The sequence below is a fragment of the Mesorhizobium sp. M0207 genome (assembly GCF_040321995.1).
Lineage (GTDB): Bacteria > Pseudomonadota > Alphaproteobacteria > Rhizobiales > Rhizobiaceae > Mesorhizobium.
Genome location: NZ_JAMYSQ010000035.1, coordinates 1 through 54450 on the forward strand (window position 1 = coordinate 1; position 54450 = coordinate 54450).

The window sequence follows — 54450 nt, forward strand, 5'->3', positions numbered from 1 at the left end:
ACCATCGACCTCAACCTCGTCGAGAGATAGCATGGAGCACTGTTCGCGATGTCCTCGCACACCTGTTCGCGATGTCTCCGGTCCAAACAGGGGGGAGATCGGCTGGTCGTCAGCCTGCGTTCACCGATGCCATCCTGCCCGCAATATCGCGCAACACGGCCTCGTCCGTCGCCGAACGCATCTTCCTCGACGCCACGAGGCAGGCCTGCGAGCGCAGGATGACGCCGTCGGCCAGCACCTTGAGATGGTTGGCGCGCAGCGTCGCGCCTGACGTGGTGATGTCGACGACGATATCGGCCAATCCGGCCGCCGGCGCGCCTTCGGTGGCGCCAAGGCTTTCGACAATGCGGTAGACCTGGATGCCGTGCTTTTGCGAAAAGAACTGCTGGGTCAGGCGCCAGTATTTGGTGGCGATCCTGAGCCGGCGGCCGTGGCGCTGGCGGAAATCGGCGGCGACGTCGTCGAGGTCGGCCATGGTGTCGACATCGAGCCAGATGTCGGGCACGGCGACGACGACATCGGCATTGCCGAAACCGAGGCGGGCGATGATTTCGGCGCGCGTCTCGCAATCGGCGAGGTTTTCGCGCAAAAGGTCCTCGCCGGTGATGCCGAGATCGACCGACCCCTGGCCGATTTCGCCTGATATCTCCGAGGCAGACAGGAATGCTATCTCGACGCCGTCAAGGCCGTCGATGCGGGCGCGATATTTGCGCTCGTCGCCGGGCAGGCTGACGGCAAGCCCGGCCTTGGCCAGCACCTCCAGCGCCTGCTCCTTGAGCCGGCCTTTCGACGGGATCGCCAGCGTGATCATGGCGCCGTCTCCCGCAGCGCCTCGATGCGGTCGAGCCAGACGGAAAAACCGACGCCGGGGATCGGCGTTTTGGCGCCGAGCAGCGTCAGCAGCCGGTCGTAGCGGCCGCCACCGGCGAGCGGCCGGTCGCCATCCTGCGCCGCGATCTCGAAGACCAGGCCGGTGTAGTAATCGAGCGGCCGGCCGAAGGCGGCGTCGTAGCTGATTTCAGACATCGGCAGGCCGAGGCTTTCGATGGCCGCGGCGCGGGCTGCGAAATTCTCCAGCGCAGCCCCCAGTGAAAGCCCGGCATCGGCTGCAAAACGTTGGAGCGCTCCGGCGGCGCTGTCGAGCGGCACGTCGATTGCCAGGAAACTCTCTAGCGCCGCGAATGCCTCGTTCGACAGCCGCACGCTGCGCAGTTCGGCCTTCTCGATCAGGCGCCGCGCAATCTCGGACGGCGAACGCCCGGCCGTTGCCGACAGGCCAGCCTCTTCCATGCCGCCGGCGACATGCGCCGAAAGACCATCGAGATCGCCATCAAGGACAAGCGCGGCGACCGCGCCGGCAAGCTGGCTGTTGCGCGGTGGATTGGCCAGATCGGCAAGGGCGGCCTCAAGCATCGGCGCCGAGCCGAAGGCGCGGGCCAGCCGCATGCGCCAGCCGCGCGGCAGGCCAAGTGCTGCCAGCACCGCCTCGAAGATGGTCTGGTCGCCGAGCGTCACCGCCAGTTCCCGGCCGGGCAGGACCAGCGACAGCAGCGCATGCGCATCGGCCAGCGAACGGGCGTCGGCGGCCGCCGTGTCGCGGTCGCCGAGATCCTCGATGCCGGCCTGGAAGAACTCGTTGCCGCCCTCGCGGCGCTGGCGAAACACCTCGCCGAGATAGGAATAGCGGCGCGGCGTGCCGGCCTGGCTGGCGATGTGGTCGAGGCAGACCGGAATGGTGAATTCCGGCCGCAGGCAAAGCGTCTGTCCGGTCTCGCTCTCGGTGAGAAAGATGCGGCGCCGCAAATCCTCGCCGGCCATGTCGAGGAACGGGTCGGCCGGCTGCAGCACCGCGACTTCGACCGCATGCGTATTTCGCGCGGCGAAGAGGCTGGTGATGTCGGATGCGATGGCGGGGCGCGAGGTCACGGCAGGCGCCCTTCCCTTCTCCCCCTGTGGGAGAAGGTGGATTGGCGCGAAGCGCCAAGACGGATGAGGGGTGCCGGAAGAAATGAGGCGTCGGCGTTCCCTGGAACACCCCTCATCCGACCGAGCTTCGCTCGGCCACCTTCTCCCACAAGGGGAGAAGGAAGCGGCGCCCTACTTGCCACGCGCCCGCTCCTCGGCCTGCGCCGCCAGTATCTTCTTCACCTCGGCGACCAGATCGCCTTCCGCCACGGTCACCTGCGCCGGTCGCGCGGCGCGCCATTCGGCGTTGTCGGCGATGTCGGCCGACATCTTCGCGCCTTCGATCAGGTCCTTGATCTGCACCTCGCCCTTGGCGCGCTCGTCGCCGCCCTGGATGACGGCGACCGGGCTACCGCGGCGGTCGGCATATTTCAGCTGCGCCTTCATGCCGGCGCCGCCGAGATACATTTCCGAGCGGATGCCGGCGGCGCGCAGCTCGGCCACCATCTTCTGGTAGCGGCCGAGGCTTTCCGTATCCTTGTCCATGGTCAGCACGACGACCGGCGCGATGACATCGGAAGTGTCGAGCTTGCCGAGGTTCTTCAGCGCCGTCATAAGGCGCGAGACGCCGATGGAAAAACCGGTCGCCGGCACCGGCTCGCTACGGAAGCGCGAGACGAGGCCGTCATAACGTCCGCCGCCGCCAACCGAGCCGAAGCGCACGATCTGGCCGTCCTCGTTGGGGATCTCGGCCAGCAGCTCGGCCTCGTAGACCGGGCCGGTGTAATATTCGAGGCCACGGACGACGGATGGGTCGATGCGAATGCGATCCTCACCGTAGCCGCTTTGTGCGACCATGGTTCTTATCTGCTCCAGCTCTGCAAGACCCTCGACAAACGAGGCATTCGTTATGCCGAGATGTTCGAGTTTCCTTTCCTCGACAAGATTGCTGAGCCCCGGGGTGATAGATCCCAGTGTCTGGACAATTTGTTCGGGATCATGCTGCGCCATGACCGTGAAATAGCTGATCACAACATCGATTTGCGCGTTACCCAGCCCGGCGCCCTTGGTAAAATCACCGCTCTCGTCCTTGCGCCCGGCGCCCAAAAGCAGGCGCACGCCCTCGACGCCCAGCTTGTCCAGCTTGTCGATCGCCCGCAGCACCTGCAGCCGGCGGCCAGCGTTCTCGTCGCCGCCGAGGCCGATCGCCTCGAGCACGCCGTCGAGCACCTTGCGATTGTTGACGCGGACGACGTAGTCGCCGCGCTTGATGCCGAGCGCCTCCATCACGTCGGCCATCATCATCGCCATCTCGGCATCGGCCGCGACACCCGGCGTGCCTACCGTGTCGGCGTCGAACTGCATGAACTGGCGGAAGCGGCCGGGACCGGGCTTCTCGTTGCGGAACACCCAGCCGGAGCGATAGCTGCGATAGGGTTTCGGCAGGCGCTCGAAATTCTCGGCGACAAAGCGCGCCATCGGCGCGGTCAGGTCGTAGCGCAGCGACAGCCATTGATCGTCGTCGTCCTGGAACGAGAACACGCCCTCGTTCGGCCGGTCCTGGTCGGGCAGGAACTTGCCGAGCGCATCGGTGTATTCGATCAGCGGCTGGTCGACCGGCTCGAAACCGTAGAGCTCAAAGACCGAGCGGATCGTCGCCATCATCTTCTCGACGGTGCGCAGATCGTCGGCGCCGCGGTCGACAAAGCCGCGCGGCAGCCGCGCTTTCATCTTTTCGGATTTGTCGGCCATGGGATGGGTACTTTGCTATGTAAACGGTGACTTATTTCGGGTCGGCGTGTCCTACCGATGCAGCCCGGAGAAGGCAAGGGTTTGCGGCTTTTCCGCGATGTCGCGGGACCAGTTGGTTCGCAAATGTCGCGCCGCCCCTCATCCGCCTGCCGGCACCTTCTCCCCGTATAGTGACGGGGAGAAGGGGAGTTGTCGCAGCCTCGGCGCTACTTGTGCAACGCTGTGATTGGCGAAACCACCGGCGGAGGCGTCCTTTCTCCCCGTCACTATACGGGGAGAAATGCCCGGCAGGGCAATGAGGGGCAGCGCAAAGCCATCAGGCAGGGCGATCGAAACAAACCGCGTCACAAATAAAACAATTGTGCCATGCGCGCGGCATCGTGCCGACACAATCCGGGCCGATAAGCGCGCCGAAACAAGGGGTTCGGGGCCATGGCCACGCTACAGAAGTTCGACATCATCGATAGCCGGGCACGCGACGCCTCGGTCCGGCTGCGGCCGGCCGATGGTTATGCCCCGAATACGAAGCAAATCGCCGGACCGTTCGAGGTCGCGGCGCAACAGCGCAGTGGACCGACCATGCGCGACGTGCTGATGACCGGACTGCTGGTGATCTATCCGGTGTTCGCCGCGCTGGCGGCCATCCTTGCCGGGTTTTTCCTGGCCGGCGCCGGCGGCGCCTGAGCCGCTATTTCGGCCGCTTGAACGCTTTCCGTTCCGCCTCGACCGGCTCGCGGCAGACGCAGCCCTCGAGATGGTCGTTGACCAGCCCCATCGCCTGCATGAAGGCGTAGACGGTGGTCGGGCCGACAAAGCTCCAGCCGCGCTTCTTCAGCTCTTTCGAAATGCGGACCGAGACGGCCGTCGTCGGATTGGCGCGCAAATGCGCGAGGTCGACGATCTCGGGCCGCTCGTGCGGGCCGGGCTCGAACTTCCAGAACCAGGCGGCCAGCGAGCCGGCCTCGTCGATGAGTTCGCGGGCGCGCTTGGCGTTGTTGATGGTCGAGACGATCTTGCCGCGATGGCGGATGATGCCGGCATTGCCGAGCAGGCGATCGACATCGGCGTCGGTGAAGGCGGCGATCTTGTCGACATCGAAGCCGGCAAACGCCTCGCGGAAATTGTCGCGCTTGCGCAATATGGTCAGCCAGGACAGGCCCGACTGAAAACCTTCGAGGCAGATCTTCTCGAACAGGCGGCGGTCGTCGGCGACCGGCCGGCCCCATTCGTGGTCGTGGTAGTGCAGATAATCCGGCAGGTTGCCGTGCCAGAAGCAGCGGGCGATGCCGTCGGGACCGGCAAGCAGACCTGTCTTTTCATCCATGGCGGAATTCCGTTCGTGTCTTGGCGTTAACGCGTTTTGACGCGGCCTTTACCGCGGCTTTACCAGATTCCTGAACCGGGCGGTAACCACACCAAAAGCTTTACTGACAGATCGGCATTTTACACATTCCGATTCATGTTTCGGTTGCCGCTTCGCGCCCAATGTCGGCGAAATCGGGGAGGCTTTGCACCCCGGCATGTTCGACGATCAAGGTGCGTTGCGATGAAGACATTCTTGTTCCCACTGTTCGGCGCCGCGGCCGTACTTGCTGCCGGCGCCGCCAATGCCAACGACCGCTATGCGGAGAGGCCGCCGGTGGTGGTCAGCCCGGATCTTTCGGCACCCTGGGTGCTGCAGCTCGGCCATGCCCCGGGCATCGTGCGGCAGAGCCGGCAAGAGGCGCAGCCGCAACGGCGCTACCGGCGGCTGGCCGAACCCGATCAGCTGCGCACCGCAGCGGTGCAGGCGCCGGCCAAGCGCATGGTGATGCGGCCGCAGATCGACCCGATCTATCTGCCGCAGGAAGTCGCCTATGACGGCCCGCAGAAGCCGGGCACGATCGTCATCGATACGCGAGAGAATTTCCTCTATCTGGTCGGGAAGAACGGTAAGGCGCGGCGTTATGGCGTCGGCACCGGCAAGCCGGGCTTCGAATGGTCCGGCACCCACAAGATCACCAACAAGCGCGTCTGGCCGGATTGGCGGCCGCCGGCGGTGATGATCGCCCGCGAAGCCGCCAAGGGCCGTTATCTGCCGACCTATCTCGCCGGCGGCATGGAAAACCCGCTCGGCGCACGCGCGCTCTATCTCGGCTCGACTGAGTACCGTATCCACGGCACCAATCAGCCCTGGACGATCGGCGGCGCGGTGTCGTCGGGCTGCATCCGCATGCGCAACGAGGACGTGGTCGACCTTTACGAGCGGGTCAATGTTGGCACGACGGTTGTAGTCATGTAATCTGCGGTTGACCTCATCGATGATTCTGCTCAGAAGCCTCGGGAGCATTGAATAACGGGGGACGGGCCGTGTGGGGATGCGGCCAGTCACGAAAGGGCAGCGCGGCAAGCCGTGCTGCCCTTTTTGTTTCCGCCAGCAGGAATTGACGGGAAGATTTTGCCGGCACGTCGCGCGACCGGCATGGCGGTTCGCTTTTCGCGCTGCCTTTTCGCGGTTGCTTTGCTATGTGGCGGCTAAAATCCAGATAAAGGCCCCATCCCGATGTCCCTTTCCGACGACAGCCGCTATCTCAGAGGCGGCCCGGTTGCTCAACGCATCATCGCCGGCGTGCGCGAGGACGCGGCGATCGCCACCGCCGAAGGCTTTCCGCCCAAGCTGGTGTCGGTCACCGTCGGCGATACCGCCGCGGTCGATGTCTATGTCCGCAACCAGCGCGCCAAGGCCGGGTTGGCCGGCATCGGCTTCGAGGAAAGGCGCTTTCGCGCCGACATCACCGCCGGCGAGCTGGAAGCGGCAATCCACGGGCTTAACGCCGACCCGCGCGTCACCGGCATCATCATCCAGCGGCCGGTGCCGGTGCACATTCCGATCAAGACGCTGCAGGCGGCGGTGCATCCGCTCAAGGATGTCGAGGGCATGCATCCGGCCTCGATCGGCAACATCGTCTACAACCAGCTCGACCTGGCGCCCTGCACCGCCGCCGCTTCGGTCGAACTGCTCAGGGAAACCGGCCTCGACCTCAAGGGGCTCGAGGTGGTGGTCGTCGGCCATTCCGAGATCGTCGGCAAGCCGATCGCGTTCCTCTTGATGAGCGAAGGCGCGACGGTGACCGTCTGTCACCACATGACGCGTTCGGTGGCGGCACACGCACGCCGCGCCGACGCACTGTTCGTCGCGGTCGGCAAACCGCGGCTGATCAAGGCCGACATGGTCAAGCCGGGCGCCGCCGTCATCGATATCGGCATCAATTCGGAAATCGGGCCGGACGGCGAGAGCCGCATCGTCGGCGACGTCGATGCCGAGAGCGTCAGGCATGTCGCGTCGTGGATCACGCCGGTGCCGGGCGGCGTCGGCCCGATCACGGTGGCGATCCTGCTGCGCAACACGATGGTGGCCCTCAGCCGGCAGCGTGCCCGCTATCAGGCAACCTACGGCACGGCAGACCGGCTGGCGGCGGAGTAGGCGCCTTCGTCACGTGTATTGCGGCACATGGCAGGTGATCCGGGACTCGTCATCCCAGAAGACGTAGAGCACGCCGCCGCTGCCCCAGAAGAAACCGGCGAGTGAATCGAACTGAAGAAGAAATTTCATTTCCCGGTCCGTTCCGGGAACGACTGGAAACTGCGGTCCCTGAATCCATGACGGCAGCCCACCAAGCCGAAACAGGTTTTGCCTTGAATTGCTTATCCCGTACGACTGCCTGAGCCACCGTTCAGGGGTCGGTGCCAACCGAACAGTTCTTTTCTCGGCGGCCTTTGCAAGCCTCTCAATGTAGGGCGAATGCAGAGGCGCGATCGGCGTCGGCACACCGGCAGCGTCGTGGGAATAATAGGTCGGTTCGAGAGAATTCGCACAGGTCTCGATACGGAGTCTGGGAAGAGGCATCGTCAGCTCATTCCCAAGATCGTCCAGCGTAATCAGATGTATCAGTCGCTCTCGACAGGTCGGGCACACTGCCGATCCTTCGCCGCCGACCGTAAGTGGCCTGCCAGTCGCCGGCAGATGCCAGGTAGGATGATTGCGATGCGTCGGAAAAGACATGTCGCTCGGAGCGCCTTCCTCAAAGCTGAAATGATGACATGCCGGGGACGAACGAGGATCATCATGCGTCAGCCAGTCTGCGAAATCGGGAATGTCGCCCAAGGTACTGTCTGGAAACAATTCCGGCGCCTGCAAGGCGACGTGAGCCAGCAGATCCTCCACGTCTATTCCGCGTTTCACTTCCTCTTGCAGGAAAAATGCCAGACGAGCCAAATGCGCGTCGTCGAGAAACGAAACGGCGTCGATAATCAGATTGTCTTGCTGGACGTCGGCTTGTACCGCTGCCCTTATGAGCGCAAACAGGAATTCGGACCCATCCTTGAGATGACGAGCGATGATTGTCTGGCATTCGCCATAGCTGGCCTGGAACGTCGCCGGCGATCTGTCCGACAGCAGCCGAACGACGGTTCCAATCTCTTCTGACTTTGGGTTGGGCATCTCGGCAGTCTCATCGGCGGGTGCGCAGCAATCAAACCAATTTTGGCGGCTCGCCGCCATAGGCCCAGTCCAGCAGCTTTATCGTATGCACCACCGGCAGCTTGGCGGCGGAAGCGATCTGGGTGATGCAGCCGATATTGCCGGTGGCGACGATTTCAGCACCGGTCGCCTCGATATTCCTGAGCTTGCGGTCGCGCAACGTCGCCGAAATCTCGGGCTGCAGGATGTTGTAGGTGCCGGCCGAACCGCAGCAAAGATGCCCTTCGCGCGGCTCGCGCACGACGAAGCCGGCACGGACCAGAAGCTCCTTCGGCTGGCGGGTGATCTTCTGGCCGTGCTGCATCGAGCAGGCTGAGTGATAGGCGACGATGGTGCCCGGCTTGCGGACCGGCTCGGGCAGGTCGAGGCTTGCCAGATATTCGGTGATGTCCCTGGCCAGCGCCGAGACCCGCGCAGCCTTGTCGGCATAGGCCGGATCGAGGCGCAGCATGAAGCCGTAATCCTTGATGGTGGTGCCGCACCCGGATGCGGTGATGACGATGGCGTCGAGTCCGCCCTGCTCGATGGCGCGCGTCCAGGCGTCGACGTTCCGTCGGGCCGACGCCAAGGCAGCGTCCTCGCGCCCCATATGATGCACCAGCGCGCCGCAGCAGCCCTCGCCCGCGGCCACCACGACCTCAACGCCAAGCCGGGTCAGCAGCGAAATCGTCGTGTCGTTGATGCCGGGATCGAGCACGGATTGCGCGCAGCCGGTGAGGATGGCGACACGGCCATTTTTCTTCGCGCCCTGCCCGGCATGGACGCCCGGCGAGGCCATCGGCGAGACTGCCGGGACCGACGCCGGGGCCAGCTTCAACATCGCGCCCAAAGGCTTCAATGCCTGGATTTTCTCAAACAGGCCGGCGAATGGCTGGCCGAGCTTCGCCAGCTTGAGCGCCGCGCGGAAACGCGAGGGGTAGGGCAGCACGAAGGCCAGCATGGCGCGTGTCAGGCGATCGGCCAGCGGACGCTTGTAGGTTTGCTCGATATGGACGCGGGCGTGGTCGACCAGATGCATGTAGTTGACGCCCGACGGGCAGGTGGTCATGCAGGCGAGGCAGGACAGGCAGCGGTCGATATGGGTGACGATCTGCTTGTCGGCCGGCCGTCCGTTTTCCAGCATGTCCTTGATCAGATAAATCCGGCCGCGCGGCGAATCCAGTTCGTTGCCGAGCGTCACATAGGTCGGGCAGGTGGCGGTGCAGAAGCCGCAATGCACACATTTGCGCAGGATCTTCTCCGATTCCGCGACATGCGGATCGGCGAGCTGGGCAGCTGAGAAATTGGTCTGCACGTAAACGAATCCCTACCGTTTGAGCATGATCTTTTCCCAAAACCGGTACCCAGTTTTGGGGATCATGCTCATAATCCCAGAAACCAGCTTTCCGGGTTCTTGACCGCCTCGCCGCGCTGCAGCGCCTGCAGGCCGAGAATGCAGCGGGCGATGAACCAGACGGCAACGGCAACCATCAGCACGACACCGATGACCACGATCATCAGCAGCGCCGAGATCAGTGCATAGAGCAGGCCGATCCAGAAGGTGCGGATCAGGAATGTGTAGTGGCCTTCGACGAAGCCGCCGGCCTTGCCGCGATTGATATAGGCCAGGACGATGCCGACAATGCCGCTGACGCCGATGGCCAGGCCGGCGAGATAGAGGATGTAGATGACCAGCGCGTTGGTCGGGCCGGGCTCCAGCCAGCGGTCGGTCTGGCGTGACGTACCGTTTTGGCCTGGATCGCTCATTGTGCTCCTCCCTCGGTTGCCGGCGCGAGAGTAGCAGAGCTTGCGCCCGGCACCATACGGCCGGGATTGAGGATATTCTTCGGGTCGAATTCGGCCTTCAGCCGCGCCGACAGTGCTGCCAGTTGCGGCGCTTGCGGTTCGAACACCGGTACGGCGGCGCGGTGCGAAGGGGTTGCGCGCACCAGCGTCGCATGGCCGCCGCCGTGTTTTCTGATCAGGCTGCGCAACAGGCCTGCCTCGGGATCGTCCTGCTGCATGCGCAGCCAGATCAGCCCGCCCTGCCAATCATAGAAGGCATCGACCGGGGCCTGCATGCGCAGCGCCAGCACCATCTGGTGGCCCCGCGACGGCGCCATCGAGACGCGCCACACCGGCCTTTCGCTGCCATCGGCGAACGGCGCGCAGTCGCGGACATTGCGCCAGACCGAGTACGAGACCGAACCGGAAATCTCCTGCAGCGGCCCAGCGTTTTTCAGCAGGTCTTTCAGCGCGGCAATGCGGTAAGCGACCGACGGGCCGAAGCCCTCGATGCGCAGCAGCGTCGCGGCATCGCTGCCGAGACTGCCGCCGGCGACCCTGGCTGCGACCCGTTCGGGAAGGTGGGCAGCGCTCGACACTTCGGCGCTGGAACCCAGCGCCAGCGCCATGGCGGCGGCGGCGTGATCGTCGAGCAGGCCGCGGATGGCAAGCGTGACTTCGGTCTCGGCAGCAGGCAGCACCTTGAAGGTGACGTCGGTGAGCACCGCCAGCGTGCCCCAGCTGTTGGCCATCAGCTTGGACAGATCATAGCCGGTGACGTTCTTGACGACGCGGCCGCCGGACTTGAAGGCCTCGCCGCGCCCGGAAACGGCCGCTATGCCAAGGATATGGTCGCGCGCAGCACCCACCTTCAGCCGGCGCGGGCCGGAAAGGTTCGCGGCGAGTGCGCCGCCGATCGTGCCTCGCGCTGGCTCACCGCCGAGCAGCGGGCCGTAATCCATCGGTTCGAAGGCAAGTTGCTGGCCGTTTTCGGCAAGCAGGCTTTCGATTTCGGCCAGCGGCGTGCCGGCTTTTGCCGACAGCACCAGTTCGGCCGGCTCGTAAAGCATGACGCCGGAGAGTTTGGAAAGGTCGAGCGTATGCTCGCTCTGCTGCGGCCGGCCGATACCGCGCTTGGAGCCGTGGCCGAGGATTTCGAGCGGCGAGTCTTCGGCGGCTGCCCAAGCGACGGTGGATAGGGTTTCCGCGGCTGTTGACGGGGTGAAGGTGGTCATGGGACGGACGCGGCATTTGCAAATGCGGGAACGTCGTGTTCCTTCGCGCCCCCCTCTGTCTTGCCGGACATCTCCCCCTCAAGGGGGGAGATCGGATGCTGCGTCGGGCTTCGCCAATCTCCAGTGTTAACGGGAGGGCGAGGCGCCGAAGCTGCCAATCTCCCCCCTTGAGGGGGAGAAGTCCGGCAGGACAGAGGGGGGTGTTCAAGCGCTAACATACGCGCTCAAAACCTCGGAATGTCCGGAAACGCCACTTTCCCGCGATGCACGTGCATCCGCCCGAGCTCGGCGCATCGCCTCAATTGCGGGAAGACCTTGCCGGGATTCAAAAGATGGTTGGGGTCGAAGGCGCATTTGACGCGCATCTGCTGGTCGAGGTCGATCTGGTTGAACATTTCCGGCATCAGGTCGCGCTTCTCGATGCCGACCCCGTGCTCTCCGGTCAGCACGCCACCGACCTTGACGCAGAGCCGCAATATGTCAGCGCCGAAACTCTCCGCCTTGTCGAGTTCGCCCGGCACGTTGGCGTCATAGAGGATGAGCGGGTGCAGATTGCCGTCGCCGGCGTGGAAGACATTGGCGACGCCGAGCCCGTATTTCTGCGACAGTTCGCGCATGCCGGCGAGCACGCGCGGCAGTTCCTTGCGCGGGATGGTGCCGTCCATGCAGTAGTAGTCGGGCGAGATGCGGCCGACCGCCGGGAACGCCGCCTTGCGGCCGGCCCAGAAGCTCAGCCGCTCCTGTTCCGACTGCGACGTGCGGCATGTGGTCGAGCCGTTCCTAAAAGCAATGGCTTCGACCAGGCCGATCAGATGGTCGACCTCGACACCCGGCCCGTCCAGCTCGACGATCAGCAGCGCCTCGACATCGAGCGGATAGCCGGCCTGGACGAAATCCTCGGCGGCGTGGATGGCCGGACGGTCCATCATCTCCATGCCGCCCGGAATGATGCCGGCGCCGATGATGTCGGCAACGCATTGGCCGGCCTGCTCGCTGGTCGGGAAACCGATCAGCAGGGCACGCGCCGTCTCCGGCTTCTTCAGGATGCGTACGGTGACCTCGGTTACGACGCCGAGCAGTCCTTCGGAGCCGGTCATGACGCCGAGCAGGTCGTAGCCTTCTGCGTCGAGATGGCTGCCGCCGAGGCGCACCACCTCGCCATTCATCAGCACCATCTCGATGCCGAGCACATTGTTGGCGGTGAGACCGTATTTCAGGCAGTGCACGCCGCCGGAATTTTCCGCGACATTGCCGCCGATCGAGCAGGCGATCTGGGAGGATGGATCGGGGGCGTAATAGAAGCCCTCCTGCTCGACGGCGGTGGTGATGCCGAGATTGGTGACGCCGGGCTGGGCGACGACGACGCGGTTCTGAAAATCGATCTCGAGGATGCGGTTGAAGCGGCTCATCACCAGCAGCACCGCGTCTTCGAGCGGCAGCGCACCGCCGGAGAGCGAGGTGCCGGAGCCGCGCGGCACGACGCGGATGTTGCGGTCGCTGCAATATTTCAGCACCCGCGAGACCTGGGCCACGGTTTGCGGCAGTACAACGACGAGCGGCAATTGCCGGTATGCGGTGAGCCCGTCGCTCTCGAAGGCGCGCATGGCATTGGCGGCGTCGACGACGCCCTCGCCCGGCACCATGATGCGCATATCGGCGACGATCTCGTCGCGCCGGCGCATCGTGGCGTCGTCTGGTTTCGGCATGGCAAGGCCGGACATCGACAGCCTCCTTCGATCGACTGGTAAAAATCTTTTACCAGCGACGGTGGTCGCTTGCAAATGCCGCTTTGGCCGGGATGAGAGGCCTATGGCCGAGACAGCCTTCCGCAGCGGCAATCTGCCGCTGCGCCCCACACTACTCGCCCGGCTGCTTGCCTGGTTCGGAGTGCATGCGGCGGACGCGGCGCACGCCCCACCAGACGAGCACGACCGCGAGCGGCACCGAGGCGGCGGTGACCATTTCCGGCGCGAAGGCATGGCCGAAGATCGAGGCGCCCTTGGCGACGTAGCCGATGAGGCCGACGACATAGTAGGAAACCGCGGCGACCGAGAGCCCCTCCACCGTCTGCTGCAGCCGCAATTGCAGGCGGGCGCGATTGTTCATCGATGCCAAAAGATCGCGATTCTGCTTCTCGACCTCGACGTCGACCCAGGTGCGCAGCAGTGTGGTGGCACGGGTGAGCTTCGTCGACAGGTTGGCCTGACGCTCCTCGACCGAACGGCAGGTACGCATCGCCGGCGCCACGCGGCGCTGCAGAAAACCGCCCCAGGTGTCGTAGCCGGGCACCGCTTCTTCGTCGAGCGCCTCCAGCCGTTCGCGCACGATGCCGTCATAGGCGCGGCTGGCGCCGAAGCGGTAGAGGCTGGAGGCGGCATCGGCCTCCAGCTCGGCGGCCAGTTCGGTCAAGTCGGCAAGCAGCGTCTGGCTGTCGCGGGTCTCGGCGACCTTCATTTCCAACGTGGTCTGGGCCAGCCTGTCTTCGATGCGGCGGGCGCGACCGGACAGCGTCAGGGCCAGCGGCAGCCCAAGCATGGCCAGCGTGCGGTAGGTCTCGATGTCGATCAGCCGCTGCGACAGTGCCCCGGTGCGCGCCGGGGTCAGGCCGCGGTCGAGCACCAGCATGCGGGTCAAGCCGTCGCCATCCTGACGGAAATCGGTGACGATGGCCGCGTTGCCGCGCTCGACCAGCGAATAGCACAGGCTGGTCGGGTCGAAGCCGGCGATCAGTTTTTCGTTCGCCGGCGTCCATTTGCGGATCTCCAGCCTGATGCCGGAAATCACCGTGCCCGGCGGCGAAAACCCGTTGCCGAAGGGTGTGTCTTCTTGCCCCCTGCCGTTTTCGGCGAGCGGGCCTTCCCAGAGATAGGTCGAGAATTCCGTGTGGCGTTCCCAGCGCAGCGAGCCCTTGCCCCATTTCATCGCGTGGTGGCGGGCGTGAGGGTCGGGCGCGGCGATGCCGAGGCGTCGCGACAATTCGGAAAGCACGGCCTGATCGATCCCGGATCCAGCTTCGGTCATGAAGGAAAGCTGCACCAGCACGCGCGGCTTTTCGACCAGCGGCTGCGGCCGGGCGTGGACCTCGCCGAGCGCGCCCGGCCGACCTTCATGCGCCGGAAAGCCCATGACGGTGCCGCCCACGGCTTTGGCGCGCAGCTGGAATTCGAGGTTGGAAGGGTCGGCGTCTGGCACGGCTGGTCCCCCGGGCTTCTGTGAGCCCTTTGGCAATGATGTCCCTCTAGAGGCAATCGTCAGGGGACGCAAACGCCCAATTTAGCTGAAGATGATATGGCGCCGCGGCTGTGAAACGGACCCGGCCCCCGGCGAATTGGATAAATAATTTGACCAGTTGGCGACGCCGGCTTTATCTTGCGCGACATCGGTTCAACCCCCAGGCATCCCGTTTGAGCGACATTTTCTCCCGGATCGAGCATTCGCGCACCGCCGACGAGGTGGTGCAGCAGATCGAGAGCCTGATCCTCGAAGGCGTCCTGCGCACCGGCGACCGGCTGCCGGGCGAGCGCGAACTGGCGCGCCAGTTCGAGGTGTCGCGGCCGATCCTGCGCGATGCCTTGAAAGCCTTGGAAGGGCGCGGGCTGTTGACGACACGGCCAGGCGGCGGCACCCATGTCGCCGATGTCATCGGCCAGCTGTTCACCAAGCCGGTGACCGACCTGATCTCGATGCATCGCAAGGCGGTGACCGACTATCTGGAGTACCGCCGGGAGATCGAGGCGGTGGCGGCCGAATATGCGGCGCGGCGTGCCACATCGGACGATCTGGCGCTGCTCGACCGCATCATGGCACGTATGGACGAGGCGCACCGGACCGGCAATTTCGACGACGAGGCGGAAATCGACGTCGAGTTCCATCACGCGATCTGCGAATGCGCGCACAACATCATCCTGCTGCACACGCTGCGCTCCTGTTATCGGCTGCTGTCGGAAGGCGTGTTCCAGAACCGGCGGCTGGTGTTCAACGTGCCGGGCGCGCGCGAGGCGCTGCTTTCGCAGCACCGGGCGATCTACACCGCGGTCAAGGGCGGCGATCCGGCTGCGGCGCGGCAGGCGGCGATGGACCACATCTCCTACGTCGAACGATCGATGGCCGAGGCCGAGCGCAGCGGCGACTGGCAGCGCGTGTCGCGGCTGAGGCTCAGGCAGCGCTCCGAGCCCGGTGGCGGCGAGCCGGCAAGAAAACAGCCGTAGGCACCGCCCAGAAAATTCAACGACGAACCAGCGAAGAACCAGCGGAAAAAAGATCCATGAGCAGCATTCTCACCATCGCCGACCTCAAGGACCTGGCGCGCCGCCGCGTGCCGAAGATGTTCTTCGACTATGCCGATTCCGGCGCCTGGACCGAAAGCACCTACCGCGCCAACGAAGAGGATTTCCAGAAGATCAAGTTCCGCCAGCGCGTGCTTGTCGACATGGACAACCGCTCGCTGGAATCGACCATGATCGGCGAGAAGGTGACGATGCCCGTGGCGCTGGCGCCGACCGGCATGACCGGCATGCAGCATCCGGACGGCGAGATGCTGGCGGCCCAGGCGGCGGAAGAATTCGGTGTGCCGTTCACGCTGTCGACAATGAGCATCTGCTCGATCGAGGATGTCGCGTCGGTGACCAGGAAGCCGTTCTGGTTCCAGCTCTATGTGCTACGCGACAAGGACTTCGTCTTCGATTTGATCGATCGCGCAAAAGCGGCGAAATGTTCGGCGCTGGTGCTGACGCTCGACCTGCAGATCCTCGGTCAGCGCCACAAGGATATCCGCAACGGGCTTTCGGCACCGCCGCGGATGACGCCGAAGCACATCTGGCAGATGGCGACCAGGCCACGCTGGTGCGTCGGCATGGCCGGGACCAAGCGCCGGAGCTTCCGCAACATCGTCGGCCATGCCAAGGGCGTCGGCGACCTCGCCTCGCTGTCGTCGTGGACGAAGGAGCAGTTCGATCCACATCTGTCGTGGAAGGACGTCGCCTGGATCAAGGAGCGCTGGGGCGGCAAGCTGATCCTGAAAGGCATACTCGACAGGGAAGATGCGCTGATGGCGGCCAGAACGGGCGCCGACGCGATCATCGTTTCCAACCATGGCGGCCGCCAGCTCGACGGCGCCTCGTCGTCGATCATGGCGCTGGAAGAGATCGCCGACGCCGTCGGCGACACGATCGAGGTGCATATGGACGGCGGCATCCGCTCCGGCCAAGACGTGCTCAAGGCACTGTGCCTCGGCGCCAAGGGCACCTATATCGGCCGGCCTTTCCTGTACGGCCTCGGCGCACTCGGCAAGGAAGGCGTTACCAAGGCGCTGGAAATCATCCGCAAGGAGATGGACATAACGCTGGCTCTGTGCGGAAAGCGTCTGGTCACCGACATGGGCAAGGATCAGCTTCGGCGCTAAAGTCCCGTGACGGCATGATGATGGAGGCGACGCAGGCATTGACGGAGCCCGGCATCAGTTTCTACGAGGCGCGCGGACCGCAAGGCATGCGCCTCTATGCGATCGGCGATGTGCACGGCCGGCTCGATTTGCTGACCGCCATGCACCGGCGGATCGAGGCGGAGCTCGGTCAAAGGCTGTCGGCCGATTGGCGCGTGATCCATCTCGGCGACTATGTCGATCGCGGCCCGGACTCCAGGGGCGTCATCGATTTCCTGATCGACGCGCAAAGACGCGATCCGCGTCACCTGATGCTCGCCGGAAATCATGATCTCGGCTTTCTCGATTTTCTCGATGTCCCCGATCCGGACGGGCTGTTCATGCGCTATGGCGGCATCCAGACTGCGCTATCGTATGGTGTCTCGCTCGGTGGGAGCAGCGCCTGGTTTGGCCGCGCCGATGCGGCACTGCGGCAAGGGCACGCCGCACTGGTCGAGGCGGTGCCGCAGAACCATGTCGAGTTCCTGCGCTCGCTGCCCTTCTCAGTGACGTTCGGCGACTTCTTCTTCTGCCATGCCGGCATCCGGCCCGGCGTTGCGCTGGAAAGCCAGAGCCGGCAGGACCTGATCTGGATCCGCGAGGTCTTCCACGATCACACCGGCCTTCATCCGAAGATCGTGGTGCACGGTCATACGCCGGTGCCCAAGGCCGAAATCACCGGCAACCGCGTCAATGTCGACACCCTCGCCTGGCAGTCGGGACACCTCACCGCGCTCGTGGTGGACGGCGCGGACAAGCATGTCCTGACAGTGACGGGTGAGCGGGCGTAGGAAACGCGTCGGATTATGAGCAGAGAGGCTAGCGAAGCGCGGCGGTGACGCCGTAGCCGTCAACGGCATTGTGGTCGTTGGCCGCGTCGGCGGAATAAATGCCGAGGCCGCACAAGACGATAGCCGACAACATGACAAAGGACAAAAAGGCTGCTTTCACGGACGTCATCTCTTGTTGAGCTTCCTGCATCTATGCACGAGCGGGTTACCAATGCGTTGAAACGCAAAATACGTCGCAAATGTCGGACGGTTTCGCGCTTCTAGGCATGTTCTGTATCGGCGGTGTGTCGCGCGGGTCACAGGAAAGGTTCATCGCGGTTGCACGCAAGATGCAGAGCGCGCGCCTTTTAGGCTGGCGGACAGACACAGGCCAAGGATGAAACGCATTATCCCCGGCGGATTTGCCGCCGCGTGCCAAATATGCAACGTCGCCAAATACGTTGACTATATGGGCCGTCAGATCGTCGCCACCCAGGCGCGGGCGATGGCCAGGCCGGCGGCATCGGCTTGCGGTCCGTTGCGGGCCATTTCGTCGTCGAGCCGGACGGCCCAATCCGGATGGCGTTCGGCGATCAGCGGTGCGAAGGACGTGCTCCAGTCGCGAACCATCGGCCGGTCGGCCTCGAAATGAAACTGGAAGCCGTAGACGGCGCGGCCGATGCGGAACGCCTGGTTCTCGGCGACGGCGTTGCCGGCCAGCCGCACGGCAGTCTCGGGCAAGACAAAGGTGTCGTCGTGCCATTCGAAGATCGGGAATTTTTCAGGCAAGGCAGCGAGCACCGGATCGGCCTGCGCCGCCGCGGTGAGCGCGACTTCGTGCCAGCCGAACTCCGATGCGCCGCCGATCTGGTTCTCGCCGCCAAAGGCGCGCGCGACCAACTGGCTGCCGAGGCAGATACCAAGCACCGCGCGATCCCTCTCGGCAAAGTCGCGCGTCAGGTCGAGCAGGCCCGGAAAATAAGGACAGAGCTCGTCGTCCAGCGCATTCTGCGCGGCGCCGAGCACCACCATGGCGTCATGCCCGCCGCTATCTTGTGGCAGCGCGTCGCCGCGGTAGGGACGGCGCAGGTCGATAGCGGCACCCGCCTCGACAAGCGCCGCGCCGATCTGGCCAAGGCCCTCATTGTCGAAGTTCTGGACAACCAAGACCCGCATCGAAACCTGCTGACATGAAATTGATGCAACGAGCGATATCATGGCGCCAGCATTGCAGCCAACAGGGAACGCCTATGCCACTGCAAAACCGGATCGACCCGTTCGGCACCATCCATGCCGTGCCGGAGCGCGGCCTGTTCATGGGCAATCGCGGCATCATTCACGACCCCGAGACGAGAACGCTGTTGAAGAAGCGCTGGGCGCTGCAAGCCTGGATCATCTGCGTCTGCGAATTCGGCAACGTGCGGCGCGAGCCGATGGGGCGCAACCGGGCTGGCGGCAAGGCCGGCTGGACCGAGCTGTTTTTCCTCGACGAGGTGACGGCGCTTGCCGCCGGCCACCGTCCCTGCTTCTTCTGCCGGCGCGAGCGGGCCAGGGATTTTGTCCGGCGTTTCGGCGACGCCTTCGGCATTGCCGAGCCACGTGCGCCGCAGCTCGACAAGCGCCTGCACAAGGAGCGGCTGGCATCGGGCGGGCGGGCGACGAGACTGGAACCGGAAGCGCTTGCGGACTTGCCGGACGGCACGATGATCTCGTCAGGAAACAGGGCGTACGTCCTGTTTGACGGCGCCGCGCTGCCCTGGAGTTTCGGCGGTTATGGCGAACCGGTGGGGTTCGGCGGTTTTACCGACAGTCCAATCCGCCTGGTCACGCCAGCGACAACTGTTTCGGTGCTGCAGGAAGGCTACGAGCCTGTCTGGCATCCTTCCGCCGAGGCTTGACGCCGAGGGTGACGTTGCCGCATTCCTCGGCGATGCGCGCCAATTACAAGATGCAGCGGCTGTTCGTGCCGGACGGGCTTGGACCGGACATCGAGTTCGACGTCGGCCCGCAGCAGAGCCATTATCTCTCGCACGTGCTGCGGCTCGGCGAAGGCGCCGAAATTCTGGTCTTCAACGGGCGCGACGGCGAATGGTCGGCGGCGATCGCGGCGAAGTCGAAGAAGGCGTTGCGCCTGAAGTTGCTGGCATTGCAGCGGCCGCAGCCGCCGTTGCCCGATCTCGTCTATTGCTTCGCGCCACTGAAGCAAGGGCGGCTCGACTACCTCGTGCAAAAGGCGGTGGAGATGGGCGCCGGCATCCTGCAGCCGGTCATCACCCAGCATACACAAGTGGCAAAACCCGGCATCGAGCGCCTGCGCGCCAATGTCGTCGAGGCGGCCGAGCAATGCGGCATATTGGCGGTGCCGGAGCTGCGCGAAGCGGAAAAATTCGAACGCCTGCTGGCAGGCTGGGACCGGGAGCGGCGGCTGATCTTCTGCGACGAGGATGCATCGACCAACAATCCCCTGCCGGCATTGCAGGTGGTGCGGGAGAGAAAGCTCGGTCTGCTGGTCGGACCGGAGGGCGGCTTTTCCGACGAGGAACGCAAGATGCTGAGAGCGCTGCCTTTCGTTACCGCGATTCCGCTCGGGCCGCGCATCCTGCGAGCGGATACGGCGGCGGTGGCGGCACTGGCGCTGATCCAGGCGACAATCGGCGATTGGTGATCAATTCCAATTACCCGCTGGCTCAGGATTTTTCGCTTGATCGGCTACTGACATTTCGTCCATCTAGCGCCGGCAGTGGCCGCGTGTCCTTTCGGGCGCGTAAAGGACGCTGTAGCATTTGATTGGGCACCTGATCCCTTCCGAAAATCGAAGCCGATTTTCAGGGTCATGTGCGGAGGGCTCCTATGGCGCGCGATACAACCGACTTCCGGCCGATAGAAAGCGTCGACGAACTCGTCGAGCATCTGGCCGAAGGCAACAAGCCGCGCGACAAATGGCGCATCGGCACCGAGCACGAGAAATTCCCGTTCTATGTCGACGGCAATGCGCCGGTGCCCTATGGCGGCGAGCGCGGCATCCGCGCCATCCTCGAAGGCATGCAGGACAAACTCGGCTGGGACCCGATCATGGATGCCGGCCGCATCATCGGCCTGGTCGAGCCGACCGGCCAGGGCGCGATCTCGCTGGAGCCCGGCGGCCAGTTCGAGCTGTCCGGCGCGCCGCTGGAGACGATCCACCAGACCTGCCGCGAAGGCAATGCGCATCTGGCGCAGGTGCGCGAGATCGCCGAACCGATGGGCATTCGTTTTCTCGGCCTTGGCGGCAGCCCGAAATGGTCACTGGCCGAGACGCCGAAGATGCCGAAATCGCGCTACGAGATCATGACCCGCTACATGCCCAAGGTCGGCACCAAAGGTCTCGACATGATGTACCGGACCTGCACGATCCAGGTGAACCTCGACTTCGAAAGCGAAGCCGACATGCGCCGCAAGATGCAGGTGTCGCTGAAGCTGCAGCCGCTGTCGACGGCGCTGTTTGCCAACTCGCCCTTCACCGAAAGCCGGCCGAACGGCCTGCAGAGCTGGCGCGGCGAGATCTGGCGCGACACCGACAATCAGCGCTCCGGCCTGCTCGAATTCTGCTTCTCGCCCGATTTCGGCTTTGCCGATTATGTCGAATGGGCGCTCGACGTGCCGATGTATTTCGTCATCCGCGACGCCCAGTACCATGACATGACGCACATCACCTTCCGCCAGTTCATGGCGGGTGCTGCCCGCAACGACCTGCCGGACGGGCTGCCGACGATGGGCGACTGGGCGAACCATCTGTCAACGCTGTTTCCCGACGTGCGGCTGAAGCGCTTTCTCGAAATGCGCGGCGCCGATGGCGGGCCGTGGCGGCGCATCTGCGCGCTGCCGGCCTTCTGGGTCGGGCTGCTCTACGATGCGGCTGCGCTCGACGCGGCCGAGGCGCTGACCTCGAGCTGGAGCTACGACGAAGTGCTGGCAATGCGCAACGCGGTGCCGGAACAGGGCATCTCGGCGCCCTTCCGCAACACGACATTGCGCGAGATCGCCCGCGACGTGCTCGTCATCTCGCGCATGGGACTGAAGAACCGCGGCCGCAAGAACCGCGACGGCTATGACGAGACCTCGTTCCTCAACACGCTGGACGAGGTCGTCGCGCGCGGCACCACCAGCGCCGAAGAGATGCTCTCGGCCTACCACACACGCTGGGGCGGCTCGATCGAGCCGGTGTTCATGGAATACGCGTATTAACGCTTCGCTATCCGCTTGGCCGATGGTCCGGCAAATTCGCTTCAATCGGTGATGGAAACGAACTAGGCTTCTCCAACGAGGATTTTCCCGGAGGAGAAATCAATGCCTTCCTTGTTCGATATTCTGGCGCAGGCCCAGAACGGCAACGGCATGCAGGCGCTGGCCCAGCAGTTCGGGCTTTCGCAGCAACAGACGCAGGCGGCGGTCGCGGCGCTGCTGCCGGCCTTTTCGCAGGGGCTGAAGCGCAACACGGCGGACCCTTACGGGCTCGGCTCCTTCATGACGGCGATGGCCAGCGGCCAGCACGCCAAATATTTCGACGATGCAAGCCGGGCCTTCTCGCCGCAGGGCCTCAATGAAGGCAACGGCATTCTCGGCCATTTGTTCGGCTCGAAGGACCTGTCGCGGGCCGTCGCCAACCAGGCCGCGCAGGCGAGCGGCGTCAGCCAGCAGGTGTTGCAGCAGATGCTGCCGGCAATCGCCTCGATGATGATGGGCGGGCTGTTCAAGCAGACCACCAACCAGCTAGGCGGGCAGATGCATGCGGCAGGCGGTGGCGGTAATCCGCTTGGCGAGCTCATCGAGCAGATGATGCGGCAGGCGGGCGGCGGCGGCCAGGTGCCGGCCCCTCAGCCTGCAGGCCCCACGGATAACCCGCTCGGCAAGGTGTTGCAGGACATGTTCGGCGGCGCACAGCAGCCGCAACAGACGCAGAGCCCTTACGGCGACAACCCGCTGGGCAAAGTGCTGCAGGACATGTTCGGCGGCGGGCAGCAGCCGCAAAGCCGGCCGCAGCAGACGCAGAACCCTTATGGTGACAATCCGCTCGGCAAGGTGCTGCAGGATATGTTCGGCGGCGGTGCACCACAGCCACAGCAGCCGCAGAACCAACCCCAGCAAACACAGAACCCTTATGGTGACAATCCGCTCGGCAAGGTACTGCAGGACATGTTCGGCGGTGGCGCACCGCAGTCTCAGCCGCGTCAGGCGCCGCAGCAACCCCAGGCGCCGCAGCCGCAGGCCAATCCGAGCGGCAGGCCGAGAAATCCGTTTGACGACCTGTTCGGCAAGATGTTCGAGACAGGCGCCCAGCAGCGCGACGACTACCAGAAAGGCATGGAGTCGATCTTCGACCAGTTCAAGCAGGGCATGGGCCGGCGCTAGACCAGATACCGGCAACCAATCATCAGTGCCGCCCAAAAAAGAAAGCCCGGTCCTGGGAGGACCGGGCAGCGCGCAGGCTGGCCGGGGGGATCCGGCAGGGAGTGGGGAGCCTGCGTAACTTGGTGGCGTCGTGCCTCAAAAAGGTTCAACGCGCCCGAACGGCGAAACCCACGCGATCACACGACCTTGCGGGCAATATCCTCGATCGTTTCGGCGCGCTCGACCGCGATGACGCGAAGCCTCTCTGTCGGATCGCGGCCAAAGGGTACACCGACAGCGACGTGCAGGTCGGCGCGGGTCAGGCCGATGTCGGCGAGCTCGGCATCCGACATCTCGCCGAGGCGATAAAAGGCGCGGCGGTTTTTCCAGGCGCGGTAAACATTGGCAGCGGCATTGGCCACGCGCGTCGCAACGGCCGGACGCGAGGTGATGCGCGAGGTCTCGGTAGCGAAATCAAACGTAGCCATGTCGGTCTCCTTCACATTCGAACGGGCGAAACCGGTCGATCGGGCGCTGGCGACAGCGGCCATTCCGGCTTCGATTCATCTAAGATGATGCATGTCGTCGCCCCAAAACCGGTGCCCACTTTTGGGCGACATGCATTCGCTTCATGTGGACAATCGGAATTTGCCATGGCGCGATTGATTAATCCAACGAATGTTTCTAATCTTTAGCATCAGCATCAATGATGGATTAGGCCAATGAAAGCGCCGCTCGATCTCGATCAGTTGCAGACCTTCATCTCGATTGTCGACACCGGCAGCTTTACCCGCGCGGCGGAAGCGGTGCATCGGACCCAGTCTGCGGTGTCGATGCAGATGCGGCGGCTGGAGGAACGGATCGGCAAGCCGCTGTTCGAAAAAGACGGCCGCACCAACAGGCTGACCGAGGAAGGCGACAGACTGCTCTCCTACGCAAGGCGGCTGCTCTATCTCAACAAGGAAACACTGGCCGCCTTCGACGACCGCCGGCTCGAAGGCACCATCCGCATCGGCACGCCGGACGATTATGCCGATCGCTTCTTGCCAGAGATCATGGCGCGGTTTGCCCGTTCCAACCCGCATGTCGAACTGACCGTTATCTGCGAACCGACGCCGGGACTGGTCGAACACATCAAGCGAGGCAATCTCGACCTGGCGCTGGTGACGCACAACGACGCGCGCGGCCAGTCGGAAGTGGTGCGGCGCGAACCGCTGCTGTGGGTTACCTCGGCCAACCATGCGACGCATGAGCAGCCGATCCTGCCGATGGCCTTCGGCCGGCCCAACTGCATCTGGCGGCGGGCCGCCGCCGACGTGCTCGATCAGCAGAGCCGCGACTATCGCATCCTGTTCACCAGCTTCTCTGCCACCGTCATCGCCGCCGCGGTGCTTTCCGGCCTGGCGATCTCGGTGCTGCCGGAATGCGCCCTGCGGCCCGGCATGCGGGTGCTGGGCGAGGCCGATGGTTTCGGCGCCCTGCCCGATTGCCGCATCGGCATCATGCGCGGTCAGACCTCGCGGCCGGAGATCGTCGACGCGCTTGCGCGCCACATTTCGGAGAGCCTCGACAATATTTCCGTGCCACTCGGCGAGGAGACCGGCACGTTCGACTTCGCCGCCCTCGCCTTCGCCAAGATGAAGCGGACCAAGCCGAACCAGATCCTGCCGGGCTGGTGATCGCGCGATTGGGGCGGACATCGAACACGGCCGCCTTGACGCCGGCCAGCAATCGTCCCCCAATCGGCCGATGAGCGACGCAGCATCCGAATCACGCACCAACGCTACCGAATATACGGTGAGCGAGATTTCCGGCGCGCTGAAGCGTACGGTCGAGGACCTCTTCGGCAATGTACGGGTGCGCGGCGAGATTTCCGGCTATCGCGGACCGCATTCCTCCGGCCATGCCTATTTCTGCCTGAAGGACGATCGCGCGCGGCTCGACGCCGTGGTGTGGAAGACCACAATGAGCCGGCTGAAATTCCGTCCGGAGGAAGGCATGGAGGTGATCGCCACCGGCCGGCTCACCACCTATCCCGGAAAGTCGAACTACCAGATCGTTATCGACAATCTCGAGCCGGCCGGTGCCGGTGCGCTGATGGCGCTGCTGGACGAGCGCAAGCGCCGGCTGCAGGCCGAAGGCCTGTTCGATGCGGCGCGCAAGCGCAGGCTGCCGTTCATGCCCTGCGTCATCGGCGTCGTCACCTCGCCGACAGGCGCCGTCATCCGCGACATCATCCACCGCATCAAGGATCGGTTTCCACTGCACGTGCTGGTCTGGCCGGTGCGGGTGCAGGGCGAGACGGCGGGTGCGGAAGTGACCGCTGCCGTCAACGGCTTCAACGCACTGCCATGGGACGGCGCCATCGCGCGGCCCGATCTGTTGATCGTGGCACGCGGCGGCGGCAGCCTGGAGGATCTGTGGGGCTTCAACGACGAAGCGCTCGCCCGGGCCGTCGCCGCTTCGGGTATTCCGGTGATTTCCGCGGTCGGCCACGAGACCGACTGGACATTGATCGATCTGGCTGCGGATGTGCGGGCGCCGACGCCGACAGGCGCCGCCGAGATCGCCGTGCCGGTCAAGGTCGACCTCGAAGCGACGCTTGCCGGCCTTGGCGCGCGGTTGAAGACCGCACTGTCGCGCAATTTCGAACGCAAGCGGCAGGCGGCACGCGCGGCCGCCCGGGCGCTGCCCTCGCCCGACCAGTTGCTGGCGCTGCCGCGGCGGCGCTTCGACGAGGCGACGAGCCGGCTCGGCCGGGCGCTGTCGGTCAGCGTCGAGCGCAAGCGAGCCAGGCTTCTGGGGCAGCGGCTGACGCCGGCGACCTTGTCGCGGCGCATGAACGAAGCCCGCACGCTGACCCGCCGCGACCTCGCCCGTGCGCAAGCGGCTTTCTTCGCCATCGTGCGCGAGCGTCGGGCGCGGCTTTCACGCACGGCGACCAGACTGTCACCGGCGCCCATCGCCAGACGGCAGAAACTGCAAGGCGATGCACTGCTGGCACTGACACGGCGGCAGGACCAGGCGATTTCAAGACGGCTGGACCGCCTGCGTGGAAAACTGACGCAGGCCGACCGGCTGCTGGCGACGCTCTCGCACAAGGCCGTGCTGGCGCGAGGCTTCGCGCTGGTCAAGGATGTGGACGGCGCCGTGGTCAAGCACGCGGCAGAAGTTGTGTCGGGGATGGCGCTTTCACTGGAGTTCGCCGACGGCACCGCCGATGCAGTCGCCATCAGTGGCACGATGCGGCCGAAGACGGTTGCGAAGCCCGCGGCCAAGCTCAAGGCGCCGGGCGGCCAAGGTTCGCTCTTCTGAGGGTGACCAAGACTTCTTTGAGGGTGAAATGACCGACCCGCACCTTGCAATGCCCTCGGGCAAACTGCGCGCCCGCGCCTTCGCGATCCCATTCGATGGAACGCCGGGCCGCTTCAACGCCATCACCGATGTGCCTGGCGTGACGGTGGGCTATACGACGCTGATCTCAGGGGATGGGCCGCTCGTCGTCGGCAAGGGTCCGGTACGCACCGGCGTGACCGCGATCCTGCCACGGCCCAGAGGCGAGTTGGCCGTCCCGGCGTTCGCCGGGATGTTCAGCGCCAATGGCAATGGCGAACTGACCGGCTCGCATCTGATAGAGGAACTTGGAGCGTTCAATCTTCCCATCACCATCACCAACACGCATTCCTGCGGCGTCAGCCGCGACGCAACGTTGCGCTGGATGCAGGCGGTGCTGCCGCAATCGCTCGACAGCGCCTGGGCGCTGCCGGTGGCGGGCGAGACTTACGACGGCTTCCTGAACGATATCAACGGCCACCATGTGAGCTTCGAGCACGTGTTTTCCGCGCTCGAAACGGCTGAAAGCGGGCCGATCGAAGAGGGCAGCGTCGGCGGCGGCGCAGGCATGATCACCTTCGGCTTCAAGGCAGGGTCCGGCACATCCTCGCGCAGCGTCGACTGGAATGGAGAGCGTTTCACGATCGGCTGCTTCGTCCAGTCGAATTTCGGTGCACGGCGGAACCTCGTGATCCGTGGCATCAGAGCCGGAGCGGAACTCGCCGAACCGGCGACCCGGGACAACACGCCGCGAGCGGAAAAGAGCTCGATCATCGCGATCGTCGCCACCGACGCGCCATTCATGCCGCACCAGTTGAAACGGCTGGCGAAACGCCTGCCGCTCGGCGTCGCGCTGACCGGCGGCTATGGATACAATTCATCCGGCGATATTTTTCTGGCCTTCAGCACGGCCAATGCCGATGCGGCGCGCGGCGCGGCCGGCAAGCTGGTCAGCGCCGGCTATATACCGGATGCCGACATCAACCCGTTCTTCGACGCCGTCGTTCAGAGCGTGGAAGAGGCAATCCTCAATGCTCTGGTCGCCAATGAAGACATGACCGGGCGCGACGACAATTTCGTGCCAGCGTTGCCGGAAGCATGGCTCGAGGAGAGATTTGGCAAAGCTGCGCGGCGATAAGACCGCGCAACTGCATCAGACAGGCAATGTTCGCCCGGCAGGTTTTGCCGGGGGGCGGTCCGTCAGCCGGCAGGCTTGTTGGAATTCTGCTCGTCCTGGTCGGCCTCGGCCGCCTCTTCGAGCCTCGAAGCAATGAGCTCCTGAATGTCGCCGACCTCTTCCTGGATATCCTCCAGGGGTATGCCGGCTTCGGCGGCCTTGGCCGCACATTCCCTGGCGAGGGTCTCGGCCTGCTTCTCGATCCTGGCTGGCGAGGGCTGGCAGTGGACTTTTTCGCCAATCCACCCGCGCAAGAACTCGATTGCGTGTTCACTCATACTGCTGTTTCCCTAGCGGCTATGCCGGTTGGTAATCATAAACGTCGGCATCTTCGAAAAGATGCGTGCTGCCATTCGAGCCGAGTCGGCTTCGCCCGGCAAGCCGAACTTGTCCGAGGTCCACAGAGCCGAAGGGAATGGAGGGTTCAAGGAGCACGTTCTAGTTCTTGAGGACTGATTCTCTCGAGGAAACTCGTTCGACCCGCGCTATTGTTTCTATTTGCTTTTTGTCGGTTTTCAAGCCGTTTTAGATCACAATAGATGTCGCAATGACTAGCACATTTACCGCGCTCTCGCCGGCACCATGTAAGAGGCGAGCCGTCAAAGCCGCCGCTATATAGTGATAACCATTTGCAATGTCGACTCTGCTTGCGGTCCTGCTTCTTTCCGCCGCGCTTGCTGGGAGATATGTGGTGTGACGGGCCTTGCCGTGCAAGCTGCCGAGCGCCTCATGCAAGGCATGCAATAGCGTCTTGTGGAAACCCTGAAGTGCTTGTCTCAGGGTGGCTCTCTACCGCTGGCGGTAAAGGATCATGCCGGCATGATAGAGGACGCCTTCGACGAACTCACCATCCGCGGTGAAGCCCGTATCGTCCCAGTATTCTATGTGGTTGCCGTGCACTTCATAGCGTCCCCGGTAGGCGCTTTCGCGGTCACCGCGCGCTTCGTCATAACGGCCGTTCGCCAGGAGTTCGTGCCTGATATGGCGATCCTCGGTGACCCACATTCCGACATAGGGATGAGCTTGGTGCGTCATTGGTTCCTCCGCAAGGATTGGAGTTGCAGGAAGGGTCAGGCCGGTTGGAGCTACAGCAACGGCAATACCCGTAAGCACTGCGGCCAAAGTGGATCGCATCAATGCGCCGCCTTCGTCGGACGCACGACTATCTCGTTGACGTCGACATCGTCGGGCTGTTCGATTGCATAGCGCACTGCCCTGGCGACGGCATCGGGTTTCAGTGCAATAGCACGCCAGCTTTTCATGGCGGCGGCAGCGGCTTCGTCGGAGATCGTGTTCGCCAGCTCGCTTTCCACCACGCCAGGATGAATGCAGGTTACGCGGATATCGTCACTCTCCTGGCGGAGCCCATCGGAAATCGCGCGGACAGCGTATTTCGTTGCGCAATAGACGGCAGCCGTGGGCGAGACGGCCAGTGCGCCAATGGAACCGATATTGATGATGTGACCGGAGCCGCGTGCCGTCATCTCGGGCAGAACCGCCGCGACGCCGTACAGAACACCCTTGATGTTGACGTCCACCATCAGCTCCCACTCGTCGACCTTCATGGCTGCCATGGCCGACAGCGGCATGACGCCCGCATTGTTGACGATGACATCGACCTGGCCCCATTCGGCCCGGGCTGCGTCGGCGAATGCTGCGACATCCGCCCTCCTGGTGACGTCGAGCGCTCGCACGCGAACCGTTCCACCAGATGCCTCGATTTCGGCCGCAAGCGCTTCAAGGCGGTCGGTGCGGCGTGCGCCGAGCATCAGCTTCGCACCTGCCGCGCCAAGCTCGCGGGCAATGCCAGCGCCGATGCCGCTGGAGGCACCGGTGATCAGAACAACTCTGTTCATGGTCATCGAGATGATCCTTTTGGTCTGTGATTATTTTCACGATGTGAAGGGATTGGGTGCGGGTGAGCTCCCGCGGCGCGCCGGCCCTATTGGGGGGCTCACTGGGCGGTGTAGCCGCCATCGACCAGAAGCAAGGCCCCGGTGATGAAGCTGGACGCCGGCGAGGCAAGAAAGGCGATGGCCTCGGCAACTTCTTGCGGCTGGCCGATCCGGCCGATTGGATGCGCGCCGCCGAAGCTGCGCAGCATCTCCCGGCCATTCTCCACCACGCCTTCCATGATGTCGGTTTCGATCACGCCAGGGGCAACGGCGTTGCAGCGAATGCCCATGCGCCCGTATTCGATCGCGATCACCTTGGTCAGCTGTGCGACAGCCGCCTTGGACGAGGCATAGGCCGCCTGCGTCTCGAAGGCCGCAACCGCCGAGATCGACGAGACATTGACGATCGCGCCGCCACCGCCGGCGGCCATCAGTTCCACAGCGGCACGGGCAGTGACGAAGCTGCCGCGCGCGTTGATCTGCAGAATGCGGTCATAGTCGTCGACCGAGGTCTCAGTCAGTCGTTTGTTGAGCGTGCGACCGGCATTGTTCACGACGATATCCAGTCGTCCGAAGCGCTTCGCGGCGAGTTCGACCGAGCGTCTGGCCAGGTCCTCGTCGGCGACATCGCCGACCAGCGTTGCCACATCCTCGGCTTCCAATTCGCGTACGCTGTCGCTGAGATCGCTTGCCACGATCCGGGCCCCGCGCGCACGCAGCAGCTCCGCCGTGCAACGACCGATTCCGCGTGCCGCGCCGGTCACGAGAGCGACCTTTCCATCCAGGTTCCAGGAGGAAGGCAGTGATGTCATGGGGTATCTCCTTGGTCAGCCGGCATCGACCTGGATCGGGGGATCAAGCCTTTCTTGCCGTTGCGACAGAGATAGAGCCATGGCATTGTCGCGATAAGCCGCCCGCCGTTAATCTCTATGGTAAGTTTGGCTAACCAATGGACATCGATCTCAATGCAATTGCCGTCTTCGTCACCGTGGCCGAGGAACGCAATTTTCGCGCTGCGGCAGACCGGTTGGGCGTGACGCGCTCAGCGGTCAGCCAGAGCATCCTCAGGCTTGAACAGCGCCTTGGCATCGCATTGCTGCAGCGCACGACACGCAGCGTCAACCTGACCGAAGCGGGCGAGCGCCTGCTGGCGAGCGTCGCACCGGCGATCGCCGACGTGAACGCGGCAATCGAAGCCACCACGGAGTTGCTGGACCGCCCGCGCGGCCGCCTGCGGATCGCGGTTTCGTCTATCGCAGAGGCCTTTCTGTCAGGACCATTGCTGGCGTCCTTTGCAGAAAGATTTCCCGAGGTGCATCTGGATATTGTGGTCACCGACGAGGAATTCGACATCGTTGCCGAAGGCTATGATGCGGGAGTGAGGCTCGGCGAAGTGATCGAGCAGGACATGATTGCCGTGCCGGTATCGGGCGATCAGCGACAGATGGCCGTCTGCGCCCCGCGCTATCTCGAAAAGTTCGGAGCACCCGCCCATCCGCGCGAGCTTGTGGCACGTCGATGCATCGGCTGGCGGCCGGCGCCGGGAGTTTCGCCCTATCGCTGGGAGTTCGGCGAGGACGGGCGCGAGTTCGACGTGGCAGTCGCGCCCGAGATCACGACCAACGACATGTGGCTGATGATCCGGCTGGCCGTTGCGGGCGCCGGGATCACGTTCGGCATGGCCGATACATTCCGCCCCTGGCTCGACCGCGGCGAGCTCGTGCCAATCCTCGACGGCTATCTTCCGCCGTTTGCGGGTTTCTATCTCTATTTCCCAAGCCGACGAAATATCGCGCCGAAGCTGAGAGCCCTCGTGGATCACCTGCGCGGCGCGCGTCAGGCGCGGGACCGCGGGTGAGCGCTACGGGATCGTAGTGAACGCTCGGCGCTATTGGTCAGAAACCTGGCTGAAAGCTGAATGGTACCGTTGGCTGGGATCGAACCAGCGACCTCCGGATCCACAATCCGGCGCTCTAACCATCTGAGCTACAACGGCACGTTTGCCTGAGCGGGATCGAGATGAAACGTTCGGGACCCGCTCTGTCGTTCGGCGATGCGTCCATACGGGCTATCGGAGTTTAATTCAAGGCTTTTGGCAAGGCAAAAGCTCGCTCCGGCATCGAGTCATTTTCCGCCGGACAAAAGAAAAGGCCGGCGGGAGGAGGTGCCGGCCTTTTCCTGTTACGAGCCAGCGGGAGGAGGTGCTGGCTGGTCACCCCGGTGAGCAGAGGGAGGAGGTTCCACCCGCCGGGTATTCACTTGAACCACTATATCGCACATCTATTTGTCTGACGAAATGCGACCTTTTGATGCATCGTCAAACTGTGCGCAAATATTAGGCGATCTTGATTTCTTTCACGGCCTTCTCGAAGGCGGTCTTGATCGGCTTGGATACGTCCTCGGCCGCCTTGGCAGCAACCGCCTGGAAGTCCTTAGCCTGCTCGACGGTCATTTCGACGCGCTTGCGCAGGAAAGCGGTCTGCAACTCGACGACTTCCGACAGCGACTTGGCGCCGATCAGCGCTTCGAAATGCGAGAAGCCGGCTTCGGCATTGGCGCGCAGGGCGGCGATGGTCTTGAGCGACAGGTCGCTGGAAACGGACTTGGCGGTCTCATAGGTCGACTCCAGAGCCTTCTGGGTCTCCTCGGCGCCGGTCTTCAGCTTGGCGTAGGCCTCTTTCGACTGCTCAACGCCCTTTTCGGCGAAGGCACGGATCTGGTCGGTGGCCTTCGAAGCGTCGAAGCTCGGGAATTCAACGTTTTCGATCGTTTCAGCGGTCTTGGTCCTGGACATTTTCCATCCTTTTCAGCGGCAGCGGCTTTGACAAAATGCCGTCTCGTTCATCTATCATGGCAATATAAAGGCAAATTTTGTGCATTGCAACATATCTGTTGCATCGCACCATAAAATATTTGGTTCGCGGCGTTAACCACGCGCCTAGAGATTCCGCTGGTTGCACGCTATGACTTGTGGACCTTCGCGCCGTCGGCTTTTATTAACAAAGCGTTAACCGCAAATTGCCCGCTCTGTGAGGGTCGCCAAGCGCATGCCGGCTGAAAACTACTCCTTCCTTGACGTCGCCGTGCTCGACGCCGTCCGCCTGCGCTTCGCCGCAGGCGACGCGATCGCCATTCTGTCGGCAGATCTCGAGCAGGTGATCTGGGCCAACGGGCCCGGCGCGGCGGTATTCGGCTATCCGGACATCGGCGCTATCATCGGCGCCTCGGCAGGGTTGCCGCTGATCGCCCGGCGCCAGATCATGGCAACCAGCGGTTTTCCGCAGATCGGCCGCGACCGTGCCATCACGGTCCGGCTGGCGACCGGCCTGACCAGCCGCGCCGTCGGTTTCCTGGCCAGCGCGGTGACCATGCCCGATGGCGAGGAAGCAATCATGCTGGCGCTGCCGGCGGCGCAGACCGGCTCGCGCAGCGCGGCCGAGATCGCCGACCGCGCCATCGGTGGCTTTACGGAAGACGGCCACTACATCGCCTTTGTCGATGCCAAGGGCAATATCGACGCCGCATCGGACGGCTTTTCGGCGCTCGGCATCCGGCCTGAGACGCTGGCCGCGCTTGTCGCCGACGTGGCGAACGAGAGCGACCGCATCGTCAAGCGCCTGGTTCCGGGTGGGTCCAGCTCCTATCCCGCGGGCCTTGCCCGGCTGACGGAAGAGCGGCACCTGCTGGTGGTGATCGACGAGGACCGGCTTGACGGCGAGGCTCCCGATGGCGAACGCGCCGGCGGGGAAACCGAGGCGGCAGCGGCACCGAGCGGTGGCGATCTTCCCCAGCCAACGGACCAGGACAACGAGCAGCCGATCGCCAGCAGCGGCGCGGCGGAGATCGACCTTGCAGCGATGGAAGGCACCTCAGCATCGGCGGAGCACGAACCTGCCGACGCGGCCGACGATCACCGCACGGTTGGCGAAACGCCGACGCAGCATGACCATTGGTACTTCAATGCCGGCGACGACACGCAGGTCCCGCCCGGGGCAGCTGTGTCCGGCGAAGTCGAGACCCCAGCCAGCGCGGATACTTCGCCGGAAAGCGCCGCAAAAGCCACCAAAGCCGCCTCCCCGGCCGAACACCGCGCTTCGGCGATCGATCGCACCGCCGCGCCCATGCGTTTCGTCTGGCGTACCGACGCGGAGGGCCATTTCAGCGCCCTGTCGCCGGAATTTGCCGAGCTCGTCGGCAAGCCTGCCGCCGACGTGATCGGCCGCCGCTTCGAGGATGTTTCGGCCGCCTATGGCCTCGATGCTTCTGGCGAGATTGCCGGCCTGCTCGAACGGCGCGACACCTGGTCCGGCCGCTCCGTGCTGTGGCCGGTCGCCGGCACCGATCTGAAGATACCCGTCGATCTGGCGGCGCTCCCGGTTTACAGCCGCAGCCGCGTTTTCGAAGGTTTTCGCGGTTTCGGCGTGGCCAGGAGCGGCGATGCGGTGGTCGATCCGGATGCCGTCGGCATGGCCCTTGTCGCCGAGGAGAAACCTGCCGCGACCATCGGGCCGAAAGCCGTCGAACCTCTCCCCGAGACACCTAAACCCGCCGATCCGTTCAGGGGCGAAGTGCCGGCATTGACCATCGTGCCAAAACCCGAGCGGCGCTTTGCCGACAAGGTGATCCGGCTGGCCGAGCACCGGCAGCCGGCCAACGACAAGGGCCTGTCGACGCTGGAACGCAGCGCGTTTCGCGAGATTGGCGAGCGTCTCAAGAAGGACAGCACCCCGGCCGAAGAGCAGCCCAGCGCCGGAAAGCAGAAGCCGGTTGAGAAAGTCGAGGCAGCCGGCAAGGCCGACGAGCCAAAGCTGAAAGAAGCCGGGCTGGCGGACAAGGGTGAGATGCCGGCGCAAGGTCCGGAAAGCGAGGCGGCTGCCGCCGAACCGCCCGAGGCCGATGCCGAGGACCAGAAGGACCTCGCCCGACTTGACGGCGAGCAGCCGGATGAGGCGGAAGCAGAGGCGCAAGCCGGCGAACCCGTCACACGCCCTGTTTCCGGATCGCTGCTCGACTATGCCGACCGCGAACCCAGCGATGAGGCGCAGGAAGGCGTTGAGCCCAGCACGAACCGTCGAACGATCGTCGCCGAAGCGCCGCGGGATGGCGACGACGACAGCATGACGGCCGAAGACTTCCGTGACGCCGAGGACAGCGAGGATTGGTCCGAGGACAGCGCAGCCGCAGCCGATGCTGCCGGCCAGGTGCCGCCTGTCGAGCGGCCGCAGGCACCACCGCTCAAACTCGACGGCTTCGTGCCGTCGGCGTTTGCCGGAGAGGACAACACGGGGCCGGATACCTCGATCCTCGGCAAGCTGCCAGTGCCGGTGCTTATCCATTCCGGCGATCAGCTGCATTACGCGAACGACGAATTCCTCGGCTTGACCGGCTATGCGACGCTCAATTCCCTGGACGAGGCCGGCGGGCTCGGCGCGCTGTTTGCCGACCCTTATGCCGACGACGGCAGTTCGGACGGCGGCGACCGCGCTCTGCGGCTGAAAACGCGCGAAGGTCAGGAGTTTCCGATCGATGCGATTTTACGCTCCGTGCCCTGGGGAAACGGCAAGGCGCTGATGCTGGTCGTACGTCGTTCCGGCGACGACGAGGCAGCAGCCATTCCACATGGCGCCGCCGAAGACCAAACGCAGCCGGATGTTTCCGAGCTCAAGGCACGCATTGCCGAAATGCGCACTATCATCGACACCGCCACCGACGGCGTCGTGCTGATCGGCCGTAACGGAACGATCCGTTCAATTAGCCGTCCGGCGGAAGCGCTGTTCGGCTTCGACAGCGACGAGGTGACCGGCAAACCGTTCGTCTCGCTGTTTGCGATCGAAAGCCAGCGCGCGGCGCGTGACTATCTCGAGGGGTTGTCGGAGCCCGGCGTTGCAAGCGTGATGAACGATGGCCGCGAGGTGATCGGGCGCGAGGCGCAGGGGCGTTTCATTCCGCTGTTCATGACTATCGGCAGGCTGCCCAACGACAGCGGCTTCTGTGCGGTGGTGCGCGATATCACCCAGTGGAAGCGGGCCGAAGAGGACTTGACCCAGGCGCGCGCAGTCGCCGAACGCGCTTCGTCGCAGAAGACCGATTTTCTGGCCCGCATCAGCCACGAGATCCGCACGCCGCTCAACGCCATAATCGGCTTTTCCGAGCTGATGGTCGACGAGAAATTCGGGCCGGTGGCCAATGACCGTTATCGCGACTATCTGCGCGACATCAACCGTTCGGGCAACCACGTTCTCGACCTGGTCAACGACCTGCTCGACATTTCGAAAATCGAGGCCGGCCAGCAGGAGATGGCCTATGAGGCGGTGTCGCTTAACGACACACTGGCCGAAACCGTGGCGATGATGCAGCCGCAAGCCAACCGGGAACGCGTCATCATCCGCTCCAGCTTCGCCTCGCGGCTGCCGGAAGTGGTGGCCGATCTGCGCAGCGTGCGGCAGATCGCGCTCAACATCCTGTCGAACGCCGTCCGCTACACGCAGGCTGGCGGCCAGGTGATCGTGTCGACGGCTTACGAGATCTCCGGCGATGTCGTCATGCGCGTGCGCGATACCGGCATCGGCATGAGCCAGTCCGAGATCGAGCAGGCGCTGAAGCCGTTCAAGCAGATCAATGCGCTGAAGCGCGGCCGTGGCGACGGCACGGGTCTTGGGCTGCCGCTGACCAAGGCGATGGTCGAAGCGAACCGGGCCCGGTTCACCATCAACTCGACGCCCGGCGAGGGAACCCTGGTCGAAGTCGCCTTTCCCTCGACCCGCGTGCTCGCCGGTTAGCTATGGTTGCGCAAAGAAAAAAGGCGTCCAACAGGACGCCTTGAATGATAGGATTGCTGTCACAACGGGGCTTGAGCGAATCAGATCCTCTCGGGGCTAAGAGGAACGGGATTTCTCCCTCAAGTTACGCACGACTATTGATGCCGGGCCTTAACAAATCCTTACCGGCACGCCGGAAAATTTACCAATGTGTACCACTCATGAAATCTAGGTAAATTCCGAAGAGATAATTTGTTAACGATACCGGAGACCTCAAAACAGCTCCTACCTTGGATCCCGGGGTCAGTCGGCAAGCTGCGGCAGGTTGCGGAACAGCTCGAGCGCTTCGGGATTGGCGAGCGCTTCCTTGTTCTTGATGGCGCGGCCGTGCACCATGTCGCGTACCGCGAGCTCGGTGATCTTGCCCGATTTGGTTCGCGGAATATCGCTGACGGCGACGATCTTGGCCGGCACGTGGCGCGGGCTCGCCCCGGTGCGGATTTTCGCGCGGATGCGTTTTTCCAGCTCGGCATCGAGCTCAACGCCCGCCGCCAGCCGCACGAACAGCACGACACGCACGTCATTGTCGAAATCCTGGCCGATGCACAGCGCTTCGAGGATTTCCGGCATCTGCTCGACCTGATTGTAGATCTCCGCCGTGCCGATCCTGACACCGCCCGGATTGAGCGTGGCGTCGGAACGGCCATGGATGATCAGGCCGCCATGGACGGTCCATTCGGCGAAATCGCCGTGGCACCAGACATCGTCGAAACGTTCGAAATAGGCGGCTTTGTATTTCCTGCCGTCAGGGTCGTTCCAGAAGCCGATCGGCATTGCCGGAAACGCCTTGGTGCAGACGAGCTCGCCCTTCTCCTGGCGGAGCGGGCGGCCGTCATCGGCCCAGACATCGACGGCAAGGCCGAGCCCGGGCCCTTGGATCTCGCCGGTCCATACCGGTTCGATCGGCACGCCGAGCACGAAGCAGGAGACGATATCGGTGCCGCCGGAAATCGAAGCCAGATGCACGTCCTTCTTGATGCCTTCATAGACGAAGCGGAAATCTTCCGGCGATAGCGGCGAGCCGGTCGATGAGATGGTGCGCACGCTGGAAAGATCATGCGTGCGGATCGGCTTCAGGCCGGCCTTGCGCACGGAATCGATGAATTTGGCCGAGGTGCCGAAATAGGTCATCTTTTCGGCATCGGCGAAGTCGAACAGCGCATTGCCGTCCGGGTAGAACGGCGAGCCGTCGTAGAGCAGCAAGGTGGCGCCCGATGCCAGGCCCGACACCAGCCAGTTCCACATCATCCAGCCGCAGGTGGTGAAGTAGAAGAAGCGGTCGCCGTCGAGCAGGCCGGCATGCAGCCGTTCTTCCTTGACGTGCTGGATCAGCGTTCCGCCGGCCGAATGGACAATGCATTTGGGAATGCCGGTCGTGCCCGATGAAAACAGGATGTACAGCGGATGCGAAAACGGCAGCCTTTCGTAGGCGACAGGCCTTGCGGCAAAGGGTGACAGCGCCTCTTCCAGCGCAGCCGCCTTGCCGATGGTTGCGGCGACGTCGAGCGAGGTGCCGAGATAGTCGACAATGAGGACTTTACGGACGGTGGCGAGCTTGCCCGCCACGGCCGCGATCTTGTCGGCGACTTCGATCGCCTTGCCATTGTACCAGTAGCCGTCCGGCGCGATGAACACGACAGGCTCGATCTGGCCGAACCGGTCGAGAACTCCCTGCTCGCCGAAATCTGGGGAGCAGGACGACCAGACCGCGCCGATCGAGGCGGCCGCCAGCATCGCAGCAACGGTCTCCGGCATGTTGGGCATCATCGCGGCGATGCGGTCGCCCTTCTTCACCTTGAGCGACAGGAAAAGCTGCTGCAGTCGCGAGGTCAGCGCATGCAGCTCGTTCCAGGACAGCCGCCGCTCGACCTTGTCCTCGCCGCGAAAGACGATTGCGTCGCCAAGCCCGGTTTTCTTGAGGAGATTCTCGGCGAAGTTCAGCTTTGCCTCAGGAAAGAAGGTCGCGCCGGGCATCTTGTCGCCATCGACCAGCACGCGTTCGCCCTTGTCGCCGACGATGCCACAAAAGTCCCAGACCAGGCTCCAGAAGGTCTCGCGATCATCGATCGACCAGCGATGCAGGTCGGCATAGGAGGAGAAAACCTTGCCGGCCATGTTCGCCGCGGCATTCATGAAGGCGGTCATCGGCGCCGCGTCGATCTGCTCTTGCGTCGGGATCCAGAGCGGTGCGTCGTCAGCCATCATTGTTTCTCCGTAGGCTGCATCGCTTATGCATATCGCGATGCAGCAGAGCAAGATTTTGTTGGACCGCGCCGGTCAGGGTGTGCGCAAATGCCATCGCCGGGCCATAAAGACTTGAAATGCGTCAGCCGTCGGTTACACCCGTCGGGCGATTTTGTCGGAATGGAAGCATACGGGGCGATATGCCATCACCTTTGATCCGACGCGGAATATGGGCGATCGGCGCAGCCGTCATCGTCATCGCGCTGGTTGTCGCAGCCTTGCCGTTGATCGCCTCGACCCGCATCGTACGCGACCGTATCGCGTGGGAAATGAGCGCGTGGAGCGGTTTCCGGGTCACCATCGACGGCGCGCCGCGTATCGAGGTCTGGCCGAATTTCCGGGCGATCCTGAGCGACGTGACGCTGTCGCAATGGACAGAGACGGATGCGCCGCCCGTGGTCGAGGCCGAACGGGTCGAGGTCGACCTCTCAGCGATGGCGGCGCTGCGTGGCGATGTGGTGTTTTCGACGGCGCGGCTGGTACGACCGACGATCCGGGTTCAGCGTACCGCGAGCGGGTTTTTCCTGCCTGTGATTCCCAGCGGTGGGCGCATTACGCGTTCGATCGATGCTGCCCGCGCGGTGATCAACACAAATCCAGCCAAGCCGGATCTCGGCAAGCTGCCGACAGATCCGTTCGGCACAGTCGAGTTCAGGGACGGCCGCGTAGTGGCTGCCATCGGCGGCAAGGACCAGGAGATATTGAGCAGCCTGAGCGGCCAGGCGAATTGGGCCGCGATGAATAGCAATGCGACGCTGTCGGCGACCGGGATATGGCGCGGCGAAAGTGTTGCCATCGACGCAGCATCGCCGAACCCGCTCGTGCTGTTTGGTGGCGGCACAGCACCGGCCACATTTTCCTTCAAGGCGGCACCGGCCAGTTTTTCGTTCGACGGCCGTGCCAGCATGTCGGAGAACGGCTATTTCGACGGCCAGGCGAAATTCGCCGCACCTTCGCTCCGACGCGTGCTCGAATGGTCGCAGGCCGGCATCGCGCCCGGTGCCGCAATCGGCTCGATCTCGGTTTCAAGCAAGATCACGGCGACGGCCGGGCGCGTCAAATTTGAAAACACGGCCCTGACCCTCGACAACAACCCGGGAATGGGTGCGCTGGACTTCACCTATGGTGAGGCACTGCCGGTGATCTCCGGCACACTTGCCTTCGATACGCTCGACCTCAGATCATTTCTCTCCGCCTTTACGCCGGTACCATCCGCCGGCGGCACCGGCCCGGGCGAAATCGACACAAGCTTCGCCGACCGGATCAATCTCGATCTCAGGCTGTCGGCGGCGCATGCCACCGCCGGCGCCATCCAGCTTGCCGACGTCGCCGCCACTGCCCAGGTCAAGAACGGCCTTGCCGTCTTCGACATCTCGGATGCATCCGCCTTTGGCGGCAACGTCCAGAGCAGCGTCCGTTTCGACCGCAAGCCCGCCGGCACGGAAGTCGAGATCCGGCTGCTTGCTTCCGATATCGACGGCGGCGCTTTCGGCACCGCGGCCGGGATGACGCGGCTGGTGCCGATCGGCACTGGAACCGTTTCGGTCATCCTCAAGGGGCCTGGCAGAACCTGGGACTCGATTTTCGAAAACGCCAATGGCTCGCTGTCGGCGACGTTCGGCGCGGGTGCGCTGAGCCGGCTTAACCTGCCGGCGTTCCTCAAGCACACCGAACAGGGCGGATTCTTCGCGCTGGACGACGTCTCGGACGGAACGCTGCCGATCGACGGGGCCGAGCTCAAGGCGAGCATTTCGAACGGCGTGGCGCGCATCGACAAGGCCGAGGTGAATTCCGCGCAATACAAGATCTGGCTTTCCGGCATCGCATCCTATGCCGGACGCGGGCTGGCGCTGTCCGGCGGCATCGTCCAGCCGAGCCAGGCTGCCACGCAGACGAACGGCCAGGGACCCAATCAGTCGTCGTTCTTCGTCGGCGGCACCTGGAGCACGCCGTTCATCTCGCCGATAAGCCGCGGCGTTTCGGGAGAGTAAGCAGCAGCAGCATCAACCGCGCTGCGCGGCCTGCTCGTCGCGTTGGCGCTGCACCTCGCGGCGTTTGTTTGCGAGCGAAGCGATGATCACGCCAACTGCGACGACCGCGATCAAGATGGTGCAGGCTGCGTTGATTTCCGGCGTCACGCCAAGGCGGACCTGGCTGTAGATCTTCATCGGCAGCGTCGTGGCGCCGGGTCCCGAGGTGAAGCTGGCAATAACCAAATCGTCGAGCGACAGCGTGAAGGCCAGCATCCAGCCGGAGACGATAGCCGGCATGATGACCGGCAGCGTGATCTGGAAGAAGGTCTTCACCGGTGGCGCGCCGAGGTCCATCGCGGCCTCTTCCAGCGAACGATCGAAAGTGATCAGGCGCGACTGAACCACCACCGCAACGAAGCACATGGTTAGCGTGGTGTGGGCAAGCGTCACCGTGAGAAAGCCGCGGTCGAGGCCGACGGCGACGAAGAGCAGCAGCAGCGACAGGCCGGTGATGACTTCCGGCATGACCAGCGGCGCAAACACCATGCCGGAAAACAGAAGCCGGCCGCGAAAGCGCGTGTAGCGTGTCAAGGTGAGCGCCGCCAGCGTGCCGAGCACGGTCGCCACGCTTGCCGAGATGACGCCGACGCGGGCCGTCACCCAGGTGGCGTCCATCAGACCCCGGTTGTGGAACAGCGACACGTACCATTTCGTCGAGAAGCCACCCCAGACGGTGACCAGCTTCGATTCGTTGAAAGAGAACACGACGAGCAGGACGATCGGCAGGTAAAGAAAGGCAAAGCCGAGCACGATCGACGTGATGTTGAAGCGGCTCCAGGTCGCGTTCATTGGTCCTGCTCCTGGGCGCGCGCCTGGGCTCGCTGGAAGAGCATGATCGGCACGATCAGCAGCAGCAGCAAGATGACGGCAACCGCGGACGACACCGGCCAGTCACGGTTGGCGAAGAACTCGTTCCACAGCGTCCTGCCGATCATCAGCGTCTGCGAGCCGCCGAGCAGGTCGGGAATGACGAACTCGCCGACGGCGGGAATGAACACCAGCAGGCAGCCAGCGATGACGCCGGGCAGCGACAGGGGGAAGGTGATCTTCCAAAAGGCGCTGGTCGGCGGACAGCCGAGATCCTTGGCGGCCTCGATCAGAGAATGGTCCATCTTCTCCAAGGACGAATAGAGCGGCAGCACCATGAACGGCAGATAGGAGTAGACGATGCCGATGAAGATCGCCGTATAGGTGTTGAGGATGATCAGCGGTTGGCTGATGATGCCGGTGGCGAGCAGCAGCTGGTTGAGCAGGCCCTCGGGCTTGAGGATGCCGATCCAGGCGTAGACACGGATCAGAAACGAGGTCCAGAACGGCAGGATCACCAGCATCAGCAAGGTCGGGCGAATCGTCGCTGGGGCGCGCGCCATGCCATAGGCTATGGGATAGCCGACCAGCAATGTCAGGACCGTCGAGATGGCGGCGACGATGACGCTCGTCACATAGGCATTGAAGTAAAGCGCATCCTGCGTCAGCCAGGTATAGTTGTCGAAATTCAGTGCGCCGAATCCTGAAATAAACCCGGAAATGCCGCTGCGGAAATCAAGCACCGGCGTGTAGGGCGGCATGGCGATCGCCGTCTGCGACAGCGAAATCTTGAAGACAATGATGAAAGGGACGAGAAAGAAGAACAGCAGCCAGAGGTAGGGGATGATGATGACGAGCCGGCTAACGAACGCCGCTCCCAGCCTGACCAAGGCGGATTTGCCGGCAGCACTTGCCGGAGAGCTTGTTGCGGCAGTGACAGCGGACATGATCAGTCTCTACCGTGTCAGGACGACGCCGGCGTCGGGGCGGAAAGAAACCCAGGCGCGGTCGTTCCAGGTCAATGGGTCCTCGGTGAGACGTGCCGCGTTCATGGTGCTCGCCCGCACCACCTGACCGTCGTTCAGCCTGACGTGATAGACGGTCATGTCGCCGAGATAGGCTATGTCGTAGACCTCGCCCTCGATGGCGTTGACGGCACCGGCCGGTTTTATGGAGGACACCTTGATCTTCTCCGGCCTGATGGCGAAGGTGACGGATGTCCCGGCCGCGGCATTGCCGGCATTTTCGGTCCAGATGGTGATGCCGTTGCCGGCATCGATGCTCGCGCTGCCGGCCTCGCCAGCCGCGATCTTGCCGTCGAACATATTCACATTGCCGACGAAGCCGGCGACGAAGCGGGAACCCGGCGCCTCGTAGACCTCGGCCGGCGTCGCCACCTGCATCACCTCGCCCTTGTCGATGATGGCGATGCGGTCGGCCATCGTCATCGCCTCTTCCTGATCATGGGTGACAACGACGAAGGTGAGGCCGAGGTTCTGCTGCAGGTCCATCAGCTCGAACTGGGTCTCCTCGCGCAGCTTCTTGTCCAGCGCACCAAGCGGCTCGTCGAGCAGCAGGACTTTCGGCCGCTTGGCCACCGAGCGGGCGAGTGCAACGCGCTGGCGCTGGCCGCCCGACAATTGGTGCGGTTTGCGCTTGGCGAACTGCTCGAGCTTGACCAGCTTCAGCATCTCGGCGACGCGCTTGTCGATGTCGGCCTTGGCCATGCCTTCCTGCTTGAGGCCGAAGGCAATGTTGTTCTCGACCGTCATGTGCGGAAACAAGGCGTAGGACTGGAACATCATGTTGACCGGCCGTCGGTAGGGCGGAATGCCGCGCAGATCCTGGCCGTCGAGCAGGATGCGGCCGGCGGTCGGCTCCTCGAAGCCGGCGAGCATCCTGAGCAGCGTCGATTTCCCGCAGCCTGAGGCCCCCAGCAAGGCAAAGAATTCGCGTTCGAAAATGGTCAGCGACAGGTTGTTGACCGCTGTAAACTCACCGAATTTCTTGGTGACGTTGTCGAACTGGATGTATGGCTTGGCGTTCGGATCGTTCCATGGCGCAAAATCCCTGCGGATGCTGCCAAGCGATTTCATGTCCCACTCCGTCCTGCTGCTTGCCTCATGAGAAAGCGGCCCGGCAACGGCTGCCGGGCCCTGGTCAGGTTGCTATTGGCCGGTGACGATCTTGGTCCAGGTGCGGGTGATGATGCGCTGGGTCTTGGGATCGTAAGGCGAAACGGTGTAGAGCTTCTGCATAGTCGCGGCGTCGGGATAGATCGCAGGATCTTCCAGAATCGCCTTGTCGATGAACTGCTGCGAAGCCTTGTTGCCGTTGGCGTACAGAACGGCATTTGATGATTTGGCGATCACTTCCGGCCTCATCATGTAGTTGAGAAATTCGTGTGCCTCGGCGACGTGCGGTGCATCGGCCGGTATCGCCATCTGATCAAACCATATCTGCGCCCCTTCCTTCGGCACGGAGTAGCCGATTTCGACACCCTGCTTGGCTTCATCGGCGCGATCGCGCGCCTGGAAGATGTCGCCCGAGAAGCCGACCGCCAGGCAGATATCGCCGTTGGCCAGGGCGTTGATGTATTCGGAAGAGTGGAACTTGCGGATGTAGGGCCGGATCTTGAGCAGTGCCTCCTCGGCCTTGGCGATATCGTCGGCAGACGTGCTGTTCGGGTCAAGACCGAGATATTTCAATGCAGCCGGTATCATGTCCGCCGGCGAGTCCAGCACATGAACGCCGCAATCATTGAGCTTCTTCAGTGTGTCTGGATTGAAGAAAACATCCCAGCTGTCGATCTTGTCGGAGCCAAGTGCCGCCTGCACTTTCTTGATGTTGTAGCCAATTCCGACCGTTCCCCACATATAGTTGACGGAATATTCGTTGCCGGGGTCGTATTCATTGGTCCGCTCCGAAATAACATCCCACATGTTGGAAATATTCGGCAGTTTCGATTTGTCGAGCTTCTGGAACACACCCGCCTGGATCTGTCGTGCAAGGAAATTGCCGCTGGGCACGACGACATCGTAGCCGCTGCCGCCGGCGAGCAGTTTCGTTTCCAGGATCTCGTTGGAATCGAAAGTGTCGTAGACGACCTTGATGCCGGTTTCCTTGGTGAAGTCGTCGATGATCGAACTGTCGATATAGTCCGACCAGTTGAAGACGTTGACGACGCGATCCTCGGCATGCGCGCCCAAGGTAAAAACTGCCAGAAACGCCGAAGTCGCCGAAAGCCAGAGCGCTTTGCGGGTCATGCTATTCTCCTTTGATGAGTGTTCCGTCGCCAGCTCGTCGCGGCGTCCGCGCGGCTGGGCATTTGCTTCAAGGTATTGGGCTTGCAGGCAGGCGACAAGCGCGAATTGCCGGCGCCATTATCGTTCGGCGGCGAGCCGACAGCGAAGACCTGGCGTGGCGTTGGTGGTGTTCCGACGCCGTCGGAAGCTTTCGCTACGGCGCGGGCAGGGAGACGACGATATTGTCCGGCCTCGATGCGACCGGCATGGAGACTTGGCAAGATACGCCTGTCTTGTTGTTGCCGTGATCGCAGCCTGCCCGCGCGGCTGCGACGTTGTCAATGGTTCATCTCGCTTTGACGCGCGCACTGCATCAATTAGGTGACGGCACACCGGTGACGCCCGCTCGCGCGGGCCGCGTCTGGCGTTTGAACTCGAGCCCGATATGGACGAGCAGCGCGGTGACCACGACCGCACCGCCGACGATGGTGCGCGCCGACGGCACCTCGGAATGGATGAGCCAGACCCAGATCGGGCCAAGGATCGGTTCGAACGTGCCGAGCAGCGCCGCGACGGCGGCCGGAACAAGCCGGGCTCCGGTGGCGAAGAAGGCGAGACCGAGTCCCAGATTGATCACGCCAAAGGCAAAGAGGAAGCCCATATCGTGGCTGGAGACGCCCAGCGCCGACGCCTGCGATGCCGCAAAGGCGGCCGCCAGCATCGTGCCGAGGCAGGTCGCCGGCGTCATGCGCACATGGGCAAAGCGGCGCGTGATGACGGTGGCGATCGAGAACATGACAGCGATGAGCAGCGCCAGCCCGTCGCCGATTGGCGACACCGCGCCATCGAGCGATTCCGACACCATGATGGCGACGCCGACAATAACGGCGGCGATCGCCACCCAGGTCGCCACCGCCACCCGTTCGCGAAACAGCGCCCAGGCAAACAGCGCCGCCAGAAGCGGCACGCCGGCCTGCATCAACAGGATGTTGGCGACGGTGGTATAGGCAAGCGCCACGACGAAAGAGGTCGACGCCGTGGCGAAGCAGAACGCCACCGCAAGGCCGGCCAGGCCCATGCCGCGAAACAGCTTCAGCGTGCCACGCCAGCCATCGCGCCAGACCATGAAGCAGAGCAGGAAGGCGGCGGCCCAGACCGAGCGCCAGAACACCACCGTCCAGCTGTCGGCGTTGTCGATGAAGCGCGCAATGCTGCCGCCGAAGCTCCACATCAACGCCGACAGGAATACCAGCAGGAAGCCGACGCGTTCGCCTTGCGGCGACACGATCGGCGAAGCGGCAACCGGAGATGATGCGGTATCGGTCATGGGTATGACTGTCGGCGAATTCGGAGCAGCACGATGTGCAATGGACGACAGAGACGTGCCTCATTCGCGTAACGCAAAGCAGAAGGCCGGGCGTGATCCAGTTCGATGTTCCGTTTGGCGCACTGACGAGGGCGCATCGCCCTCGCCCGGCGATGATCCGAGGCGACCGGTCGACGATGGCTTTACGACGTGCCCCTATTGCCGCGGATAAAGCGCCAGAGACCGGCCAGCGGAACCAGCAGGAGCAGGCCAAACTTTTTCAGCGCGATCAGCGCCACGACCAGAAAACCTGCTTTCGCCGCCAGCTTGCCGGCAATCAGGCCACCGACGCCAATCGCCGCAACCGTATCGACGCCCGGCACGAAATCAGCGTATGTCTTGCCGGTATTGAAGTCCGCGAGGCCAAGCACTTCATCCAGGCTTTGCCTTATCTCCGGCAATTGTTCCACCGTCGCGATATAGCTCATCACGAAGACGCCCTCCCTGCCAAGGAAACGGACGTCGTAGTTGAGCGTATGGGCGGCATCGTTGCCAAATTGCAGCTCCTTGGCCCAGTGCAGGCGCTTGTGGGCCGCGTCATAAACCGGCGGCGACGCCCAGCCGATCAGCGTAATGGGCGCATAGCCATCCTTTACCCTCTGATCGTTGCCGGACAGAGTGTCTGACTGCATGTTGCGCAGCAGTTCATTGTAATCGATGGACGCGGCGTCGCTGTCGTCGACGTAACCGATCTTTTCCCAGCGCAGCTCTATCCCCCAATTGTTGTCGGCAATGGGATCATGGGAGACTGGAAAGATCATGCCGAGGGCATCGGAACCAGAGTCGGGCGGATTGCCCCAGGCTTCGGTGAGGACGGAGAGCGTGTCCTTCTTGTCCAGAAAATAGAACTTGTCCTTGAGGTCGAGATGGACGCCTTCGGCAAGATTTATCGCGCCGGTCTTCGGATCGATCTTGTCCAGGAACGCCTTGCCGGCATCATTATACTGTTGATAGGATTTGAAGAAATCCGAGGACTTTTCAGCCAATGCGGGATCGGCCGAAAACGCGAGCGCCAAGCCAAAAAACTGTCCTGCCCATCATTGATCCCCCGACCGTTGCGCAGTTCTTTTTTTGATACCGTACCGTCAATGCTGAATCAATATTCGGCTGAATCAATATTTTGGCCGAACCAATATTTTGGCCGGCAACCGCGAACCAGCTTACTGGTTGCCGCCGCAGGAACAGATGAGGTCCTTTGGTCGAAGATTCAGCCGCAATATTGCTGGAGCCGAATCACTGGAAATCGAACGCCGACAGTCCCGTGACCATCTCGTCGAGGCCGAGCGGACGTGTAACGGGTGGCTCGGCGCGGGCGAGGCAGCCGATGCGTTCGCACAGCCGGCAGGCAGGGCCGACCGGCGTAGCCAGCGCAGCGGCGCTCTGTCCGGTCTTGCCGATGGCGGCCGGCCCCGGCAATGCCGCTCCATAGACGACCTCGTCGCGAAAACCGATGTCGCAGCCGAGCAACAGCGCCGTGCGCCGCGGGCGCTCGGCAAACGAGCCCTGCGGCCCCTCGAGCGTGCGGGCAATGCAGAGAAACGCTGCGCCATCTGGCATTTCCACTGCCTCGACCAGGATCTGGCCGGGCTGAGCGAAGGCGGCATGGACCGGCAGCTTCGGACAGCCGCCGCCGAAGCGGCTTTGCGGAAAGCCGTGGCTGCCCGCCTTGCGGAAGCGATTGCCGGCATTGTCGACCTCGAGCATGAAGAACGGCACAGCCAGCGCACCCGGCCGCTGCAGGGTGGTCAGCCGGTTGGCCGCCTGCTCGAACGAAACGCCGAAGCGCGACCGCAACATGTCGATGTCATAGCGGGCGCGGACCGCCGCCGCGTGAAAAGGCTGATAGGGCATCATCAGCGCGTGCGCGGCATAGCGGCCGAGCTCGAAACGCGCCAGCCGGCGGGCTTCGTCGGTGGTCAGCTTCAGCACCTGGATCTCGGCGGCGACAGCGACGCTCATGCGGATCAGGCAGGCCTCCATCGCCACCTCGCGCAGTTGATCGAATGGCGACAGCCGCTCGGACAGGAACAGGCGCTGCGAGTGACGGTCATAGCGACGCCGCCAGTTGGGCATGGTGGCGACCGGCAATACCTTGACGACGATGCCGAATTCACGCCGCAGCCAGGCCTTCAACGCACTGAACAGACCGTCGCCGCGATCGAGCACCGACGTGAATGCCTCGGCTTCCTCTTCGAGCGCGGCAAAATGGTTCGGCCGGCGTTCGAAAATCTCATGCACCTCGTCGATCGGCAGCCTGGCACCGGAGAGGGCGGTGGCCTTGCCGTCACGCGCGAGCAGTTCGTTGAGATCGGATAGCCGCTCGGCCTGCTCGCGATAGGCGCGAAACAGCTTTATGACGGCAGCGGAGGCGTTTGGCGCCGCCTCGGCAAGCTCGATGAGTTCCTGGTCGCCCGGCAGTTCGCCGGCCAGCAGCGGATCTGAAAACACTTCCTTCAAGTCGGCAACCGACCCCCTCGCCTCGCCTTGCAATTCGTGCGGGTTGACCTTGTAGACAGTTGCCAGTCTCAGGATCAGTTGCACCGTCAGCGGCCGCTGGTTGCGCTCGATGAGATTGAGATAGGACGGCGAGATGCCGAGCCCTTCGGCCATCGCCGTCTGGGTCAGCCCCTTGGCGTTGCGGATGCGACGAATGCGCGGCCCGGCAAAGATTTTGTGGTCGGCCAATCGACTGCCCTTGACAGAAATTTACATCCGCTGATGGCATGGCGGCGTTTTACAATCATGACAAATTTACAGCTCTCATCCGTCAAACGCAACACAGGTTTTCTCTTATTTTCTGGCTAACCTGGAGGTTTACCTCGCTTGCGTCGTGCCGGCATGTAAATGATGTCACACATGGCGCACGCATTTTTCCTCTGCGACGCCTTCCGAAAACCGGCATCAAAACCGCCTGGAGTGACCAATGACCGACTTTTACAACCTTGTCCCGTCGGCGCCGCAAGGCCGCTTTGATGGCATCGAACGGCCCTATTCGCCGGAGGAGGTGAAGCGGCTGCGCGGCTCGGTGCAGATCCGGCAGAGCCTCGCCGAAATGGGGGCAAACCGGCTGTGGCAGCTCATCCATGAAGAAGATTTCGTCAACGCGCTGGGTGCCATGTCGGGCAACCAGGCGATGCAGCAGGTGCGGGCGGGGCTGAAAGCGATCTATCTGTCGGGATGGCAGGTCGCCGCCGATGCCAACACCGCTTCCGCCATGTACCCGGACCAGTCGCTCTATCCCGCCAATGCGGCGCCCGAGCTGGTCAAGCGCATCAACCGAACCTTACAGCGCGCCGACCAGATCGAGACTTCGGAAGGCAAGGGGCTGTCGGTCGACACCTGGTTCGCGCCGATCGTCGCCGATGCCGAAGCCGGCTTCGGCGGGCCGCTCAACGCCTTCGAGATCATGAAGGCATTCATCGAGGCGGGTGCGGCCGGTGTCCATTACGAGGACCAGCTGGCTTCGGAGAAGAAATGCGGCCATCTCGGCGGCAAGGTACTGATCCCGACCGCCGCACACATCCGCAACCTCAACGCCGCGCGGCTTGCCGCCGACGTCATGGGAACGCCGACGCTGGTCGTGGCGCGCACCGACGCTGAAGCGGCAAAGCTCTTGACCTCCGACATCGACGAACGCGACCGGCCCTTCGTCGATTATGGCGCCGGCCGCACGGCGGAGGGCTTCTACCATGTCAGCAACGGCATCGAGCCCTGCATCGCCCGCGCCATCGCCTATGCGCCCTATGCGGACCTGATCTGGTGCGAGACCTCCAAGCCCGATCTGGCGCAGGCCAGGACGTTTGCCGAGGGTGTGCGCAAGCATCATCCAGGCAAGCTGCTTGCCTATAATTGCTCGCCGTCTTTCAACTGGAAGAAGAATCTCGACGACGCGACGATTGCGAGGTTCCAGAAGGAACTCGGCGCCATGGGTTACAAGTTCCAGTTCATTACGCTGGCCGGTTTCCACCAGCTCAATTTCGGCATGTTCGAGCTCGCCCGCGGCTACAAGGAGCGGCAGATGGCCGCCTATTCGGAACTGCAGGAGGCGGAATTCGCCGCGGAAGCCAATGGCTACACCGCCACCAAGCACCAACGCGAGGTCGGCACCGGCTATTTCGACGCCGTCTCGATGGCGATCACCGGTGGCCAGTCTTCGACCACGGCCATGCATGGATCGACCGAGCACGCCCAATTCAGGCCGGCGGCGGAATAGCGGAATAGCAGACAGACCGAGGGAACGCTCAAACGGGCATGGCAATACAACAGACATGGCAACACAGGGAGAAGACCAATGGCATCGATAAGCCGCGTCAAGGAACGGGCCGAAGAGCAGGCCACCAGCATGAATGTCGACCAGCAGGCGACCATCCGAATGCTGGCGAACGATCTGCACAGGCTCAATCAGTCGGTGATGAAGGCGGTCGAGGCCGGCGTCTCGGTCGAACTGGTGCGCTCGGCACGGCACCATGGCGGCGACGGCAACTGGGGCGATCTGCTGATCCCGGTCATCGTCACGCAGCGGAGCCACGACTGATAAACTCTATCGCACCGCGCCTTTTTGAACGCATGCTATTGCACCTCGCACGCCGCGGCTCTGCCTAGTCCGGCAGAGCTGCTAGTGCAACGATTTCAATGACAAGATCAGGCTGCGCAAGCGCTGCAACGCCAATAACTTCCGACGGCGGCGGGTTGTTGTAGCTGCAGTGCTTCGGGCAGTGCACGGCAAAGAATTCGTCCAAGACGTCCAGGCGAAAATTGGGGGAGCTCAGCACGCCGCCATCGGGAAATGGCCCCTTAACAAAGAAGGTCAGCCGGATGAGATGCTCGAGCCCAGTGCCAAGCTCTTCCAGATCTAATTTGATGTTGGTGAGAATTGCGCGCCACTGCGCGGCCGCATCGCCGACGGCGCCGCCGCCGCTTTTGCCGATCGGATCGTAGTCCTCGGCGGTCGCGGTGTTTCCGGAAAGGTAGACAAATCCCTTTGCGCCGGTAACGACCGTACCCTTTCCCCATGGCATCAACCGGCCGTTTTTGAATTTCTTGTGAGTCACGAGTTCCATTGTCATCTCCCGCCGATCAAAGAGACGTGCCTAGCCAACGAGGAAGGGTAGTCCGGCGAGGCGATACGACAAGCTCGCGACAGACCTGCCTCGCCTTCATCCAACCTTTCAACCCGGCTATGGCTGCGAGTTGGTGCGTACGCGCCGCAAAGCCAAACTTCGCTGAAGCCTGCCCGGTTGTGGTGGCAACTTCTCCTTCGGGCGGCGGCAAAGAAAAGCACTTAATTTTAATTTTAATGTTTCTTGCGATATTCTCCTGATATGCCATTTGAGCTTGACATGAGCAGTGATCTCACGCCAATTACCTCTCGAGTTTCAACCCTGCATTGAAACATTGAACAACGGCCTGCCCCGCCATGTGCCCAGCGAATCGCGATATCGAGACTGCAAAACAGCTGCCTTTCGTTAGCCGGAACATGGAGACGCGGATGCTCCCGGATTTTTCTCGGGTGCTGGTGGTCGGAAAATCACCGATCAACCGCGTCGTGGTTTCAAAGATCGTGGAGCGGTCCGGCCTCAAACCGATCTCGGAAACTCCCGAAACCGCGGCAAAGGCCTTGCACACGCTGATTCCCGGGACTGTCGTTCTCGACGGCGGTGCGGAGAACGGGGACTGCGACGCCTTGCTGTCGGGTATCGATGCACTGCGAAGGGCGTCAGGCAGATCGCTTCCGTCGGTGATCCTGCTTTCAGTCAAGACCGGCACTCCGGAGAGCCTGGGCTTGTCCAGCGTCGTCGATGCAGTGGTCGTCAAGCCGATCACCACCGAACGGCTGCAGCCGGTGATCGACCGGCTGATCGCGATTAGCCGCAATTGACGCCGACCGCTATGCCTCGACTGCAGACCTGATCAATCAATCTCGCCGATACGCTCGATCAAGCCCGGCAATTCACCGAGATTGGCTATCTGGCGAAAGCGTGGTGCCGAGACCGGCGGCTCGACATGTTCCAGCACCCAGGTCAGCTCATGCGGAACGTGGATGCCCCAACTGCCGGCTTCGATGGCCGGCACGACGTCCGATTTGAGCGAGTTGCCGACCATCATGCCCTTTTCCGGGCCGTCGCCGTGGCGGCTGAAGATGCGGCTATAGGTGGCCGCGCTCTTGTCGCTGACGATTTCGACCGCATGGAACAGCTCGCCCAGGCCGGATTGCGCCAGCTTGCGTTCCTGGTCGAACAGGTCGCCCTTGGTGATCAGCACCAGGCGGTAAGCGCCGCCCAGCTTTTCCACGGTCTCGCGCGCATGCGGAAGCGGCTCGATCGGATGGCTGAGCATCTCGCGGCCCGCGGCGAGAATTTCAGCAATGGTTGAGGCAGGCACCTGGCCTTCGGTGACCTCGATCGCCGTCTCGATCATCGACAGCGTAAATCCCTTGATGCCGAAGCCGTAGACCGCGAGGTTGCGCTTCTCGGCCTCCAGCAATCTTGCCGAAATCCGATCCTCCTCGGCGTGGTCGGCGAGCAGCGCGGAGAGGCGCTGCTCGGTCATGCGGAAGAACTGTTCGTTCTGCCACAGCGTGTCGTCGGCATCGAAGCCGATCGTTGTCAGTTTGCGGCTGTGTTGCATTCGACGTCTTCAATTGCGGCGTTGCGGGACGCCGACCCTAGACCAGGATGTTTTTATCCGGAAGTCGTTGTGTTTCCCCGGCTAGTCGAGGCGGACGCCAGCCGGCTCCCCTTCCCTTTCGTCGCCGGCAACGGCTATACTCCACAATCTGCAACAAATCTGGTGATTGATGCCGCCTGCAAAAAAGGAAGTCCGTCCGTCGAGCCGCGGAGGACGCGCCCGCACGCCTGCCTTCGTGAAAAACCAACGTGGCGTCAAGAACTGGAAGGAAGTCAGCGCCTGGCTGGAATGGCGCGGCATCGAAGATATCGAATGCATCACACCCGACCAGGCCGGGGTTGCGCGCGGCAAGATGATGCCATCGAAGAAGTTCACCTCCAACACCTCGCTGGCGCTGCCTTCGGCGGTGTTCATGACGACGATTTCCGGCGGCTATCCGGAGGACGGCAACGGCTTCCACTATCCGGAGGACGACGGCGACCTCAAGCTGATGCCTGACCTCTCGACGCTGACGGTGGTGCCGTGGGAGGAGGACCCTACCGCGGCGGTTATCTGCGACCTCGTCCACCAGGACGGCCGCTCGGTCGAGTTCACGCCGCGCAACGTGCTGAAGCGCGTGCTTGCCGCCTATGACAAGCGTGGACTGAGGCCGGTCGTGGCACCCGAGATCGAGTTCTACCTGGTGCGCAAGAACCCCGATCCGGACTATCCGCTGACCCCGCCGGTAGGTCGATCGGGGCGGCCGATCGGCGGCGGCGCCGGCTATTCGATCGCCGGGGTTAACGAATTCGACGAATTGATCGACGACATCTACCATTTCTCCGAAAGCCAGGGCCTGGAGATCGACACGCTGATCCACGAGGAGGGCGCCGGTCAGCTCGAAATCAATCTGCGTCACGGCGATCCGATCGAGCTCGCCGACCAGGTGTTCATGTTCAAGCGAACCATCCGCGAGGCGGCGCTCAAGCACGAGATCTACGCCACGTTTATGGCCAAGCCGATCCAAGGGCAGCCCGGTTCGGCCATGCATATCCATCAGTCGATCATCGACAAGAAGACCGGCAAGAACGTCTTTTCGGCGGAGGACGGCTCGGAGACCGAGGCCTTCTTCCATTTCATCGGCGGCATGCAGAAACATGTGCCGAACGCGCTGGTGATGTTTGCGCCCTACGTCAATTCCTACCGGCGGCTGACGCAGTCGGCCTCGGCGCCGGTCAACAACAAATGGGGCTACGACAACCGCACCACCGCCTTCCGCGTGCCCCGCTCCGACCCGGCTGCGCGGCGCGTCGAAAACCGCATTCCCTCCTCCGATGCCAACCCCTATCTGGCGCTGGCGGCATCGCTTGCCTGCGGACTGATCGGCATGACCAACAAGATCAAGGCCGAGCCGCCGGTTCTGACGACCGCCAACGAGGACCAGATCGACCTGCCGCGCAGCCTGCTCGAAGCCGTCGACCTGTTCGAGGCAGACGAAGAACTCGGCGCGCTGCTCGGCAAGTCATTTGCCGCCACCTATGCGGCGATCAAGCGAGCGGAATTCGAAACCTTCATGGAAGTGATCAGCCCGTGGGAGAGGGAGTATTTGCTGCTGAATGTGTAGTAGGGGAGTAGGGGAGTAGGGGAGTAGGGGAGTAGGGGAGTAGGGGAGTAGGGGAGTAGGGGAGTAGGGCAATATGGCAGTAGGGCAGTAGGGCAAGGATGACGGACAAGATCGCATCGTACAGGGATCTGATCGTTTGGCAGCAAGCCATGGACCTAACAGTTGCAGTCTACCAGGTGACAAGGACTTGGCCGAAAGACGAGATCTACGGGCTGACGGGTCAGGTGCGTCGGGCAGCAACGTCGGTGCCCGCCAACATCGCCGAGGGTTACGGCCGAGAAAGCCGAGCTTCCTACCAGCAGTTTCTCAGGATCGCCCAGGGATCACTCAAGGAACTGGAGACACACCTTTTAATCGCGCAAAGGGTTGGAATTACCTCTCGCGAGGCGGTCGAGTCATTGATGCCCCATAGCGAGAGCGTAGGAAAGCTCTTGCGGCTTCTGATCCGCAAGCTGTCGGCTGAATAGACACCTACTGCCCTACTGCCCTACTGCCCTACTGCCCTACTCGGGTTCTCCTCTAACGCTGTCGACGTGTAGAGGTGGGGACGTGTCGAGATGAGCGGGATCGG

General features: G+C 63.2%; 49 protein-coding genes and 1 tRNA gene. 21 read left to right on the forward strand and 29 right to left on the reverse strand.

Going from position 1 to position 54450, the window contains the following annotated elements; translation table 11 throughout:
- Positions 1–109 precede the first annotated feature (109 nt).
- From hisG to hisS, 3 genes are all read right to left on the reverse strand, one after another.
- Positions 110–811, reverse strand: coding sequence for an ATP phosphoribosyltransferase (gene hisG / locus NKJ15_RS29725; RefSeq protein ID WP_352618466.1), 702 nt, complete (start codon positions 809–811; stop codon positions 110–112).
- Complete coding sequence (locus NKJ15_RS29730) at positions 808–1926, reverse strand: ATP phosphoribosyltransferase regulatory subunit (protein ID WP_352472679.1); 1119 nt, start codon at positions 1924–1926, stop codon at positions 808–810. The genes hisG and NKJ15_RS29730 overlap by 4 nt, the downstream gene beginning before the upstream one ends.
- A gap of 171 nt (positions 1927–2097) precedes the next feature.
- Positions 2098–3657, reverse strand: a complete 1560-nt coding sequence (gene hisS, locus NKJ15_RS29735; RefSeq protein WP_352819347.1) for a histidine--tRNA ligase — start codon at positions 3655–3657, stop codon at positions 2098–2100.
- Positions 3658–4089: 432 nt separating this feature from the next.
- On the opposite strand from hisS, the gene NKJ15_RS29740 reads away from it, so the two are divergent.
- Positions 4090–4341 (forward strand): hypothetical protein, encoded by a 252-nt coding sequence (locus NKJ15_RS29740; protein ID WP_352472681.1) that lies wholly within the window; start codon positions 4090–4092, stop codon positions 4339–4341.
- 4 nt (positions 4342–4345) lie between these two features.
- Here NKJ15_RS29740 and NKJ15_RS29745 read toward each other — a convergent pair whose 3' ends face one another.
- Entirely contained in the window at positions 4346–4981 is a 636-nt protein-coding gene (locus tag NKJ15_RS29745; RefSeq protein ID WP_352472682.1) for a DNA-3-methyladenine glycosylase I, read from the reverse strand.
- A 222-nt stretch (positions 4982–5203) separates the two neighbouring features.
- Here NKJ15_RS29745 and NKJ15_RS29750 point away from each other — a divergent pair, with 222 nt between their 5' ends.
- Both NKJ15_RS29750 and NKJ15_RS29755 read left to right on the forward strand, forming a co-directional pair.
- On the forward strand, positions 5204–5938 hold the full coding sequence (locus NKJ15_RS29750) for a L,D-transpeptidase (protein ID WP_352472683.1): 735 nt from the start codon (positions 5204–5206) through the stop codon (positions 5936–5938).
- A 261-nt stretch (positions 5939–6199) separates the two neighbouring features.
- The gene (locus NKJ15_RS29755; protein ID WP_352618472.1) at positions 6200–7120 is read left to right on the forward strand and encodes a bifunctional 5,10-methylenetetrahydrofolate dehydrogenase/5,10-methenyltetrahydrofolate cyclohydrolase; all 921 of its coding nucleotides are present in this window, start codon (positions 6200–6202) and stop codon (positions 7118–7120) included.
- A 9-nt stretch (positions 7121–7129) separates the two neighbouring features.
- Here NKJ15_RS29755 and NKJ15_RS29760 read toward each other — a convergent pair whose 3' ends face one another.
- From NKJ15_RS29760 to NKJ15_RS29785, 6 genes are all read right to left on the reverse strand, one after another.
- On the reverse strand, positions 7130–8197 hold the full coding sequence (locus tag NKJ15_RS29760; protein ID WP_352618475.1) for a hypothetical protein: 1068 nt from the start codon (positions 8195–8197) through the stop codon (positions 7130–7132).
- On the reverse strand, positions 8169–9470 hold the full coding sequence (gene glcF / locus NKJ15_RS29765) for a glycolate oxidase subunit GlcF (RefSeq protein ID WP_352472686.1): 1302 nt from the start codon (positions 9468–9470) through the stop codon (positions 8169–8171). The genes NKJ15_RS29760 and glcF overlap by 29 nt, the downstream gene beginning before the upstream one ends.
- A 68-nt stretch (positions 9471–9538) precedes the next feature.
- The gene (locus NKJ15_RS29770) at positions 9539–9922 is read right to left on the reverse strand and encodes a DUF4870 family protein (RefSeq protein ID WP_352472687.1); all 384 of its coding nucleotides are present in this window, start codon (positions 9920–9922) and stop codon (positions 9539–9541) included.
- Positions 9919–11175: an FAD-binding protein gene (locus NKJ15_RS29775; protein WP_352819350.1), complete on the reverse strand. Its 1257-nt coding sequence runs from the start codon at positions 11173–11175 to the stop codon at positions 9919–9921. Before NKJ15_RS29775 ends, NKJ15_RS29770 begins: the two co-directional genes overlap by 4 nt.
- Before the next feature lie 224 nt (positions 11176–11399).
- Positions 11400–12896 carry an FAD-linked oxidase C-terminal domain-containing protein gene (locus NKJ15_RS29780; protein ID WP_352472689.1) on the reverse strand — a complete coding sequence of 499 codons (1497 nt, stop codon included), beginning with the start codon at positions 12894–12896 and terminating at the stop codon, positions 11400–11402.
- Positions 12897–13032: 136 nt separating this feature from the next.
- Positions 13033–14367: a DUF3422 family protein gene (locus NKJ15_RS29785; protein WP_352472690.1), complete on the reverse strand. Its 1335-nt coding sequence runs from the start codon at positions 14365–14367 to the stop codon at positions 13033–13035.
- A 212-nt stretch (positions 14368–14579) separates the two neighbouring features.
- Between NKJ15_RS29785 and NKJ15_RS29790 the strand changes: the two genes are divergently transcribed.
- The 3 genes from NKJ15_RS29790 to NKJ15_RS29800 are packed head-to-tail and all read left to right on the forward strand — an operon-like array spanning position 14580 to position 17385.
- The gene (locus NKJ15_RS29790) at positions 14580–15383 is read left to right on the forward strand and encodes a FadR/GntR family transcriptional regulator (RefSeq protein WP_352541779.1); all 804 of its coding nucleotides are present in this window, start codon (positions 14580–14582) and stop codon (positions 15381–15383) included.
- 56 nt (positions 15384–15439) lie between these two features.
- Positions 15440–16576: an alpha-hydroxy acid oxidase gene (locus NKJ15_RS29795; protein WP_352773966.1), complete on the forward strand. Its 1137-nt coding sequence runs from the start codon at positions 15440–15442 to the stop codon at positions 16574–16576.
- Positions 16577–16614: 38 nt separating this feature from the next.
- Positions 16615–17385: a metallophosphoesterase gene (locus tag NKJ15_RS29800; protein WP_352616719.1), complete on the forward strand. Its 771-nt coding sequence runs from the start codon at positions 16615–16617 to the stop codon at positions 17383–17385.
- 28 nt (positions 17386–17413) lie between these two features.
- Here NKJ15_RS29800 and NKJ15_RS29805 read toward each other — a convergent pair whose 3' ends face one another.
- Entirely contained in the window at positions 17414–17554 is a 141-nt protein-coding gene (locus NKJ15_RS29805; protein WP_292664785.1) for a hypothetical protein, read from the reverse strand.
- Between the two features lie 287 nt (positions 17555–17841).
- Positions 17842–18540, reverse strand: a complete 699-nt coding sequence (locus NKJ15_RS29810; RefSeq protein WP_352819352.1) for a type 1 glutamine amidotransferase — start codon at positions 18538–18540, stop codon at positions 17842–17844.
- A gap of 74 nt (positions 18541–18614) precedes the next feature.
- On the opposite strand from NKJ15_RS29810, the gene NKJ15_RS29815 reads away from it, so the two are divergent.
- The 4 genes from NKJ15_RS29815 (at position 18615) to NKJ15_RS29830 (ending at position 22752) form a co-directional block, all read left to right on the forward strand.
- Entirely contained in the window at positions 18615–19262 is a 648-nt protein-coding gene (locus tag NKJ15_RS29815; RefSeq protein ID WP_352616707.1) for a hypothetical protein, read from the forward strand.
- A 32-nt stretch (positions 19263–19294) separates the two neighbouring features.
- Complete coding sequence (locus tag NKJ15_RS29820; RefSeq protein ID WP_352472734.1) at positions 19295–20029, forward strand: 16S rRNA (uracil(1498)-N(3))-methyltransferase; 735 nt, start codon at positions 19295–19297, stop codon at positions 20027–20029.
- A 185-nt stretch (positions 20030–20214) separates the two neighbouring features.
- On the forward strand, positions 20215–21588 hold the full coding sequence (locus tag NKJ15_RS29825; RefSeq protein WP_352773963.1) for a glutamate--cysteine ligase: 1374 nt from the start codon (positions 20215–20217) through the stop codon (positions 21586–21588).
- A 102-nt stretch (positions 21589–21690) separates the two neighbouring features.
- Positions 21691–22752: a DUF937 domain-containing protein gene (locus NKJ15_RS29830; protein ID WP_352616703.1), complete on the forward strand. Its 1062-nt coding sequence runs from the start codon at positions 21691–21693 to the stop codon at positions 22750–22752.
- A gap of 176 nt (positions 22753–22928) precedes the next feature.
- Here NKJ15_RS29830 and NKJ15_RS29835 read toward each other — a convergent pair whose 3' ends face one another.
- A complete protein-coding gene (locus tag NKJ15_RS29835; RefSeq protein WP_352616701.1) occupies positions 22929–23219 on the reverse strand; it encodes a DUF1127 domain-containing protein in 291 nt (96 codons plus the stop codon).
- Positions 23220–23453: 234 nt separating this feature from the next.
- Between NKJ15_RS29835 and NKJ15_RS29840 the strand changes: the two genes are divergently transcribed.
- The 3 genes from NKJ15_RS29840 to NKJ15_RS29850 all read left to right on the forward strand — a co-directional run bounded on the left by NKJ15_RS29840 (position 23454) and on the right by NKJ15_RS29850 (position 27202).
- Positions 23454–24410, forward strand: a complete 957-nt coding sequence (locus NKJ15_RS29840; protein ID WP_023680469.1) for a LysR substrate-binding domain-containing protein — start codon at positions 23454–23456, stop codon at positions 24408–24410.
- Between the two features lie 70 nt (positions 24411–24480).
- Positions 24481–26046, forward strand: coding sequence for an exodeoxyribonuclease VII large subunit (gene xseA, locus NKJ15_RS29845; protein WP_352541773.1), 1566 nt, complete (start codon positions 24481–24483; stop codon positions 26044–26046).
- Positions 26047–26074: 28 nt separating this feature from the next.
- Positions 26075–27202 (forward strand): DmpA family aminopeptidase, encoded by a 1128-nt coding sequence (locus NKJ15_RS29850; RefSeq protein ID WP_352616697.1) that lies wholly within the window; start codon positions 26075–26077, stop codon positions 27200–27202.
- Between the two features lie 62 nt (positions 27203–27264).
- On the opposite strand, the gene NKJ15_RS29855 is transcribed toward NKJ15_RS29850, so the two are convergent.
- The 4 genes from NKJ15_RS29855 to NKJ15_RS29870 all read right to left on the reverse strand — a co-directional run bounded on the left by NKJ15_RS29855 (position 27265) and on the right by NKJ15_RS29870 (position 29948).
- Positions 27265–27519 (reverse strand): DUF768 domain-containing protein, encoded by a 255-nt coding sequence (locus NKJ15_RS29855; protein ID WP_023719384.1) that lies wholly within the window; start codon positions 27517–27519, stop codon positions 27265–27267.
- 511 nt (positions 27520–28030) lie between these two features.
- Positions 28031–28375, reverse strand: a complete 345-nt coding sequence (locus tag NKJ15_RS29860; RefSeq protein WP_352472700.1) for an Atu4866 domain-containing protein — start codon at positions 28373–28375, stop codon at positions 28031–28033.
- Positions 28375–29103, reverse strand: a complete 729-nt coding sequence (locus NKJ15_RS29865; RefSeq protein ID WP_352773961.1) for an SDR family oxidoreductase — start codon at positions 29101–29103, stop codon at positions 28375–28377. The genes NKJ15_RS29860 and NKJ15_RS29865 overlap by 1 nt, the downstream gene beginning before the upstream one ends.
- Before the next feature lie 92 nt (positions 29104–29195).
- Positions 29196–29948, reverse strand: coding sequence for an SDR family NAD(P)-dependent oxidoreductase (locus tag NKJ15_RS29870; protein WP_352616693.1), 753 nt, complete (start codon positions 29946–29948; stop codon positions 29196–29198).
- A 137-nt stretch (positions 29949–30085) separates the two neighbouring features.
- On the opposite strand from NKJ15_RS29870, the gene NKJ15_RS29875 reads away from it, so the two are divergent.
- Complete coding sequence (locus tag NKJ15_RS29875) at positions 30086–30994, forward strand: LysR family transcriptional regulator (protein WP_352616690.1); 909 nt, start codon at positions 30086–30088, stop codon at positions 30992–30994.
- 61 nt (positions 30995–31055) lie between these two features.
- Here the strand turns inward: NKJ15_RS29875 and NKJ15_RS29880 are convergent.
- Positions 31056–31132: transfer RNA gene (locus NKJ15_RS29880), tRNA-His, on the reverse strand.
- A 339-nt stretch (positions 31133–31471) separates the two neighbouring features.
- Entirely contained in the window at positions 31472–31930 is a 459-nt protein-coding gene (locus tag NKJ15_RS29885; protein ID WP_254819298.1) for a phasin, read from the reverse strand.
- Positions 31931–32183: 253 nt separating this feature from the next.
- Between NKJ15_RS29885 and NKJ15_RS29890 the strand changes: the two genes are divergently transcribed.
- The gene (locus tag NKJ15_RS29890) at positions 32184–35915 is read left to right on the forward strand and encodes a PAS domain S-box protein (RefSeq protein WP_352773958.1); all 3732 of its coding nucleotides are present in this window, start codon (positions 32184–32186) and stop codon (positions 35913–35915) included.
- Between the two features lie 282 nt (positions 35916–36197).
- Here the strand turns inward: NKJ15_RS29890 and NKJ15_RS29895 are convergent, their stop codons facing one another.
- On the reverse strand, positions 36198–38156 hold the full coding sequence (locus NKJ15_RS29895; protein ID WP_352773956.1) for an acetoacetate--CoA ligase: 1959 nt from the start codon (positions 38154–38156) through the stop codon (positions 36198–36200).
- 182 nt (positions 38157–38338) lie between these two features.
- On the opposite strand from NKJ15_RS29895, the gene NKJ15_RS29900 reads away from it, so the two are divergent.
- Positions 38339–40189 (forward strand): AsmA family protein, encoded by a 1851-nt coding sequence (locus tag NKJ15_RS29900; RefSeq protein ID WP_352773954.1) that lies wholly within the window; start codon positions 38339–38341, stop codon positions 40187–40189.
- A gap of 12 nt (positions 40190–40201) precedes the next feature.
- Here NKJ15_RS29900 and NKJ15_RS29905 read toward each other — a convergent pair whose 3' ends face one another.
- The 7 genes from NKJ15_RS29905 to NKJ15_RS29935 form a co-directional block, all read right to left on the reverse strand.
- Positions 40202–41020, reverse strand: a complete 819-nt coding sequence (locus tag NKJ15_RS29905) for an ABC transporter permease (RefSeq protein ID WP_352773952.1) — start codon at positions 41018–41020, stop codon at positions 40202–40204.
- Positions 41017–41985, reverse strand: coding sequence for an ABC transporter permease subunit (locus NKJ15_RS29910; protein WP_352773950.1), 969 nt, complete (start codon positions 41983–41985; stop codon positions 41017–41019). Before NKJ15_RS29910 ends, NKJ15_RS29905 begins: the two co-directional genes overlap by 4 nt.
- A gap of 9 nt (positions 41986–41994) precedes the next feature.
- Positions 41995–43134 (reverse strand): ABC transporter ATP-binding protein, encoded by a 1140-nt coding sequence (locus NKJ15_RS29915; RefSeq protein WP_352773948.1) that lies wholly within the window; start codon positions 43132–43134, stop codon positions 41995–41997.
- A 72-nt stretch (positions 43135–43206) separates the two neighbouring features.
- On the reverse strand, positions 43207–44304 hold the full coding sequence (locus NKJ15_RS29920) for a polyamine ABC transporter substrate-binding protein (protein WP_352773946.1): 1098 nt from the start codon (positions 44302–44304) through the stop codon (positions 43207–43209).
- Between the two features lie 352 nt (positions 44305–44656).
- Positions 44657–45610, reverse strand: a complete 954-nt coding sequence (locus NKJ15_RS29925) for a DMT family transporter (protein WP_023677450.1) — start codon at positions 45608–45610, stop codon at positions 44657–44659.
- A 182-nt stretch (positions 45611–45792) separates the two neighbouring features.
- Positions 45793–46665 (reverse strand): DUF2167 domain-containing protein, encoded by an 873-nt coding sequence (locus NKJ15_RS29930; RefSeq protein WP_352773945.1) that lies wholly within the window; start codon positions 46663–46665, stop codon positions 45793–45795.
- A gap of 217 nt (positions 46666–46882) precedes the next feature.
- Positions 46883–48334 carry a helix-turn-helix domain-containing protein gene (locus NKJ15_RS29935; RefSeq protein ID WP_352773944.1) on the reverse strand — a complete coding sequence of 484 codons (1452 nt, stop codon included), beginning with the start codon at positions 48332–48334 and terminating at the stop codon, positions 46883–46885.
- Between the two features lie 238 nt (positions 48335–48572).
- Between NKJ15_RS29935 and aceA the strand changes: the two genes are divergently transcribed.
- Both aceA and NKJ15_RS29945 read left to right on the forward strand, forming a co-directional pair.
- The gene (gene aceA, locus NKJ15_RS29940; protein WP_352773942.1) at positions 48573–49862 is read left to right on the forward strand and encodes an isocitrate lyase; all 1290 of its coding nucleotides are present in this window, start codon (positions 48573–48575) and stop codon (positions 49860–49862) included.
- A 78-nt stretch (positions 49863–49940) separates the two neighbouring features.
- Positions 49941–50183 (forward strand): SMc00767 family acetate metabolism repressor, encoded by a 243-nt coding sequence (locus NKJ15_RS29945; RefSeq protein ID WP_023719402.1) that lies wholly within the window; start codon positions 49941–49943, stop codon positions 50181–50183.
- 64 nt (positions 50184–50247) lie between these two features.
- Here the strand turns inward: NKJ15_RS29945 and NKJ15_RS29950 are convergent, their stop codons facing one another.
- Positions 50248–50709 carry a RidA family protein gene (locus NKJ15_RS29950; protein WP_352773940.1) on the reverse strand — a complete coding sequence of 154 codons (462 nt, stop codon included), beginning with the start codon at positions 50707–50709 and terminating at the stop codon, positions 50248–50250.
- Between the two features lie 428 nt (positions 50710–51137).
- On the opposite strand from NKJ15_RS29950, the gene NKJ15_RS29955 reads away from it, so the two are divergent.
- Positions 51138–51527 carry an ANTAR domain-containing protein gene (locus NKJ15_RS29955; RefSeq protein ID WP_352819358.1) on the forward strand — a complete coding sequence of 130 codons (390 nt, stop codon included), beginning with the start codon at positions 51138–51140 and terminating at the stop codon, positions 51525–51527.
- 32 nt (positions 51528–51559) lie between these two features.
- Here the strand turns inward: NKJ15_RS29955 and NKJ15_RS29960 are convergent, their stop codons facing one another.
- Entirely contained in the window at positions 51560–52276 is a 717-nt protein-coding gene (locus NKJ15_RS29960) for an HAD family hydrolase (protein WP_352773936.1), read from the reverse strand.
- Between the two features lie 169 nt (positions 52277–52445).
- Between NKJ15_RS29960 and NKJ15_RS29965 the strand changes: the two genes are divergently transcribed.
- Entirely contained in the window at positions 52446–53879 is a 1434-nt protein-coding gene (locus tag NKJ15_RS29965; RefSeq protein ID WP_352457076.1) for a glutamine synthetase family protein, read from the forward strand.
- A 98-nt stretch (positions 53880–53977) separates the two neighbouring features.
- The gene (locus NKJ15_RS29970) at positions 53978–54346 is read left to right on the forward strand and encodes a four helix bundle protein (protein WP_352773934.1); all 369 of its coding nucleotides are present in this window, start codon (positions 53978–53980) and stop codon (positions 54344–54346) included.
- The last annotated feature ends 104 nt before the right edge of the window (positions 54347–54450 follow it).

Coding starts and splice junctions, on each gene's coding strand:
- NKJ15_RS29840 (WP_023680469.1), top strand. CDS start 23,454: ATGAAAGCGCCGCTCGATCTCGATCAGTTGCAGACCTTCATCTCGATT.
- NKJ15_RS29760 (WP_352618475.1), bottom strand. CDS start 8,197: ATGGCGGCGAGCCGCCAAAATTGGTTTGATTGCTGCGCACCCGCCGAT.
- NKJ15_RS29925 (WP_023677450.1), bottom strand. CDS start 45,610: ATGACCGATACCGCATCATCTCCGGTTGCCGCTTCGCCGATCGTGTCG.
- NKJ15_RS29750 (WP_352472683.1), top strand. CDS start 5,204: ATGAAGACATTCTTGTTCCCACTGTTCGGCGCCGCGGCCGTACTTGCT.
- NKJ15_RS29820 (WP_352472734.1), top strand. CDS start 19,295: ATGCGCGCCAATTACAAGATGCAGCGGCTGTTCGTGCCGGACGGGCTT.
- NKJ15_RS29885 (WP_254819298.1), bottom strand. CDS start 31,930: ATGTCCAGGACCAAGACCGCTGAAACGATCGAAAACGTTGAATTCCCG.
- NKJ15_RS29895 (WP_352773956.1), bottom strand. CDS start 38,156: ATGGCTGACGACGCACCGCTCTGGATCCCGACGCAAGAGCAGATCGAC.
- NKJ15_RS29945 (WP_023719402.1), top strand. CDS start 49,941: ATGGCATCGATAAGCCGCGTCAAGGAACGGGCCGAAGAGCAGGCCACC.
- NKJ15_RS29915 (WP_352773948.1), bottom strand. CDS start 43,134: ATGAAATCGCTTGGCAGCATCCGCAGGGATTTTGCGCCATGGAACGAT.
- NKJ15_RS29890 (WP_352773958.1), top strand. CDS start 32,184: ATGCCGGCTGAAAACTACTCCTTCCTTGACGTCGCCGTGCTCGACGCC.
- aceA (WP_352773942.1), top strand. CDS start 48,573: ATGACCGACTTTTACAACCTTGTCCCGTCGGCGCCGCAAGGCCGCTTT.
- NKJ15_RS29740 (WP_352472681.1), top strand. CDS start 4,090: ATGGCCACGCTACAGAAGTTCGACATCATCGATAGCCGGGCACGCGAC.
- hisG (WP_352618466.1), bottom strand. CDS start 811: ATGATCACGCTGGCGATCCCGTCGAAAGGCCGGCTCAAGGAGCAGGCG.
- NKJ15_RS29795 (WP_352773966.1), top strand. CDS start 15,440: ATGAGCAGCATTCTCACCATCGCCGACCTCAAGGACCTGGCGCGCCGC.
- NKJ15_RS29950 (WP_352773940.1), bottom strand. CDS start 50,709: ATGGAACTCGTGACTCACAAGAAATTCAAAAACGGCCGGTTGATGCCA.
- NKJ15_RS29830 (WP_352616703.1), top strand. CDS start 21,691: ATGCCTTCCTTGTTCGATATTCTGGCGCAGGCCCAGAACGGCAACGGC.
- xseA (WP_352541773.1), top strand. CDS start 24,481: ATGAGCGACGCAGCATCCGAATCACGCACCAACGCTACCGAATATACG.
- NKJ15_RS29755 (WP_352618472.1), top strand. CDS start 6,200: ATGTCCCTTTCCGACGACAGCCGCTATCTCAGAGGCGGCCCGGTTGCT.
- NKJ15_RS29770 (WP_352472687.1), bottom strand. CDS start 9,922: ATGAGCGATCCAGGCCAAAACGGTACGTCACGCCAGACCGACCGCTGG.
- NKJ15_RS29955 (WP_352819358.1), top strand. CDS start 51,138: ATGCTCCCGGATTTTTCTCGGGTGCTGGTGGTCGGAAAATCACCGATC.
- NKJ15_RS29910 (WP_352773950.1), bottom strand. CDS start 41,985: ATGTCCGCTGTCACTGCCGCAACAAGCTCTCCGGCAAGTGCTGCCGGC.
- hisS (WP_352819347.1), bottom strand. CDS start 3,657: ATGGCCGACAAATCCGAAAAGATGAAAGCGCGGCTGCCGCGCGGCTTT.
- NKJ15_RS29905 (WP_352773952.1), bottom strand. CDS start 41,020: ATGAACGCGACCTGGAGCCGCTTCAACATCACGTCGATCGTGCTCGGC.
- NKJ15_RS29815 (WP_352616707.1), top strand. CDS start 18,615: ATGCCACTGCAAAACCGGATCGACCCGTTCGGCACCATCCATGCCGTG.
- NKJ15_RS29855 (WP_023719384.1), bottom strand. CDS start 27,519: ATGAGTGAACACGCAATCGAGTTCTTGCGCGGGTGGATTGGCGAAAAA.
- NKJ15_RS29860 (WP_352472700.1), bottom strand. CDS start 28,375: ATGCGATCCACTTTGGCCGCAGTGCTTACGGGTATTGCCGTTGCTGTA.
- NKJ15_RS29920 (WP_352773946.1), bottom strand. CDS start 44,304: ATGACCCGCAAAGCGCTCTGGCTTTCGGCGACTTCGGCGTTTCTGGCA.
- NKJ15_RS29870 (WP_352616693.1), bottom strand. CDS start 29,948: ATGACATCACTGCCTTCCTCCTGGAACCTGGATGGAAAGGTCGCTCTC.
- NKJ15_RS29835 (WP_352616701.1), bottom strand. CDS start 23,219: ATGGCTACGTTTGATTTCGCTACCGAGACCTCGCGCATCACCTCGCGT.
- NKJ15_RS29805 (WP_292664785.1), bottom strand. CDS start 17,554: ATGACGTCCGTGAAAGCAGCCTTTTTGTCCTTTGTCATGTTGTCGGCT.
- NKJ15_RS29775 (WP_352819350.1), bottom strand. CDS start 11,175: ATGACCACCTTCACCCCGTCAACAGCCGCGGAAACCCTATCCACCGTC.
- NKJ15_RS29875 (WP_352616690.1), top strand. CDS start 30,086: ATGGACATCGATCTCAATGCAATTGCCGTCTTCGTCACCGTGGCCGAG.
- NKJ15_RS29865 (WP_352773961.1), bottom strand. CDS start 29,103: ATGACCATGAACAGAGTTGTTCTGATCACCGGTGCCTCCAGCGGCATC.
- NKJ15_RS29780 (WP_352472689.1), bottom strand. CDS start 12,896: ATGTCCGGCCTTGCCATGCCGAAACCAGACGACGCCACGATGCGCCGG.
- NKJ15_RS29745 (WP_352472682.1), bottom strand. CDS start 4,981: ATGGATGAAAAGACAGGTCTGCTTGCCGGTCCCGACGGCATCGCCCGC.
- NKJ15_RS29970 (WP_352773934.1), top strand. CDS start 53,978: ATGACGGACAAGATCGCATCGTACAGGGATCTGATCGTTTGGCAGCAA.
- NKJ15_RS29960 (WP_352773936.1), bottom strand. CDS start 52,276: ATGCAACACAGCCGCAAACTGACAACGATCGGCTTCGATGCCGACGAC.
- NKJ15_RS29850 (WP_352616697.1), top strand. CDS start 26,075: ATGACCGACCCGCACCTTGCAATGCCCTCGGGCAAACTGCGCGCCCGC.
- NKJ15_RS29965 (WP_352457076.1), top strand. CDS start 52,446: ATGCCGCCTGCAAAAAAGGAAGTCCGTCCGTCGAGCCGCGGAGGACGC.
- NKJ15_RS29810 (WP_352819352.1), bottom strand. CDS start 18,540: ATGCGGGTCTTGGTTGTCCAGAACTTCGACAATGAGGGCCTTGGCCAG.
- NKJ15_RS29900 (WP_352773954.1), top strand. CDS start 38,339: ATGCCATCACCTTTGATCCGACGCGGAATATGGGCGATCGGCGCAGCC.
- NKJ15_RS29825 (WP_352773963.1), top strand. CDS start 20,215: ATGGCGCGCGATACAACCGACTTCCGGCCGATAGAAAGCGTCGACGAA.